At 71.4% G+C, this 57,411-nt stretch carries 53 protein-coding genes, 2 tRNA genes and 1 pseudogene (1 of these 56 only partly in view); 31 read left to right on the top strand and 25 right to left on the bottom strand.

The genetic code is table 11. From position 1 onward, the window contains the following. Positions 1–864 carry the 3' portion of an MATE family efflux transporter gene (locus EKO23_RS18100; protein ID WP_134719538.1) on the top strand. The gene continues 492 nt to the left of window position 1, outside the view, so 864 of the gene's 1,356 nt are visible here — the last part of the coding sequence; its start codon lies off the left edge, out of view; its stop codon occupies positions 862–864. 68 nt (positions 865–932) lie between these two features. After that, positions 933–1,484: a hypothetical protein gene (locus tag EKO23_RS18095; protein WP_134719527.1), complete on the top strand. Its 552-nt coding sequence runs from the start codon at positions 933–935 to the stop codon at positions 1,482–1,484. 47 nt (positions 1,485–1,531) lie between these two features. Here EKO23_RS18095 and EKO23_RS18090 read toward each other — a convergent pair whose 3' ends face one another. The 5 genes from EKO23_RS18090 to rpsF all read right to left on the bottom strand — a co-directional run bounded on the left by EKO23_RS18090 (position 1,532) and on the right by rpsF (position 4,844). Beyond that, the gene (locus EKO23_RS18090; RefSeq protein ID WP_167880545.1) at positions 1,532–2,956 is read right to left on the bottom strand and encodes a phospholipase D-like domain-containing protein; all 1,425 of its coding nucleotides are present in this window, start codon (positions 2,954–2,956) and stop codon (positions 1,532–1,534) included. Positions 2,957–3,118: 162 nt separating this feature from the next. Then, positions 3,119–3,565: a 50S ribosomal protein L9 gene (gene rplI / locus EKO23_RS18085; protein WP_134719525.1), complete on the bottom strand. Its 447-nt coding sequence runs from the start codon at positions 3,563–3,565 to the stop codon at positions 3,119–3,121. 15 nt (positions 3,566–3,580) lie between these two features. After that, complete coding sequence (rpsR, locus tag EKO23_RS18080; RefSeq protein ID WP_008355445.1) at positions 3,581–3,817, bottom strand: 30S ribosomal protein S18; 237 nt, start codon at positions 3,815–3,817, stop codon at positions 3,581–3,583. 67 nt (positions 3,818–3,884) lie between these two features. After that, complete coding sequence (locus EKO23_RS18075) at positions 3,885–4,442, bottom strand: single-stranded DNA-binding protein (RefSeq protein ID WP_134719524.1); 558 nt, start codon at positions 4,440–4,442, stop codon at positions 3,885–3,887. Between the two features lie 114 nt (positions 4,443–4,556). After that, positions 4,557–4,844 carry a 30S ribosomal protein S6 gene (gene rpsF / locus EKO23_RS18070; RefSeq protein ID WP_134719523.1) on the bottom strand — a complete coding sequence of 96 codons (288 nt, stop codon included), beginning with the start codon at positions 4,842–4,844 and terminating at the stop codon, positions 4,557–4,559. A 193-nt stretch (positions 4,845–5,037) separates the two neighbouring features. Here rpsF and EKO23_RS25910 point away from each other — a divergent pair, with 193 nt between their 5' ends. Further along, a complete protein-coding gene (locus EKO23_RS25910) occupies positions 5,038–6,378 on the top strand; it encodes a serine/threonine-protein kinase (RefSeq protein ID WP_217702687.1) in 1,341 nt (446 codons plus the stop codon). Between the two features lie 18 nt (positions 6,379–6,396). Here EKO23_RS25910 and EKO23_RS18060 read toward each other — a convergent pair whose 3' ends face one another. Beyond that, positions 6,397–7,668, bottom strand: a complete 1,272-nt coding sequence (locus tag EKO23_RS18060; RefSeq protein ID WP_134719522.1) for a hypothetical protein — start codon at positions 7,666–7,668, stop codon at positions 6,397–6,399. 99 nt (positions 7,669–7,767) lie between these two features. Between EKO23_RS18060 and EKO23_RS18055 the strand changes: the two genes are divergently transcribed. Continuing rightward, the gene (locus EKO23_RS18055; protein WP_246051168.1) at positions 7,768–9,147 is read left to right on the top strand and encodes a threonine dehydratase; all 1,380 of its coding nucleotides are present in this window, start codon (positions 7,768–7,770) and stop codon (positions 9,145–9,147) included. A gap of 357 nt (positions 9,148–9,504) precedes the next feature. Continuing rightward, entirely contained in the window at positions 9,505–10,299 is a 795-nt protein-coding gene (locus EKO23_RS18050) for a deoxyribonuclease IV (protein WP_134719521.1), read from the top strand. Here the strand turns inward: EKO23_RS18050 and EKO23_RS18045 are convergent. Then, positions 10,296–10,601: a hypothetical protein gene (locus tag EKO23_RS18045; RefSeq protein WP_134719520.1), complete on the bottom strand. Its 306-nt coding sequence runs from the start codon at positions 10,599–10,601 to the stop codon at positions 10,296–10,298. The genes EKO23_RS18050 and EKO23_RS18045 overlap by 4 nt on opposite strands. A 113-nt stretch (positions 10,602–10,714) precedes the next feature. Here EKO23_RS18045 and EKO23_RS18040 point away from each other — a divergent pair, with 113 nt between their 5' ends. Continuing rightward, entirely contained in the window at positions 10,715–11,854 is a 1,140-nt protein-coding gene (locus EKO23_RS18040) for a lipid II:glycine glycyltransferase FemX (protein ID WP_134719519.1), read from the top strand. Then, a complete protein-coding gene (locus EKO23_RS18035; RefSeq protein ID WP_134719518.1) occupies positions 11,851–12,900 on the top strand; it encodes an alanine racemase in 1,050 nt (349 codons plus the stop codon). Before EKO23_RS18040 ends, EKO23_RS18035 begins: the two co-directional genes overlap by 4 nt. A gap of 40 nt (positions 12,901–12,940) precedes the next feature. Here the strand turns inward: EKO23_RS18035 and EKO23_RS18030 are convergent, their stop codons facing one another. Continuing rightward, entirely contained in the window at positions 12,941–14,368 is a 1,428-nt protein-coding gene (locus EKO23_RS18030; protein WP_167880544.1) for a glycosyltransferase family 87 protein, read from the bottom strand. Further along, complete coding sequence (locus EKO23_RS18025; RefSeq protein WP_246051167.1) at positions 14,361–16,712, bottom strand: transglycosylase domain-containing protein; 2,352 nt, start codon at positions 16,710–16,712, stop codon at positions 14,361–14,363. The genes EKO23_RS18030 and EKO23_RS18025 overlap by 8 nt, the downstream gene beginning before the upstream one ends. Before the next feature lie 260 nt (positions 16,713–16,972). On the opposite strand from EKO23_RS18025, the gene EKO23_RS18020 reads away from it, so the two are divergent. Further along, entirely contained in the window at positions 16,973–17,602 is a 630-nt protein-coding gene (locus EKO23_RS18020; protein ID WP_134719517.1) for a PadR family transcriptional regulator, read from the top strand. A gap of 52 nt (positions 17,603–17,654) precedes the next feature. Further along, positions 17,655–18,737, top strand: coding sequence for an inositol-3-phosphate synthase (locus EKO23_RS18015; protein WP_134719516.1), 1,083 nt, complete (start codon positions 17,655–17,657; stop codon positions 18,735–18,737). A 106-nt stretch (positions 18,738–18,843) separates the two neighbouring features. Here the strand turns inward: EKO23_RS18015 and EKO23_RS18010 are convergent, their stop codons facing one another. From EKO23_RS18010 to EKO23_RS18000, 3 genes are read right to left on the bottom strand one after another with little or no spacing between them, the layout of a single operon-like run. Continuing rightward, positions 18,844–19,425 (bottom strand): TetR/AcrR family transcriptional regulator, encoded by a 582-nt coding sequence (locus EKO23_RS18010; protein ID WP_134719515.1) that lies wholly within the window; start codon positions 19,423–19,425, stop codon positions 18,844–18,846. Positions 19,426–19,434: 9 nt separating this feature from the next. After that, a complete protein-coding gene (locus EKO23_RS18005) occupies positions 19,435–20,445 on the bottom strand; it encodes an aldo/keto reductase (protein WP_134719514.1) in 1,011 nt (336 codons plus the stop codon). 45 nt (positions 20,446–20,490) lie between these two features. After that, positions 20,491–21,054 (bottom strand): TetR/AcrR family transcriptional regulator, encoded by a 564-nt coding sequence (locus EKO23_RS18000; protein WP_217702686.1) that lies wholly within the window; start codon positions 21,052–21,054, stop codon positions 20,491–20,493. Positions 21,055–21,137: 83 nt separating this feature from the next. Between EKO23_RS18000 and EKO23_RS17995 the strand changes: the two genes are divergently transcribed. After that, positions 21,138–21,815, top strand: a complete 678-nt coding sequence (locus EKO23_RS17995; RefSeq protein ID WP_134719512.1) for an NADPH-dependent F420 reductase — start codon at positions 21,138–21,140, stop codon at positions 21,813–21,815. A 9-nt stretch (positions 21,816–21,824) separates the two neighbouring features. On the opposite strand, the gene EKO23_RS17990 is transcribed toward EKO23_RS17995, so the two are convergent. Beyond that, complete coding sequence (locus EKO23_RS17990; RefSeq protein ID WP_134719511.1) at positions 21,825–22,289, bottom strand: SRPBCC family protein; 465 nt, start codon at positions 22,287–22,289, stop codon at positions 21,825–21,827. A gap of 53 nt (positions 22,290–22,342) precedes the next feature. Next, on the bottom strand, positions 22,343–23,770 hold the full coding sequence (locus tag EKO23_RS17985) for a CCA tRNA nucleotidyltransferase (RefSeq protein ID WP_425464408.1): 1,428 nt from the start codon (positions 23,768–23,770) through the stop codon (positions 22,343–22,345). Between the two features lie 149 nt (positions 23,771–23,919). Between EKO23_RS17985 and EKO23_RS17980 the strand changes: the two genes are divergently transcribed. The 7 genes from EKO23_RS17980 to trxA all read left to right on the top strand — a co-directional run bounded on the left by EKO23_RS17980 (position 23,920) and on the right by trxA (position 33,184). Next, positions 23,920–26,121: a DUF6049 family protein gene (locus EKO23_RS17980; RefSeq protein WP_134719509.1), complete on the top strand. Its 2,202-nt coding sequence runs from the start codon at positions 23,920–23,922 to the stop codon at positions 26,119–26,121. A gap of 49 nt (positions 26,122–26,170) precedes the next feature. Beyond that, positions 26,171–27,814 (top strand): murein biosynthesis integral membrane protein MurJ, encoded by a 1,644-nt coding sequence (gene murJ / locus EKO23_RS17975; protein ID WP_134719508.1) that lies wholly within the window; start codon positions 26,171–26,173, stop codon positions 27,812–27,814. 88 nt (positions 27,815–27,902) lie between these two features. Continuing rightward, positions 27,903–30,077, top strand: a complete 2,175-nt coding sequence (locus tag EKO23_RS17970) for a protein kinase family protein (RefSeq protein ID WP_167880543.1) — start codon at positions 27,903–27,905, stop codon at positions 30,075–30,077. A 10-nt stretch (positions 30,078–30,087) separates the two neighbouring features. Next, the gene (gene sigM, locus EKO23_RS17965) at positions 30,088–30,801 is read left to right on the top strand and encodes an RNA polymerase sigma factor SigM (protein ID WP_134719506.1); all 714 of its coding nucleotides are present in this window, start codon (positions 30,088–30,090) and stop codon (positions 30,799–30,801) included. A 105-nt stretch (positions 30,802–30,906) separates the two neighbouring features. Next, a complete protein-coding gene (locus EKO23_RS17960) occupies positions 30,907–31,599 on the top strand; it encodes a hypothetical protein (protein WP_134719505.1) in 693 nt (230 codons plus the stop codon). Positions 31,600–31,720: 121 nt separating this feature from the next. Then, positions 31,721–32,743, top strand: coding sequence for a thioredoxin-disulfide reductase (trxB, locus tag EKO23_RS17955; RefSeq protein ID WP_134719504.1), 1,023 nt, complete (start codon positions 31,721–31,723; stop codon positions 32,741–32,743). Between the two features lie 114 nt (positions 32,744–32,857). Continuing rightward, positions 32,858–33,184, top strand: coding sequence for a thioredoxin (trxA, locus tag EKO23_RS17950; protein ID WP_134719503.1), 327 nt, complete (start codon positions 32,858–32,860; stop codon positions 33,182–33,184). A gap of 70 nt (positions 33,185–33,254) precedes the next feature. On the opposite strand, the gene EKO23_RS17945 is transcribed toward trxA, so the two are convergent. Continuing rightward, positions 33,255–33,920 (bottom strand): GNAT family N-acetyltransferase, encoded by a 666-nt coding sequence (locus EKO23_RS17945; RefSeq protein WP_134719502.1) that lies wholly within the window; start codon positions 33,918–33,920, stop codon positions 33,255–33,257. A gap of 95 nt (positions 33,921–34,015) precedes the next feature. Between EKO23_RS17945 and EKO23_RS17940 the strand changes: the two genes are divergently transcribed. From EKO23_RS17940 to EKO23_RS17930, 3 genes are read left to right on the top strand one after another with little or no spacing between them, the layout of a single operon-like run. Then, complete coding sequence (locus EKO23_RS17940) at positions 34,016–35,329, top strand: aminotransferase-like domain-containing protein (RefSeq protein WP_134719501.1); 1,314 nt, start codon at positions 34,016–34,018, stop codon at positions 35,327–35,329. 10 nt (positions 35,330–35,339) lie between these two features. Next, entirely contained in the window at positions 35,340–36,311 is a 972-nt protein-coding gene (locus EKO23_RS17935; RefSeq protein ID WP_134719500.1) for a D-alanine--D-alanine ligase family protein, read from the top strand. A 33-nt stretch (positions 36,312–36,344) separates the two neighbouring features. Next, positions 36,345–37,115, top strand: coding sequence for a lysophospholipid acyltransferase family protein (locus EKO23_RS17930; protein ID WP_134719499.1), 771 nt, complete (start codon positions 36,345–36,347; stop codon positions 37,113–37,115). A 326-nt stretch (positions 37,116–37,441) separates the two neighbouring features. On the opposite strand, the gene EKO23_RS17925 is transcribed toward EKO23_RS17930, so the two are convergent. From EKO23_RS17925 to rpmH, 8 genes are all read right to left on the bottom strand, one after another. Continuing rightward, positions 37,442–38,455 carry a ParB/RepB/Spo0J family partition protein gene (locus EKO23_RS17925; RefSeq protein WP_134719498.1) on the bottom strand — a complete coding sequence of 338 codons (1,014 nt, stop codon included), beginning with the start codon at positions 38,453–38,455 and terminating at the stop codon, positions 37,442–37,444. Further along, positions 38,452–39,393, bottom strand: coding sequence for a ParA family protein (locus EKO23_RS17920; RefSeq protein WP_281280963.1), 942 nt, complete (start codon positions 39,391–39,393; stop codon positions 38,452–38,454). The genes EKO23_RS17925 and EKO23_RS17920 overlap by 4 nt, the downstream gene beginning before the upstream one ends. A gap of 163 nt (positions 39,394–39,556) precedes the next feature. After that, positions 39,557–40,297, bottom strand: a complete 741-nt coding sequence (gene rsmG / locus EKO23_RS17915) for a 16S rRNA (guanine(527)-N(7))-methyltransferase RsmG (protein ID WP_134719496.1) — start codon at positions 40,295–40,297, stop codon at positions 39,557–39,559. A 6-nt stretch (positions 40,298–40,303) separates the two neighbouring features. Then, positions 40,304–40,801 carry a Jag family protein gene (locus EKO23_RS17910; RefSeq protein WP_134719495.1) on the bottom strand — a complete coding sequence of 166 codons (498 nt, stop codon included), beginning with the start codon at positions 40,799–40,801 and terminating at the stop codon, positions 40,304–40,306. Between the two features lie 53 nt (positions 40,802–40,854). Then, positions 40,855–41,799: a membrane protein insertase YidC gene (gene yidC, locus EKO23_RS17905; RefSeq protein WP_134719534.1), complete on the bottom strand. Its 945-nt coding sequence runs from the start codon at positions 41,797–41,799 to the stop codon at positions 40,855–40,857. A gap of 33 nt (positions 41,800–41,832) precedes the next feature. Continuing rightward, positions 41,833–42,069, bottom strand: coding sequence for a membrane protein insertion efficiency factor YidD (gene yidD / locus EKO23_RS17900; RefSeq protein WP_134719494.1), 237 nt, complete (start codon positions 42,067–42,069; stop codon positions 41,833–41,835). Beyond that, positions 42,066–42,401 carry a ribonuclease P protein component gene (gene rnpA / locus EKO23_RS17895; protein WP_134719493.1) on the bottom strand — a complete coding sequence of 112 codons (336 nt, stop codon included), beginning with the start codon at positions 42,399–42,401 and terminating at the stop codon, positions 42,066–42,068. The genes yidD and rnpA overlap by 4 nt, the downstream gene beginning before the upstream one ends. Positions 42,402–42,423: 22 nt before the next feature. Beyond that, on the bottom strand, positions 42,424–42,561 hold the full coding sequence (gene rpmH / locus EKO23_RS17890) for a 50S ribosomal protein L34 (RefSeq protein ID WP_134719492.1): 138 nt from the start codon (positions 42,559–42,561) through the stop codon (positions 42,424–42,426). Between the two features lie 505 nt (positions 42,562–43,066). On the opposite strand from rpmH, the gene dnaA reads away from it, so the two are divergent. From dnaA to EKO23_RS17840, 11 genes are all read left to right on the top strand, one after another. Continuing rightward, positions 43,067–44,617, top strand: a complete 1,551-nt coding sequence (gene dnaA / locus EKO23_RS17885) for a chromosomal replication initiator protein DnaA (RefSeq protein WP_134719491.1) — start codon at positions 43,067–43,069, stop codon at positions 44,615–44,617. Between the two features lie 561 nt (positions 44,618–45,178). Next, complete coding sequence (gene dnaN / locus EKO23_RS17880; RefSeq protein WP_134719490.1) at positions 45,179–46,324, top strand: DNA polymerase III subunit beta; 1,146 nt, start codon at positions 45,179–45,181, stop codon at positions 46,322–46,324. Between the two features lie 35 nt (positions 46,325–46,359). After that, complete coding sequence (gene gnd / locus EKO23_RS17875; protein ID WP_281280961.1) at positions 46,360–47,349, top strand: phosphogluconate dehydrogenase (NAD(+)-dependent, decarboxylating); 990 nt, start codon at positions 46,360–46,362, stop codon at positions 47,347–47,349. 7 nt (positions 47,350–47,356) lie between these two features. After that, positions 47,357–48,520 carry a DNA replication/repair protein RecF gene (recF, locus tag EKO23_RS17870; RefSeq protein WP_134719488.1) on the top strand — a complete coding sequence of 388 codons (1,164 nt, stop codon included), beginning with the start codon at positions 47,357–47,359 and terminating at the stop codon, positions 48,518–48,520. After that, the gene (locus tag EKO23_RS17865; protein ID WP_246051165.1) at positions 48,510–49,136 is read left to right on the top strand and encodes a DciA family protein; all 627 of its coding nucleotides are present in this window, start codon (positions 48,510–48,512) and stop codon (positions 49,134–49,136) included. The genes recF and EKO23_RS17865 overlap by 11 nt, the downstream gene beginning before the upstream one ends. A 294-nt stretch (positions 49,137–49,430) precedes the next feature. Further along, a complete protein-coding gene (gene gyrB, locus EKO23_RS17860) occupies positions 49,431–51,533 on the top strand; it encodes a DNA topoisomerase (ATP-hydrolyzing) subunit B (protein WP_134719532.1) in 2,103 nt (700 codons plus the stop codon). A 51-nt stretch (positions 51,534–51,584) separates the two neighbouring features. Continuing rightward, on the top strand, positions 51,585–54,296 hold the full coding sequence (gyrA, locus tag EKO23_RS17855) for a DNA gyrase subunit A (protein WP_134719487.1): 2,712 nt from the start codon (positions 51,585–51,587) through the stop codon (positions 54,294–54,296). Beyond that, the gene (locus tag EKO23_RS17850) at positions 54,296–54,811 is read left to right on the top strand and encodes a DUF3566 domain-containing protein (protein WP_134719486.1); all 516 of its coding nucleotides are present in this window, start codon (positions 54,296–54,298) and stop codon (positions 54,809–54,811) included. Before gyrA ends, EKO23_RS17850 begins: the two co-directional genes overlap by 1 nt. Before the next feature lie 102 nt (positions 54,812–54,913). Continuing rightward, positions 54,914–54,987, top strand: a tRNA-Ile gene (locus tag EKO23_RS17845). Positions 54,988–55,022: 35 nt separating this feature from the next. Continuing rightward, positions 55,023–55,151, top strand: coding sequence for a DLW-39 family protein (locus EKO23_RS25905; RefSeq protein WP_217702685.1), 129 nt, complete (start codon positions 55,023–55,025; stop codon positions 55,149–55,151). A gap of 51 nt (positions 55,152–55,202) precedes the next feature. Further along, positions 55,203–55,275 (top strand) — tRNA-Ala (locus tag EKO23_RS17840). A gap of 58 nt (positions 55,276–55,333) precedes the next feature. On the opposite strand, the pseudogene EKO23_RS26735 reads toward EKO23_RS17840, so the two are convergent. Next, positions 55,334–56,524, bottom strand: a pseudogene (locus EKO23_RS26735) (tyrosine-type recombinase/integrase); the annotation flags it as partial. A 282-nt stretch (positions 56,525–56,806) separates the two neighbouring features. After that, entirely contained in the window at positions 56,807–56,935 is a 129-nt protein-coding gene (locus EKO23_RS26525; protein WP_281280960.1) for a hypothetical protein, read from the bottom strand. Between the last annotated feature and the right edge of the window lie 476 nt (positions 56,936–57,411).

Here is a 57,411-nt window from a genome sequence, read left to right as displayed (position 1 = left end):
GACACCCGGACGCCGCTGGTCGCGGCAGTCGTCGGCAACCTGCTCAACATCGCGCTCAACGGCATGCTCGTGTACGGCGTCGGGCCGCTGCCGGCGCTCGGCCTGCGTGGCTCGGCGACCGGCTCGGTGCTCGCCCAGACCCTCGCCGCGGCCTTCCTCGTCGTGGTCGTGACCCGCGGCGCCCGCGCACACGGTGCCCCCCTGCGGCCCGACCTGCCGGGCATCGCCGCCGCGGCCCACGCTGCCGTCGCGCTGGTGGTCCGCACGCTCACGCTGCGCGCAGCCCTGCTGGTGTCGACGTACGCCGCGACCCACACGGGCGGCGACGCCGACCTGGCCACCCACCAGCTCGCGATGACCCTGTGGACCTTCCTGGCGTTCGCCCTCGACGCGATCGCGATCGCCGCCCAGGCGATCACCGGCCGGTTCCTCGGCGCCGGCGACGTCACCGGCACCCGCCGGACCACCCGACGGATGATCCAGTGGGGCCTGGCCAGCGGAGTGGTCACCGGACTCGCCCTCGCGGCGCTCAGCCCCGTGCTGGGCCGCCTATTCACCTCCGACCACGCGGTCCAGCAGCTGCTCGCGCCGGTGCTGCTGGTCGCGGCCCTCGGCCAGCCGATCGCCGGCGTGGTCTTCGTCCTCGACGGCGTCCTGATCGGAGCCGGCGACGGGACGTACCTGGCCTGGGCGGGGCTGACCGTGCTCGTCGTCTACACCCCGATGGCGCTCGCCGCGCCCACGCTCACCTGGCTGTGGGTGGCCTTCTCGTTCGGCTTCATGTCCGCCCGGGCGGCGTTCCTCCTGCACCGCGCGCACGGCGACGCGTGGCTGGTGACCGGCACCCGCCTGCCGCGACACTGAGCCAAGACTGGGCCGGGACACTGGGCCGCGACTGCGCATTGACCGGGCCGGGAACGGGAGGAGGAGCCATGACCCCGCTGCAGCGCATCGCGATGGGACTCGTGGTCGTCGTCCTGGACACCGTCGGCGGCTACGACCTGCTGCCCGACCCCCTCGGCTGGCTGCTGGTGCTCTGGGGCGTGGCCGCGCTGCCCGGCACCGAGCGTGGCGCACCCCGCGCGGCCGCCGTGGTCGCCGGCCTGGTGTCGGTCGCGGGCTACCCGCCGGCGGTGCACGACCGGGTGGCAGACGCCGAGCCGGCGCTGCGCTGGGCGCTCGACCTGCCCGACCTGGTGTTCGTCCTCGTACTGGCCCGGGGGCTGCATCGTCTGGCCCGCCCCACGGACCCGCGCACCGCCGGCCGGATGCGGGGCATCGCGACCGCGAGCGCGGCGCTCGCCGTCGCCCCGGTGCTCCTGTTCGCCGGCGGGGCCGACGAGCTCCTGCCCTGGGCGACCCTCGCCGTCCAGCTCCTGTGGCTCTGGCTGGTCTGGAACCTCTTCGCGGCCCACGCCCAGAACTGGGTCAGCCCCGGCGCCGACCCCTCCGTCCGGCCCGGGAGCGGCCCAGAGACGCGCTGAGCCCCCGGCGCCGGGCGGCGGCCGGGGGCTCGTGACGCGTCAGAGGGTCACTCCTCGAGGTCCTCGCCGGTGATCAGCAGCGCGTCCGGGTTGTACTGCTGCATCCGCGCGTGGATCGGGGTGCTGCTCTGCTGGTAGAAGGCGTACTTCGGGTTGGAGTAGAAGTTGCTGTTCCAGATCATGTCGAACAGATTCTGGTAGGGCCGCCAGGCCTTGGTCATCGGGATCCGCTGCCAGACCTCGTCCCCGCCGATCGTCTTCTGGGAGAAGTTCTCCGAGCCGGTGTACATCACGCGGGCGCTGCGGTCGCCGCCGACGACGCCGTTGATCCCGACGTACTTCATGTGGGTGTACATGTCGGTGAGGCCGTTGTCGTCACGGTCGAAGATCGTGCGCCGGGTGGGGACCCCGCCGTTCTTGAAGGTCCTGTGGATGCGCGGGGCGATCAGGCCGTAGAGCACCCGCACCCGGCAGCCGGCCTTCTTCATCTTCACGATGTACTGGGCGATGTAGAGGCCACGGTCCCCCTCCATCGCGTGGATGTTGATGGCGACCGCCGTGTGGCCGGCGTATCCGGTGCCCCCGGTCGGCCTCATGCCGCACCGGACCTCCTGGAGCGCCTTGAGCACCCGGTCGGTGGCCTTGGTGTGGCCCGGCTGGGGCCAGAACATCGTCTTCAGCACGCCGTTGCGGTAGTTGCGCTCGATCGGCGCCGGCGCCCGGCGGTCGCGCGCCGACTCCTTGAAGATGGTCGTGAACTGGTCGTAGAGACCGACCCGGCCCTTCCAGACGAACAGGTCGTTCCACTGGACGTTGGCCGCCTTGCCGGTCATGTTCGAGCTGCCGAAGACGACGACCTTGTTCGCCTTGCCGGTCCTGCTGAAGAGGTACATCTTCGTGTGCAGCGGACCGACGCTGCCGCGGCAGCCCCGCTGGCAGCGACGCGCCCACGACCGCCTGGTGCGGTCGTGGCCGAGCGCGTTCTGCAGCCGGCCGAAGGCGGGGACGTCCCGGTTGGACAGGTGGTCGTTCATGAGCACCTGGACGCTGACGCAGCGCCGGTGGGCCCGGATCAGGGCGTCGGCGACGCGGTTGTCGCTGAAGGAGTAAAGCGCGATCCGGATCCGGTTCGGCCAGTTGCGCTCGTGCCCGGGGCACCGGCTCGGCCGAGCCACGCGGTAGCCCTTGGTGGACTGGATCATCCGGTAGATGCGCTCGATGTTGCGGCGCGCGGCCGTCGAGCCCCCACGGGCCGGGTTGTTGAACGACGGGCCCCAGGCCGGCGTGGTGTTGGCCGGCGAGGTGCGCGGATGGTTCCGCCACTCGGCGGTCGGCACCAGGTCCGCCGTCCGGGCGGGAGCTGACAGCGGTGCGACGCCGGAGGACGTGCGGGGCGCGGCCACGGACGCGACGGTCGGGGCGGCGACCGCCGCCATGACCGGCACGAGGAGGGAGAATGTGGCAACAGCCACGGCCTTGCGGAACATGAGAGTCAACCCCCGAAAAGGACTGTGGATTCCCGACATGGTAAGTCGCGCTGCTTCCAAAGACGCAACACTGACCACTTTGGTTGCACGGAAATCCCGCCGGCTCGAAACCGGCGGGACTTCCGCGCGTGGGACGTGGAGGCTGGGTCAGCCGGCCACGACGTTGAGGGCCACGGTGGCCGAGACGTCGTCGTGCAGCTTGACCGACACCTCGTGGGCGCCGAGCGACTTGATCGGGTGGTCGACCACGATCGTGCGCTTGTCGACCTGCGCACCCGAGGTCGCGGCGATGGCGCCGGCGATCTCGGACACGGTGACGGCGCCGAACAGGCGACCGCCCTCACCGGCACGGACCGAGACGTTGACCGGCGCGCCCTCGAGCTTCGCCTTCAGGTCGGCGGCCTGGTCGTGGTCGCGCACCGCGCGCGAGGCGCGGGCGGCCTTGATCGACTCGATGGTCTTCTCGCCACCGCGGGTCCAGCGGATGCCGAGGCCACGCGGGACGAGGTAGTTGCGGCCGTAGCCGTCCTTGACCTCGACCACGTCGCCGGCAGCACCGAGACCGGTGACCTCCTGGGTCAGGATGAGCTTCATGGTTCCCGACTCCTCTCAGCGACCGGTGGACGTGTAGGGCAGCAGGGCGACCTCGCGGGCGTTCTTGACCGCGATGGCGACGTCACGCTGGTGCTGGACGCAGTTGCCGGTCACCCGACGGGCGCGGATCTTGCCGCGGTCCGAGATGAACTTGCGGAGCAGGGTGGCGTCCTTGTAGTCGACGCCGGTCGCCTTCTCCTTGCAGAACTGGCAAACCTTCTTCTTCGGCTTGCGAATCACTGCCTTGGCCATTGTGGTGCTTCCTTTCGTGAAGCCCGGCGTACGCCGGAATGGTGGGCTGGTTTCGGACGGGTGTTTCTCAGAACGGGGGCTCTTCGGAGCTGACGCCCGGAGCGCCCCACGGGTCGTTCGCCGGAGCGGACTGGCCGCCGCCCTGCTGGCCACCGGAGTAGCCGCCGGACTGCTGGCCACCCTGCTGCGCCGGGGTCGCCCACGGGTCGTTGTCGCCGCCGCCCTGGCCGCCGCCGGAGAACCCGCCGCCCCCGCCGGAGCGGGTGGTGCGGGTGACCTTGGCGGTGGCGTACTTCAGGGAGGGGCCGACCTCGTCGACGTCGATCTCGAAGACCGTGCGCTTCTCGCCCTCACGGGTTTCGTACTGGCGGGACTTCAGACGGCCCTGCACCACGACACGCATGCCGCGCTGGAGGGACTCGGCGACGTTCTCCGCGGCCTGGCGCCAGACCGAGCAGGTGAGGAACAGCGCGTCGCCGTCCTTCCACTCGTTGGTCTGCCGGTCGAAGGTCCGCGGCGTCGACGCGAGCCGGAAGTTGGCCACGGCCGCACCCGACGGGGTGAAGCGCAGCTCCGGGTCGTCGACGAGGTTGCCGACCACCGTGATGACGGTCTCGCCTGCCATAAGGGTCTCCCTGGATGGACGTTGTTGTGGTGCGACACATGGTGTCCGGCGCCACCGACATTCGGAAGGACCCGCTCACAGGCGCGTCCACCGGGTGCCGGCGTACGGCGTCGGTCACGCCTGGGCGCGCAGGACCTTCGTGCGAAGGACGGACTCGTTGAGCGTGAGCTGGCGGTCGAACTCCTTGACCGTGTCCGGCTCGGCGTTCAGCGAGATGACGGCGTAGATGCCTTCGGCGTTCTTCTTGACCTCGTAGGCGAGGCGGCGACGTCCCCAGACGTCGACGTTCTCGACGGAGCCACCATCCTTGCGGATGACGTTGAGGTACTTGTCGAGCGAGGGCTCGATCGTGCGCTCTTCGAGGTTGGGGTCGAGGATGACCATCACTTCATAGGCACGCATAGCGGTCTCCACCTCCTCTGGACTCGGCGGCCACGGTCTCTCCGTGGCAGGAGGGCTGTGCGTCGTGCTCGCCGGCCGGGACGTCCGTCGGGGACGCGGGCGCGAACGAGACAGTGCAGGCTATCAGCGCGTCGGGGACCCCAGGAAATCGCCGGGGTTGAGCGGGTTCGCAGTGGGTAGGGTGCCTGCCGTCATGACTGGAACGGGGAACCCGCCGCTCGCCGGACGCTACGTGCTGATCGACCAGATCGGCTCCGGAGGCATGGGGTCGGTGTGGCGCGCCTGGGACCTCCGCACGCAGACCTTCGTCGCCACCAAGGTGCTCGGCCAGCACGACTCCGGCATGCTGCTGCGCTTCGTCCGCGAGCAGTCGGTCCGCATCCAGCACCCGCACGTCGTGGCCCCCAGCGGCTGGGCGGCCGAGGACGACCTCGTGGTCTTCACGATGGACCTGGTCCGGGGTGGTTCCGTCCAGACCCTGCTCGGCGACCACGGAGCGCTCCCCGAGAGCTACGTCGCCGTGGTGCTCGACCAGACCCTCCAGGCGCTCGAGGCCGTGCACGACGCCGGCGTCGTCCACCGTGACGTCAAGCCCGCCAACCTGCTCCTCGAGCCGACCGGCACCCGCCGCCCGCACGTCCGGCTCGGCGACTTCGGGGTCGCCGCCCTGATCGACGAGGTCCGGCTCACCCGGTTCCCGGGAGCGATCGGCACCGACGGCTACATGGCCCCGGAGCAGGCGCACGGTGCCGCACCCGAGCCGCGCCAGGACCTCTACGCGCTCGGCGTGGTCGGCGTGCAGATGCTCACCGGGCTCGGCCCGCGCCGCCAGGACGGCGTCCCCGAGGGGCGGCTGAGGCCCCTGCTCGAGGCGCTCACCCAGGCCGACTCCGAGAAGCGCCCCGCGTCGGCGTCGGCCGCGCTCCAGGTGCTGCGTGGCATCGGCGTCCCGGCGGGCGCGCCCTGGCAGCAGGACCCCGAGCCGCCCGAGGTGTTCGACCAGCTCACCGACGTGCCGCCGCTGACGTTCCCGCCCGGCTCGCACGCGCCGTACCCCGGTCCGGGCAGCTACCCGTCCGTCCCCGGCCAGCCGATGGCCCCGGCCCTGGGTCCGGGGACGGGGTCGGGCCCGACGGCCCCTCCCGGCAGCAACCCGCCCGGCAGCCAGCCGTCCGGGGGATCGGGTCCGTCCGGCGGTCCGCCGCCGGTGCACCTGTCGCCGTGGGGGGCGCCGGCCCGGCACGCACCGCAGTCCGGCCCCCCGTCGTACCCGCACTCCGGCCCTCCGTCGTACCCGCACTCCGGGCCGCCCTCGGGCCCCGGGCCGTCCGGTACGCCGTCGGGGCCGGCGTCGCCTCCCCCGTCGCACCCGCAGTCCGGGGCGTCGGGGGCTGCCGCAACCGCGTTCCTCAGCCCCGGCGCCCACCAGGGCCAGTCGACGGCACCCGCGAAGGGCATGCTGTGGGTGGCGATCCTGTGCTTCGCGGTCGCGGTCGGCCTCGCCGGCGCCGCGCTCTGGCTGATCCTCGGCTGACCCGCGGGACTCGCGGCCTCACAGGCCCCTGCGGTAGCGCCCCAGCGAGAAGGCACCCGCCGCGGCCATCACGGCCGAGCCGCCGAACAGGGCGGTCACCGCGCCCCACGGGGTCGGCTCCGACTCCGGGCCCGACGCCTCCTCGGTGCCACCGCCCCCGTCCCCCGAGTACTCCTTCCCCTCGCCGGCCGAGGTCTTGCCGCTGATGTCCGGCAGCGCCGGGGCGTCCTCGGCGTACGGCGCGTCGGCGGCCCTGTCGGTCACCACGTTGACGCCGACGGTCACGTCGGCGCCCTTGGCGGGAGCGTCCTTGGTGCCCATGCGGAGCAGGACGTAGTAGGTGCCGGCGAAGGCCGCAGGGTTCGCCGTCGGCTTCTCGCGGTTGCGCCAGGTGATGGTCGGCGAGACCACGCCGCCGTCCATCGAGGGGTACTTCAGGTTCGCGTCGGGGAAGGTCGGGCCGTCCCCCTCGGTCCTGGCCCAGTCGGCCTCGCCGCCGAGCGGGGTGAGCAGGACCGGCTCGACCGGGACGTACTCCTTCCACTCCGCGCCGGTGTACTTCAGCTGCAGCTCCAGGTGCTGGCCCCAGTCCAGCGGGACCGCGAACAGGGCGGGCACACCCGGGTCGACGTGGACGCTCCAGCGGCCCTGGGTGAGCTCCGGCGCGTCGGCGTACGACGTGCCGAGCTCGGCGTCGCCCTTGGCTGGCTGGACCGCGCCGTCCCACGTGGTGGTGGTGCTCGGCGGCGGCAGCAGGCTGGCGTCCTCGACCGGCGGCTCCTCCCACACCGCGAGCTGCGCCTTCTCGCCCGCGGGGTAGGAGCCGTCGCTGCTCTCGTAGGCGCGGTACTCGAAGGTGACCGCGTCCTCCTTCAGGCACGGGCCGCGGCCGATCCCGGTGATGCCGGTCATGAACCGGTGACCCACGTAGTCGTCGCCCTCGAACGTGTCGGACTCCTCGCCGCAGCGGTTCTTCGAATCCGCCCCGCTCGGGTCGAAGTAGCCGTAGCCGTTGTGGTTCGTGCTGCTGACCAGGGTCTCGGCGACCCAAAGCGTGGAGCGGGGGACGGTGCGCTCGACGGTGAGGTAGAAGTCGGTGCCGGCGCCCGGCATCGGGAAGGTGTAGCGGCCGGGGCCGACGGTCGGGGCGGCCTCCTCGGACGTGCCGAACGTGACCTCCTCGTCGGCCGCGGCCTGGACGGCCAGGGCGGGCGTCATCAGCGGGGTCAGCAGGCAGGCGGTGGCCAGGGTCGCGGCGGCAGGCAGCGCCGCCCGGCGGTGGCTGGTCATGGCGTCACCCTTTCCCGCGCGCGCCGACCGAAACCCCGGGACGCCGCCCGGTCGCTACGCTGGCGCGCGACGGGTGACGACCTGCGGCAGGGGGATGCGATGGACGGCCGGACCGACGGTGGCGACCCCGCCCTGGCCGAACGGCGTCGCCAGCAGGTCGAGCTGTACGGCGAGTCCGTCGACGCGCTCGCCCGCCGCTGCGAGGGGCTGCTCGGCCTCGGGCCGACCCAGCTCGCCGACGTCACCGGGCTGTCGGTGCCGATGCTCCGGCAGCTGGTCACCGGGGAGCGGGTGCGGATCGGCAACCCGATCGCGATCGCCCGGCTCGGCCTGTTGCGGGAGCTCACCGACCAGCTGCTCAGCGGCGAGGCGAGCCGCGACGACATCCCCCTCGCGGTCGCCCAGATCCGGGCCTCGGCGACACCGGCGCGTCCGAGCAGCGACACCGCGGTCGCCCACGCGGTCGCCGCGGCTCCCCCGGTCACCCGGCGGGTACCGGTGCTGCCCGAGGCCGGGGAGGACACCGTCACGACGTCCTCGGTGGGGTACGCCCGCAGCGTCGTGGCGCGGCACGTGCCGCCCACGCCGGCGTACCGCTGGCCGCTGCTGGAGCGCGCCACCGGCACCGAGACCTGGGTCAAGCACGAGAACCACACCCCGACCGGCGCCTTCAAGGTGCGCGGTGGGCTGAACTTCGTCGAGCGGCTGCGGGTCAGCGGCGTCAGCCCTGCCGGGCTGGTGTCCGCGACCCGCGGCAACCACGGCCAGAGCATCGCGTACGCCGGGGCGCGCGGCGGGCTGCCGGTCACGATCGTGGTCCCCGAGGGCAACAGCCCCGACAAGAACGCGGCGATGGAGGGCTTCGGCGCCGAGCTCGTCGTGCACGGGAGCGACTTCCAGGCGGCGACCGAGCACGCCGCGGACCTCGCGGCCGAGCGCGGTCTGCTGCAGGTGCCGTCGTTCCATCCGTGGCTGGTGGAGGGGGTCGCGACGTACGCCATGGAGCTGCACGACCGCGTCCGCGACCTCGACGTGGTCTACGTGCCGGTCGGCATGGGGTCGGGCATCTGCGCCAACATCGTCGTGCGCGACTTCCTCGGGCTGCGCACCGAGGTGGTGGGCGTGACCGCGGTCGGGGCCCCGGCGTACGCGCGGTCGTTCGAGCGCGGCGAGGTGGTCACCACCGAGTCCGTCGACACCCTCGTCGACGGCGTCGCCACCCGGACCCCCGACCCGCTCGCGGTCGCGATGATCCGCCGCGGCGCCTCCCGCATCGTCGAGGTCTCCGACGAGCAGTCCCTCGAGGCCCTCGCCCTGCTCTACCGCACCACCCACAACCTCCCCGAGCCCGCCGGCGCCATCGCGCTCGCCGGGCTCCTCGCCGACCGCGACCGGGTCGCCGGCACGAAGGTCGCCGTCGTGATGACCGGCGGCAACTGCGACTTCCCCCTCCTCCGGCAAGCCCTCCACGACATCTGAGCCGAAGCGCCCCCGGCCCCGCCGGCAGGCCACGCGCGGCCGAGCTGCCGCGAACGGCGCCCCCACCGGCCAGGTCTTGCGCGTGACCGCGCGGAGCGCGAGCGGTCCTCCCGGCCGGAGCGACGCCGGAGGAGGCCCGTGAGGAGCATGGATGGGTCTGGCCTCCGTGAGCGAGGAACGAGCGAACGGGTGGGTGCGACGAGCGGGCCTCCGGAGGCGGCGCGGAGGCTGCCTGACCGGTCGCGCGGAGCGCGGCCCCGGCGCAAGACCTGGCTGCTCGACCCACAAGACCAGGCGGTCCGGCGCCAAGGACGTGGCCTGTCCGCGGTGTCGGCGGGCGCTCCTAGGATGAGGAGCATGAGCATCCGCATCGGCGCGCACGTCGACCAGACCGACCCGATCGCCGAGGCCCGCGCCCGCGGGACGGACCTGGTGCAGTTCTTCCTGGGCAACCCCCAGAGCTACAAGGGGCCGGTCTTCTCCTACGAGGGCGGCCCGGAGAAGCTCCGGGAGGACGCGGAGGCGGCCGGGGTGACGCTCTACGTCCACGCGCCGTACCTCATCAACGTGGCGACCACGAACAACCGCCAGCGGATTCCGAGCCGCAAGCTGCTCCAGCAGCACATGGACGCGGCCGCGTCGATCGGCGCGCAAGGGCTGATCGTGCACGGCGGGCACGTGACGGACGAGGACGACCCGGCCAAGGGCTTCGACAACTGGCGCAAGGCGATCGAGGCGACCGACCTCAAGATCCCGCTGCTGATCGAGAACACCGCCGGCGGCACCAACGCGATGACCCGCTACCTCGACCGGATCGCCGGGGTGTGGGACGCGATCTCCGGGTGCGAGCAGGCAGACCTGGTCGGCCTCTGCCTCGACACCTGCCACGCGCACGCCGGCGGCAACCCGCTGGAGACGATCGTCGAGGACGTCCGCAAGATCACCGGCCGGATCGACCTGGTGCACGCCAACGACAGCCGTGACGACTTCGACTCCGGTGCCGACCGGCACGCGAACTTCGGGGCCGGCCGGATCGACCCCGACCTGCTCGCGGCCGTGGTCCGTGACGCAGGCGCGCCGGTCGTCTGCGAGACGCCGGGCGGCGCCGAGGAGCACACCGCCGACTTCGCCTGGCTGCGCGAGCGGGTCTAGCGACCGATCGCCACCACGAGGTCGACGTACTCCGCGCCCTCGTCGTCCGCCGACGGGAGCGTGCGCTCGAGTCGGAGGATGCCCCCGCCACCGCGCATCGCGCGGAACATCAGGCGCCGGGTGGCGTCCACCCCCGAGGTACCGGCCCGGGGCTGGTCCGTCAGAAGGTCGGTGCCGTACGGCGCCATGGCGACCCGCCAGCCGTGGCGCTCGGAGCGCTGGCGCAGCAGGACCTCGAAGGTGTCTCCCCGTTCGACCCGGACCAGGCTGCCCGTGCGGGGGTGGCTGACGGTGTGGTGCATGACGATCCTCTCGACGGTGGGCGGGGACGTCGCTGGCGACGTGGAACCCGTCCACCCACGAGGAGCGCGCCCACCCTGCGGCTGATACGTCGGCCCTTCGGTAGCCTCGTCGCGTGTCCCCTTCCTCCCTCACCGTCCGCACGATCACGCCCGAGCAGCACCTGGAGTTCGTGCGCACCCGGCGGTCGGCGAGCTTCCTGCAGACCCCGGCCTGGGGACGGGTGAAGTCGGAGTGGCGCAGCGAGTCGATCGGCTGGCACGACGGCGCCGGTGACCTGGTCGGCGTGGGACTGGTGCTCTACCGCCAGCTGCCGAAGGTGCGCCGCTACCTCGCCTACCTGCCCGAGGGCCCGGTCATCGACTGGGACGACGCCGACCTCGCCGCCTGGCTGCGGCCGATGGTCGCGCACCTCAAGGGCAAGGGCGCCTTCGGCGTCCGCATGGGACCGCCGGTGGTCACCCGGCGGTGGACCGCGGCCCAGGTGAAGGAGGGCATCGCGAGCGACGAGGTGCAGCGGCTCGGGCAGGTGGCCCCGGAGGAGCGCAGCGTCGCCGGTGCCCGCGTGGTCTCCACGCTGCACGAGCTGGGCTGGAAGCCGCAGGCGGTCGAGGGCGGCTTCGCGGCCGGCCAGCCGCAGTACAACTTCGTGATCCCGCTCCGCCACGACGACGGCAGCGCCCGCACCGAGGACGAGGTGCTCAAGGGGATGAACCAGCTGTGGCGGCGCAACATCAAGAAGGCCGACAAGGCCGGTGTCGAGGTCACCAAGGGCTCGGCCGACGACCTCAAGCTCTTCCACGACCTCTACGTCCACACCGCCGAGCGGGACGGCTTCACGCCACGGCCGCTGGGCTACTTCCGCACCATGGTCGAGGCGCTGTCCGCGGAGGAGCCGGACCGGATCACGCTCTGGCTGGCCCGGCACGAGGGTGACCTGGTGGCGTCCACGATCGCGATCCGCGTCGGCGGCCACGCGTGGTACTCCTACGGCGCGTCATCCACGGACAAGCGGGAGGTCCGCGGCTCCAACGCAGTCCAGTGGGCGATGGTCCGCGACGCGCTCGCGGCCGGTGCCGACGTCTACGACCTGCGCGGCATCACCGACACCCTGGACGCCGACGACAGTCACGTCGGGCTGATCCAGTTCAAGGTCGGCACTGGCGGCGAGGCCGTCGAGTACGCCGGCGAGTGGGACCTCCCGATCAACCGCGCGATCTACACCGCGTTCGACCTCTACATGAGCCGCCGATGAGCCTCACCCTGTACGTCGACGGCGACCGCTTCCGGACGCACCTGCGCACGACCCTGGCCCGCCACCCCGACCTGGTCCCGGTGGCCAAGGGCAACGGCTACGGCCTCGGCAACTCGCGCCTGGCCCAGATCGCGGCCTGGCTCGGGGTCGACACCCTCGCCGTCGGCACGTACGCCGAGCTGGCCCAGGTCGCCGACCACTTCCCCGGCTCGATGCTCGTGCTGACGCCCTGGCGCCCCTTCGACAACGAGGTGCCCGGCGGGATCGCCCCGCGGGTGGTGCACACGGTCGGCCGGATCGAGGACCTGACCGCCCTGCTCGCGTGGGAGCCGGACGCCCGGATCGTGCTCGAGCGGGAGACCTCGATGCTGCGCCACGGCCTGTCCGCCGCCGGTCTGCGCGAGGCGGCCGAGATCATCGCCGGGCACGGCGACGTACGCCTCGAGGGCGTCGCCCTGCACCTGCCGATGGCCGGCAGCTCGCACCTCACCGAGGTCACCCGGCTCATGAACGACGTCGTCGCCTCGGGCCTGGACACGCACACGGTCTGGGTCAGCCACCTCACCGACACCGAGCTGGCGACGCTGGCGGGAAGCTGGCCGGACTACACGATCCGGCCCCGGGTGGGCACCGGCCTGTGGCTCGGCGACCGCGGCGCCCTGAAGGTCCGGGCGACGGTCCTCGACGTGCACCCGGTCGAGCGCGGCGACGTGTTCGGCTACCGCGGCCGGCACGCGCCGCGGCCGGGCACCATCCTCGTCGTGAGCGGCGGCACCGCCCACGGCATCGGCCTCGAGTCGCCGACGGGCGGCAGCAGCCTCAAGGAGCGGGCGGCGACGGTCGCCCGCGGCGGTCTCGACGCCGCCGGCTTCGTGCGCTCGCCGTACAGCATCGGCGGCAAGCAGCGCCTGTTCGCAGAGCCACCGCACATGCAGGCCAGCATGCTGTTCCTCCCGCACGGGGCGCCGGTCCCGGAGGTCGGCGACGAGGTCGACGTGCGGGTGCGCTACACCGCCACCGCGTTCGACCGCATCGACATCAGCTGAGAACGGTGACCCGGCACAAGATGTGCCGGGTCACCCCCGATCAGACCCGCCGAGCCGGCACAAGATGTGCCGGGTCGACGTCTGGATCCCGGTCGACCGGGTCGTGCAGCGGGCGCAGCACGTCGCGGGTCACCACCGCGACCAGCCAGAGCTCGCAGGCGACCCGGACGATGATCGCGAGCCAGTAGAAGCCGGGTCGGTCGCCGGCACCCGGCTGGAGGTGGCCGCCGAGGTACCACCAGACCATCGCGAAGTAGAGCACCTCGCCGGCCTGCCAGATCAGCAGGTCGCGCCAGCGCGGCCGGGCCAGCACCGCCAGCGGCAGCAGCCAGAGGACGTACTGCGGCGAGTAGACCTTGTTCACCAGCAGGAAGCCGGCGACGACGAGGAAGCCGAGCTGGGCCAGCCGCGGCGGGTCGGGGGCCATCATCCCGATCACGAACACCGCGACGCACCAGACGCCGAAGAAGAGCCAGGAGGTGGTGTTGATGGTCTCGTGGGAGATCGTGTGGCCGGCCTGCTGCGCGACCAGCCACACGCTGCCGAGGTCCGCGCCGCGGTCGGAGTTGAAGGACCAGAAGACCCTCCACTCGTCGCGGCCCGAGAGGTACGCCGGCGCGTTGGCCACGACCCAGGCACCGAGGGCCGAGACGCTCACCTTCAGCAGCGAGAGCAGGTCGCGGCGGCGCAGGCAGATCACCAGCACCCCGCCGAGGAGGAACAGGGGATAGAGCTTGGTCGCGGTGCCCAGCCCGATGAGCACACCGGTGAGCACCGGCCGGTCGCGGGACCATGCCCAGAGCGCGGCGGCGACCAGGACCACCGCGAGCAGGTCCCAGTTCACGATCCCGGTGAGCAGGAGCGCGGGTGAGAGCGCGAACAGGGCGGCGTCCCACGGACGGTTGCGGTGGGTACGCGCCAGGAACCACGCCGTCGCGATCGCGGCCGCTCCGAGCAGCACCGCGCTCACCGCGACGTACGTGCGCACCTCACGCAGGACCTGCTGGTCGGAGTAGAGGTCGCCGACCGGCACGGAGGCACGCGGGTCGACGTCGGGTGAGCCGGTGACCCAGTGGGTCAGCCAGGCGGCCCCCCAGGCGAAGTACGAGATCCCGACCGGGTACTCCATGACGTCGTACCGGGCGCGGGTCTCGGGGTCGTCGTCGTACGGCCAGCTCAGCTCGGCGAAACCCCGCCCGACGTAGAGGTAGGGCAGGTCGGAGTAGCACATCTGCGTGTAGCGGGCGTCCCCGTCGAGCCAGGTGTCCTGGTAGCAGGGCGCCTTCTGGAGCAGGCCGAGCGCGAAGCAGACGGCGGTGAGGGCGAGCACCACCCGCACCGGGGTCCACCAGCGGTGGGGTGCGGATCGCTCCCCGAGAGGGCCGCCGACCGCTTCGCTGAGCGCGGCCGCGACCGGGTCCTCGAGGGTGGGGTGGGCCCGGGCGGCGTACCCGCCGGGCTCACTCACGATAGGCGTACTGCTCGCGGGAGGCGGCTGCTCCGCCACCGCCGCCACCGCCGCCGTTGCCGTTGCCGTTGGTCGGGCTGTCGGTCGGCGACGGGTTCTGGCTGTCGCAGTTCGGGTCGAGGACACCACAGGTCGACGTCGGCGGGCCGGGCGTGTTGCTCGGCTTGTCGGTCGGCGGACCGGGCGTCTTCGTCGGCGACTCGGACGGCGTCTCGGTCGTCTTGGTCGGCTTCGGCTTCTTGGTCGGCTTCGGCGGCGGAGTGTACGGCAGGTGGCCCTCCTCGGGCGCGTCCCCGTCGACGTACGCCGGCGGCGGGAACTCCTCCACCGGCAGGCCGTCCATCAGCCGCTTCATCACCGCGGTCCACGTCATGGTCGGGTAGGTGGCGCCGTAGAACGGCTCGAGGTAGCCCTCGAGGCTCTCGTTGCCGCTGCCCTTGACGTACATCACCGCGGTCGACATCTGCGGGGTGTAGCCCACGAACCAGGACGAGGACACGTGGTCGTCGGCGTTGGTGGCGGTGCCGGTCTTGCCGGCGGCCGGTCGGCCGAGCGCCTGGGCGTTGGCGCCGGTGCCGTTCTGCACCACCTGCTGCATGGCGTAGGAAACGTCGGCGGCCTTGTCCTCGTCGAGGGCCCGGTCGTTGCTGACCTTGTGGCGGTAGCGGGTCTCGCCGCTCTCGTCGACGACCTTCTCGATCATGAAGACCGGCGCGGACTTCCCGCCGTTCGCGATGGTGGCGTAGGCGTTGGCCATGTTGACCGGGCTCACGGTCGCCGATCCGAGTGCGATGCCGGAGATCGGCTGCAGGCCGGGCGAGGTGCGCAGGTGGTCCATGCCGGTCCTGCTCTTGTCCCAGCGCGGGATGCCGAGCTTGTTGGCCATGTCGAGGATCTTGTCCGGGCCGTCCGGGATGGACTCGGTCAGGTCGGCGAACGCCGTGTTCACCGACTCCTCGGTGGCCTTGATCATGTTGATCTTGTCGCCGTAGTCGTTGCCGAGGCCGTCCGGGCCGGAGCCCTCGTTGCGGACCCGGTCGCCGTTCGGGTACTCGTACGGCGAGTTGCCCTCGAAGGTGTCCTTGAGGGAGTACCCGGCGTCGATGCCGGCCGCGAGGGCGAACGGCTTGAACGACGAGCCCGGCGAGCCACCCGCGGTCGCCCAGTTGAGCTGGGAGTCGAGGTAGTCCTGGCCGGCGTAGAACCCGCGCAGCGCCCCGGTGCCCGGCTGGACGCTGGCGACCGCGACGTGCAGGTCCTTCTTGCCCTTCGGCCGGGCCTCCTCGACGCCCTGCTTCGCGGCGTCCATGGCCTTGCGGCTGAAGGTGGTGTAGACGCGGAGGCCGCCGCCGTTGATCTCCTGCTCGGTGAAGTTCAGGCGCAGCAGCTCGCGCTTGATCATCTCCAGCATGAAACCCTTCTGGCCGGCGTACGCCGACTCGGCCTTCACCTTCGGGAACTTCGGAAGCTTCTCCCTGGCCTTGTCGACCTTGGCCGCGTCGGCGGTGCCCATGGACGCCATGCCGGACAGGACGTACTGGTAGCGCTCGAGGAGCGCCTCCTTGTTCTCCTTGCCGTTGGCCGGGTCGAACCGGGTCGGGTTGTTGATGACCGAGGCCAGGACCGCCGACTCGCGCAGGGTGAGGTCCTTGGCCGGCTTGTCGAAGTAGGCGTGGGCGGCCGCCTCGATCCCGTAGGCCCCGCGGCCGAAGTAAATGGTGTTGAGGTAGCCCTCGAGAATCTGCTGCTTGGACTGCTGGCGCTGCAGCTTCAGCGAGACGACGGCTTCCTTCATCTTGCGCTTGTAGGAGCGCTCCTGGGTCAGGTAGAGGATCTTGACGTACTGCTGGGTGATCGTGGACGCACCCTGCTGCGCGTTGCCCTTTGCGTTGCTGAACGCCGCGCGGACGATGCCCTTGGGGTCGAGGCCCCGGTCGGTCCAGAACGAGCGGTTCTCGGCCGCGACCACCGCGTCCTTCACGGACTGCGGCATCTCGTCGTAGCTGATCGAGTCGCGGTTCTGGGTGGCGTACCGGCCGAGCTGGGTCTTGCCGTCGGCGTAGTACACGAACGAGGTCTGGGTCTCGAAGTCCTCGTTCGGGTTGGGTACGTCGATCGCCTGGTAGAGCACGGTGAACCCGGCCACCGCGAGCAGCGCCATCACGAGGCCAGTGATCCCGAGCCACTTGGCGGTCTTCCGGAGCCGTGGGTGCTTGCCCTTCGGTGCCTTCCCGGCGCTGCCGGCGGGAGTGCGGCCGGCCTTGCTGGCGTTCGGCTGTCCGGCCTTGGTTCCGCCGTTCGTGGCGGAGCTGCGCGCGCCGTTGGCCTTGCGCTTTCCAGTCACGTGGGTCGTCTCCGGGGGGTCTGCGGCCGTGCTCGGGACACGGTTGGGGTCGGGATGTGCGTCTAGCAGAGTACGGGGGAGCCCCGAGAACCCGGGCATCCCCGAGCGGGACGCCGCGCCGTACCTGCGCCGTACCCACCCGCTCCCACGCGTGAACACCGCCCGATCGGCGGTCCGGAGTGAGACCGATGACACACGGTCGCGAACACGCGCGGCAATACCGTTTCTCTTCGGCTGCGATGTATCGGTACGATGTATTGGTGGCGAGGCGCGGAGAGACGATCGAGCTGGCGGTCCTGGGGCTGCTGCACGAGTCACCCATGCACGGGTATGAGCTGCGCAAGCGGCTCAACCTGATGCTGGGCTGGGGTCGGGTGCTCTCCTACGGGTCCCTCTACCCCGCGCTGAAGAAGATGCTCCGCGCCAGCTGGATCGAGGAGCGGACGGTCCCCGGCGCTGCCAGCACGCGGCGCCCGCGCATCGTCTACCAGCTCACCGAGACCGGCCAGGACGAGTTCGTCCGCCTCATGTCGGAGGTCGGGCCCACCGCCTGGGAGGACGACAACTTCGACATCCGGTTCGCGTTCTTCGGGCGCACGGACATGGAGATCCGGCTCCGGGTGCTGGAGGGACGGCGCTCCCGCCTGCAGGAGCGTCTCGAGCGGGTCCAGTCCCAGCTCTCGCTCACCCAGAAGGAGATGGATCGGTACGCCTCGGAGCTCCAGCGCCACGGCGTCGAGTCGGTGGAGCGTGAGGTGCGGTGGCTCTCCGACCTCATCAACGCCGAGCGGCAGCAGCAGCCCGTCGAGGCACCGGCGCAGGAGGCAACGGCGCCGGCCGCCCCGCAGTCCACCTCACCATCCGGCCAGCCTGACCAACCGGTCACCTGACCACAACCAACAGACCTCGAAGACCAGTCGAGTAGGGAAGAAGGAAATCCGAATGGGTTCGGTACGCGTAGCAATCGTGGGAGTCGGCAACTGCGCCACCTCCCTGATCCAGGGCGTGGAGTACTACAAGGACGCTGACCCGTCGGGCTCCGTCCCCGGTCTCATGCACGTCACCTTCGGCGAGTACCACGTCTCCGACGTCACGTTCGTCGCCGCGTTCGACGTCGACGACAAGAAGGTCGGCAAGGACCTCTCCGAGGCGATCAACGCCTCCGAGAACAACACCATCAAGATCTGCGACGTCCCTACGCTCGGCGTGGAGGTGCAGCGCGGTCCGACGCTGGACGGACTCGGCAAGTACTACCGGATGACCATCGAGGAGTCCGCCGCCGAGCCGGTCGACGTGGTCCAGGCGCTCAAGGACGCGGAGGCCGACGTCCTCGTGTCCTACCTCCCGGTGGGCTCCGAGGAGGCCGACAAGTTCTACGCCCAGTGCGCCATCGACGCGGGCGTCGGCTTCGTCAACGCGCTCCCCGTCTTCATCGCCTCCGACCCGGAGTGGGCGAAGAAGTTCGAGGACGCCGGTGTCCCGATCGTCGGCGACGACATCAAGTCCCAGGTCGGCGCGACCATCACGCACCGCGTGATGGCCAAGCTGTTCGAGGACCGTGGCGTGGTGCTCGACCGCACCTACCAGCTCAACGTCGGCGGCAACATGGACTTCAAGAACATGCTCGAGCGCGAGCGCCTGGAGTCCAAGAAGGTCTCCAAGACCCAGGCCGTCACCTCCAACCTCGAGGGCCCGCTGGCCGGCAAGGTCGAGGACAAGAACGTGCACATCGGCCCGTCCGACTACGTCCAGTGGCTCGACGACCGCAAGTGGGCCTACGTCCGCCTCGAGGGTCGTGCCTTCGGCGACGTCCCGCTGAACCTCGAGTACAAGCTCGAGGTGTGGGACTCCCCGAACAGCGCCGGCATCATCATCGACGCCGTCCGCGCCGCGAAGATCGCCCTCGACCGGGGCCTCGGTGGCCCGGTCAACCCGGCCTCGACCTACCTGATGAAGTCCCCGCCGGTGCAGCGCCCGGACGACATCGGTCGCGCCGAGCTCGAGAAGTTCATCGCCGGGGAGTGACCCCCGCCGCGGCACCCGTGCCGTGACCGAACCCGCGAACCGCCGGTCCCCTCAGGGGCCGGCGGTTCGTCGTTCGGTGGGCAGTTTTCCCTGCCCGCTCGCAGCGTCAGCGGACGCGGAGGCCGTCCAGGACCAGGTCGAGCACGGCGTCGAGCTGGTCGCCCAGCCCGGCGGAACCCCACTCGTCGGCGTGGGCGGGATGGTGGAAGAGCGCAGTGGCCTGCAGCACCGCCAGCCCGGCGACCGCCGGGTCGGCGACCGCGAACTCCCCGTCGTCCCGGCCGGCCTCGACGATCCGGGCCAGCTGCGCAGCGAGGTGGGCGACGTGCGCGTCCACCACCTCCCCGGCCTCGCTGGTGACCTGCCGGAACGTCGCGAACAGCTCGGGGTCCTCCCGGGCGATCCCCTGCTTGGTGGCCGCGAGCAGGCCTACCCAGGAACGGAGTCGCTCCGCGGCCGGACCGTCCCCGGCGACCACGTCCGCCAGGGGCGCGGACACCCGGTCCAGCCAGCGCTGCGTCACCGCGTCCCGGAGGGCGGCCTTGCTCGGGAAGTGTCGGTACACCGACCCGTGGCTGACCGCGAGGGCGCGGGCCACGTCGACCACCGTCGTCTTGGCGGGGCCGTAGCGGCGCAGCACCTCCTCGGCGGTGTCGAGGATGCTGTCGGCGGTCAGCGGCTCGGGCATGTCCGCAACCTACTTCTCGCTGTCGAGCATCGACATCTGCGCCGCGTCGTAGCGGGTCCCGGCGACGGAGCCGGCCGGCACCGCGGCCTCGATCGCGGCCAGGTCGTCCCGGGTCAGCTCCAGCCCGAGGGCACCGAGGGACTCGTCGAGCCGGGTGCGCGTGCGGGCGCCGACCAGCGGTACGACGTCCTCGCCCCGCGAGCCCACCCACGCGACGGCGACCTGGGCGACGGTGGCGCCCCGGGAGTCGGCGACCTCGCGGAGGGCCTCGACGAGCCGGAGGTTCGCGTCGAGGTTATCGCCACGGAAGCGGGGCAGGTGGGCCCGGAAGTCCTGCACGTCACGGTCGGCCGTCCAGTGGCCCGAGAGCAGGCCCCGCGACAGGACGCCGTACGCCGTGATGCCGACCCCGAGCTCCCGCGCGGCCGGCAGGATCTCCGCCTCGATCCCCCGGGAGATCAGGGAGTACTCGATCTGCAGGTCGGCCACCGGATGCACGGCGTGCGCCCGCCGCAGCGTGTCCGCACCCACCTCCGACAGTCCAAGGTGCCGCACCCAGCCGGCCTCGATCAGCTCGGCGATCGCTCCCACCGTCTCCTCGACGGGGACGGTCGGGTCCAGCCGCGCCGGTCGGTAGATGTCGATGTGGTCGGTCCCCAGACGCCGGAGGGAGTAGCTGACGAAGTTCTTGATCGCTGCCGGTCGGGTGTCCAGGCCACCCCAGGCGTTGTCGGGCCCCCGGAGGGCGCCGAACTTGACGCTGATCACGGCGTCCTCGCGCCGGCGCCCGAGCAGGGCATCCCGCAGGAGCATCTCGTTGTGGCCCATCCCGTAGAAGTCGCCGGTGTCCAGGAGCGTGACGCCGGCGTCCAGCGCCGCCCGGATGGTCGCCAGGCTCTCGGCCTCGTCGGCCGGGCCGTAGAGGTCGGACATCCCCATGAGGCCCAGGCCGATCCCGGAGACGGAGGGGCCGGTGGCGCCGAGACGGCGCGTGGTCAGGTCAGTCATCTGCGTGGTCATGCCACCAGCATGAACCGTGGACTGACAGATTTCAAACTTTGTCAGTCAGTTGAGGGCTGCCGCCACGACCACCTCGGCCGCCTCCCGTGCCCGGGTCGCGGCAGCGGGGTCCGCATCGAGGGCACCGGCGGCCAGGCCACCGTCCAGAAGCAGGGTCAGCGAGCGGGCCAGGCCGTCCGGGTCCCCGGACCCGGCCTCGGCGGCCAGGTCGCGCACCCACTGCAGGACCGCGTGCTTGTGCGCCACGGTCGCCTCGTGCACCGGGGTGCCGGGCACGGCCTCGGCGGCCGCGTTGATGAACGCGCAGCCGCGGTAGCCGTCCCGCCGGCAGGCCGTACCGAGGGCGTCGAAGAGGCCGACCAGCTGCGCGCGCGGCTCGGGGCCGGCTGCGGTCGCGGCGTCGTGGAGCTGGCCGCTCCAGATCCCGTCCACCCGCGCGAGGTAGGCGAGCACGAGGTCGTCCTTGGCCGGGAAGTGCTTGTAGAACGTCGCCTTGGCCACACCTGACTCGGCGATGATCGTGTCCACGCCGACGGCTCGGAGACCGCGCGCGTAGAACAGGCGGAACGCGGTGTCGAGGATGCGCTGACGCGCCGACGGTGGGGCCACGGGATTGATGGTAGACAAGTCTGTCTGCTAACGTCCATTCGAACGAACAGACAGGTCTGTCTACCTACTCACGAAGGATCGTCATGAACATCGCAGTCCTCGGCACCGGCATGGTCGGACGCGCCGTCGCCGCCCGCCTCCACGAGCTCGGCCACACCGTGGTGGTCGGCACCCGCGACCCGGGGGCCACGCTGGCCCGCACCGAGCCCGACCAGATGGGCAACCCGCCGTACGCGGTGTGGCAGGAGGCCCACCGGGGCATCGACCTGGCGACGTTCGCCGGGGCGGCGGAGGTCGCCGACCTCGTCGTCAACGCCTCGTCCGGCTCGGTGACCTTCGACGTGCTCCGCGCCGCCGGAGCCGAGAACCTCGCCGGCAAGGTCCTGCTCGACATCGCGAACCCCCTCGACTTCTCGGCCGGGTTCCCGCCCACCCTCTCGGTCAAGGACACCGACTCCCTGGCTGAGCAGGTGCAGCGGGCCTACCCCGAGGTCCGGGTGGTCAAGGCCTTGAACACGCTCAACGCGGACCTCATGGTCGAGCCGAAGTCGCTCGGCGCGAGCAGCACGGTCTTCGTCTCGGGTGAGGACCCGAGCGCGAAGGCCGAGGTGGTCGCCCTGCTCGAGAGCTTCGGGCACGACGACGTGATCGACCTCGGCGGCATCGAGACCGCCCGGGGCACCGAGATGCTGCTCCCGCTGTGGCTCCGCCTGATGGGCGCTCTCGGCACCCCGCACTTCAACATCAAGGTCGTGCGCTGACGCTCGGGGTCAGGCCTCGGCGTCGGCCTTGATGCCGCGGAGGGTACGTTGCATGCCCGCGCGGAGCTCGGCCTGGAAGCCCTCCTGGCCGCCGAGCACCCGCCGGACCAGCGTGTCCGAGATGGGCGAGGTGCCGTCCGGGGCCTCGCGCCTCTGCACGACCCGGGTCCCGGCCCCGGTCGCCTCCAGCGTGAACGACCAGATCGTGAAGTTGTCCTTGATCCGGAAAGCGAAGTCGCGGTGCGGCTCGAAGCGCACCACCTTCGACCGGGTCGGCCACACCAGCAGGCCCTTGCGGTTCACGTTGACCGCGCGGGTGCCGAGCTGCACCGGACCTCCGCCGCGTACGACGGTGCGCACGACCTGCGGGCTCCAGCGGGCCATCCGCGGCAGGTCGGTCACCAGGGACCAGACCCGCTCCGGGGTGGCGTCGACGTCGATGGACTCCTCGATCAGCGCTTCGACCTGGGACATGGGGCGGAGGCTACCGGTGGGTAATACCTCGCCGGAACGCCCTGTGAGAGGAGTCACTCCGCGGAGCGTGCCGCCCACCAGGTGAGCAGGGCGTCGCGCGCCGCGTCGTACGGCTGCGGGCCCTCCTCCATCCGCAGCTCGAGCAGGAAGCGGTAGGCCTCGCCCACCACCGGGCCCGGGGGGAGGTCGAGGATCTCCATGATCTGGGTGCCGTCGAGGTCCGGCCGGATCGAGGCCAGCTCCTCCTGCTCCGACAGCCGGGCGATCCGGGCCTCCAGGTCGTCGTAGGTCCGACGCAGCCGCTCGGCCTTGCGCTTGTTGCGGGTGGTGCAGTCCGCCCGGGTGAGCACGTGCAGCCGGGTCAGCTGGTCACCGGCGTCGCGGACGTAGCGGCGTACGGCGGAGTCGGTCCACTCGCCGGTGCCGTAGCCGTGGAAGCGCAGGTGCAGCTCGACCAGCTTCGCCACCGCGTCGATGGTGTCGTTGGAGAACCGCAGGGCCTGCATGCGCTTGCGGGTCAGCTTGGCACCGACCACGTCGTGGTGGTGGAAGGTGACCGTCCCGTCGTCGACGAACCGGCGGGTCTTCGGCTTCCCGACGTCGTGCATCAGTGCCGCGAACCGCGACACGAAGTCCGGCCCACCGCCGTCGAGCCGGTCCTCGAGCTCGATCGACTGCTCCAGCACGGTCAGCGTGTGCTGGTAGACGTCCTTGTGCCGGTGGTGCTCGTCGCGCTCGAGGGCCAGCGCCGGCAGCTCAGGCAGGACGTACGCCGCGAGGCCGGTCTCGACCAGCAGGGTCAGCCCGCGCCGCGGCCACGGTGCCTCGACCAGCTTCACCAGCTCGTCGCGCACCCGCTCCGCTGAGACGATCGTGATCCGCTCGGCCATGTCGGTCATCGCGGCGACCACCTCGGGCGCGACGGTGAACCCGAGCTGGGCGGCGAAGCGGGCGGCCCGCATCATCCGCAGCGGGTCGTCGGAGAACGACGACTCCGGAGTGCCGGGCGTCCGCAGCACCCGCGCCGCGAGGTCGACGACGCCACCGAACGGGTCCTCGAAGGTCCGGCCGGGGAGGCTCATCGCCATCGCGTTGACGGTGAAGTCACGGCGACCGAGGTCTCCGGCCAGGTTGTCGCCGTAGTCGACATCGGGCTTGCGCGACGACGGGTCGTAGGTCTCCGAGCGGTACGTCGTGATCTCGACCTGCCAGGGACCCTTGCGGCAGCCGATCGTGCCGAAGGCCCTGCCGAGGTCCCAGATCGCGTCGGCCCAGCCGCGCACGAGCTTCTCGGTGACCTCCGGACGGGCGGAGGTGGTGAAGTCGAGGTCGTTCTGCAGCCGGCCGAGCATGGCGTCCCGGACCGGTCCCCCGACCAGGGCGAGCTCGTGGCCGGCGTCGGCGAACCGGGCTCCGAGCTCGTCGATCACCGGGCCGATGCGCTCGAGCTCCCCGGCCACGGTGCGCTGCACGTCCGCGATCTGGAGGGGCGGCAGGGCGGGGTCGGACACGGGAGACAAGGGTAGTCGGAGGGTGCAGGACACCCGCCGGGCGGCCGGGGTTCGTGTCCCGTGTCGGCACGTCCCCGGGGACGCTTCTGTCTTGGGGGTCGTGCCCTAGAGTCGACGCCGTGATCCGACCGGTGGCTGCCCTGTGCGCACCCCTGGTCGCCGCGGTCGCCGCCGTCACGCTCGGGCCGGGTCCGGGCACCGGCGACGGGGTGCTCGACCCGTCGACGGCGGGCGCGGACACGCCCGCCGTGGTGTCGGCCGCCCCGTCCGGCGACGACCTGACCGCGCGCCGCTCCGTGCCCGTGTCCCGCAACGCCCAGCGGCGTGCCGCCAGCCAGGACCTCGACGTCACCCTCGACGGGCTCAACCCCTCCGTGATCCCGCAGCGCGGGGCGATCACGATGCGCGGCACGATCACGAACACGACGGAGGAGACGTTGACCAGCATCAACGTGCATCCCCTGACGTCGTACTCGCCGATGACCACGGCACGCGAGATCGAGGTCTCCGTCGAGTCCGACCCCGAGATCTACATCGGCCAGCGGATCACCGACATCGGGCGCTTCGACAACGTCGAGGACCTGGCACCCGGCCAGTCCGTCAGCTGGAGCGTCCGGGTGCCGGCCGACGAGCTCCTGATCAGCGGCGAGGAGGGCGTCTACTGGATCGGTGTCCAGGTGCTGGCCGCCGACACCGACGGGTTCCGCTCGATCCACGGCCGGGCCCGGTCGTTCATCCCGCTGATGCGCGGCAAGCAGGAGCAGGTGCCGACCTCCCTGATCCTCCCGGTACGCCGGGCGATCGAGCGGGCCGCCGACGGACGGGTCAGGCGTGCCGACGAGTGGGCCAACGAGCTCAGCCCCGGGGGCCGCCTGGCCAACCTCACGTCGTTCGTCCGCTCCTCGGGGACGGCGCCGGTCACCTGGCTGATCGACCCCGCGGTCGTCGACGCCGTCGACCAGCTGGCCCGGGGCAACCCGCGCCGCAACCTCGAGCCCACCGAGCCGGCTCCGGGCGAGGAGAACACCGACCAGCAGGACGAGGAGCAGGCCGCGGCCGAGGAGGAGCAGCGCCGCAACGGCCTGCCCGAGGCCCAGCAGTGGCTCTCCGACGTCCGGTCGCTCACCTCGCGCAACCCCGTGCTCGCCCTGCCGTACGGCGACCTCGACGTCGCCGCCGCCTCCCGCTACAGCCCGGTGCTCTACGACCGGGCCCGCGCGCTCTCCTCGGAGGTGCTCGGCGCGCTCGACATCGAGAGCAACCCGGCCATGGCGCCCCCGAGCGGGTTGCTGAACCCCGGGGCCCTGGAGCTGGCGCCCCAGGACACACAGATCTTCCTGTCCGAGGAGGCCATCGGCGAGGAGTACGACGACCCGGCCGACGTCCCCTCGACCATCGAGTCCGCCGGCCGGCGGATCGCGATCACCGACCACACCGTCGGGGTCGGCGGCCCCGGGCCGGACGAGCGGCTGAGCGGCGTGGCGCTGCGGCAGCGCGTGCTCGCCGAGGCGGCGGTCCGGTCGCTGGCCGGCGACACCAGCGCCCTCACCGTCGACCTGCCGTTCGACTTCGACCCCGGCTCCCGCGGCCAGCAGTTCTTCCGCGGCCTCGAGCAGCCGTTCCTGCAGATGGTGCCGGCCTCGGTGGACCGGACCGGGCCGGCCCCCGAGGTCTCCCGGGTGGCCTACCCGACCCGCCAGGTGGTCCGCGAGCTGAACGAGGCCAACCTCGCCTCCACCGACCGGTTCATCGACACCGGCGAGCGGCTCGACAGCATCCTGGTCCGCAACGACACGGTCGGTGACCAGGTCCTGCGCGAGGCACTGTGCACGTCGTCGTACATGGTCCGCGACGACCCGGTCTCCGCGCAGGTGGCCGCCGACGACGCGTCCACCCTGCTGCGCAACCAGCTCGAGCGGATCCGCATCGAGGCACCGTCGTTCGTGATCCTGTCCTCGGACAGCGGCCCGTTCGCCGTCACCGTCACCAACGACCTCGACCAGCCGGTGCGCGTGCGGATCGAGGCGCAGACCAGCGACGACGTCGTGATCAAGGCGCCCGAGGAGATCACGCTCGAGGCCGAGACCCGTCAGACCGTCCAGCTCAGCGCCGAGGCCGCCTCGCTCGGCGTCCACCCGGTCCGGCTGGTCGCCACCAACGTCGACGGCCAGCCGATCGGGGCCTTCGACGAGCTCGACATCCGCTCCAACACGGTGGGCGTGGTGATCTGGGTGATCATGGGCGTCGGGGTCGGCATCCTCGCGATCTCGATCCCGGTGCGGTGGGCCCGACGCCGTCGACGAGGAAGCACGACTGCATGACCACCCCACGACGATGTTCACTGCGTCCCGCTCGCCGCAGGGACCCCGCATGAGCGAACGCTCGGTCCTGTCCAACAGCGCCGTGATGGCCGCGGGCACCGTGGTCTCCCGCTTCAGCGGCTACATCCGGTCGATCCTGCTGGCGGCGGCGCTCGGCAACGCGCTGCACGCGGACGTGTTCACCATCGCGAACACGATCCCGAACATGCTGTACATCCTGCTCGCGGGCGGCATCTTCAACGCGGTGCTGGTCCCCCAGCTGGTGCGGGCGATGAAGAACGACGACGACGCCGGCGACGCCTACACCCACCGGGTGGTCACGCTGGCCGCCCTGTTCCTCGGCGGCGTCACCATCCTGCTGGTGGCGTTCACCCCCCAGGTGATGTCGCTCTACCTCGACGGCCACTGGAACAACCCGGAGCTGGCCGCCGAGAAGGAGTCGGTGATCGACTTCGCGCGGTTGTGCCTGCCGCAGGTCTTCTTCTACGGGATGTTCGTGCTGGTCGGGCAGATCCTGAACGCCCGCGGGAAGTTCGGCCCCATGATGTGGGCGCCCATCGCGAACAACCTGCTGTCGATGGCGGTCCTGGTCGTCTACATCGTCGTCTTCGGGACCGACGCCACCGGCGGCTACAGCACCGGCGAGGAGCTCCTGCTCGGCCTCGGCTCGACCGCGGGCATCGCGCTGCAGTTCCTCATCCTGCTGCCGTTCCTGACCGCCTCCGGCTACCGGTACGCCGCCCGGTTCGACTTCCGCAACGCAGGCCTCGGCCACACCCTGCGGCTGGCCATCTGGACCGTGCTGTTCGTGATCGTCAACCAGGTCGCCTACACGGTCGTGGTCCGGCTGGCCTCCAGCGGTACGGCGGGCTCGGACGGCGCGCCCGACGCGACCGGCTACACGATCTACTCCAGCACCTTCCTGCTGGTGATGGCCCCGCACGCGGTGATCACCGTGTCCCTGGCCACCGCGGTGCTGCCCCGACTCTCGGCGAGCGCCGCCGACGGCCGGCTCTCCGACCTGGCCGGCTCACTGGCCGCGACAGTCCGCACCACGCTGGCGCTGATCATCCCGTTCGCGCTGCTGGTCCCGGTGATCGCGCGCGAGCTCTCCGACGTGATCTGGGGGTACGGCGCCGCGGAGGCCACCTCCGACAACTATGCGCCGTCGCTCGCGCTGTTCGCCCCCGGCGTCGTGTTCTTCACCGTCCACTACCTGATGCTGCGGGGCTTCTACGCCCTCGAGCTCACCCGCACCGTCTTCTGGGTGCAGTGCCTGATCGCGGCCGTGAACATCCTGCTGGCCGTGGTGCTGGTGGACCGCACGGACGCGGCGTTCACCTCCCCCGCCCTGGTGCTCGCCTACGGCGGGGCGTACGCCGTGGGTGCGGTGTCGTCGTACTCCCTGCTCCGGCACCTGCTCGGCGGCCTCCGTACCCCGCAGCTGCTGCGGTTCCTGGTGCGGCTGCTGCTGGCCGCGGTCCCGGCCACCCTCGTCGCGTGGGCCGCGGCGTGGGCGCTGCACGAGTCGCTGGGCACCTCGCTGGACTCCAAGCTCGGCTCGCTGTTGTTCCTGGGGGTGGTCGCACTGGTGGACGTGGTCGTGTTCCTGGCGCTCTCCCGGGCCTTCCGGCTGACCGAGGTGACCGAGGTGGTGGACACGGTCACGCGGCGGCTGCCCGGTCGTGGCTGACCTTCCCCCTACGATGAGGGTGGGCCGCCGAGGCCCTGGCCAGACCGAGCAGGCGGCGCCCAGGAGCGAGCGAGGAGAGGAGCAGGTTGTGCCCGGTTCGACCCGCGCCGGCGACCTCCTGACCGGTCGCTACCGCCTCGTCGACCTGCTCAGCGAGGCCCGCGGTGGCCGTTTCTGGCGGGCGTGGGACACCGTGCTCTCCCGGCACGTCGCCGTGCACCTCATCCCGGAGGGCGACGAGCGTGCCGAGGCCCTGATGGAGGCGGCCCGGCGCTCCGCGACGCTCTTCGACCCCCACCTGCTCCGGGTGCTCGACGCGGACCACGCCGACGGCATGGTGTTCGTGGTCAACGAGTGGGGCGAGGGCGAGTCGCTCGACCACCTGCTCGCCGACCAGCCGCTGTCGCCGCGCCGCGCCGCCTGGCTCACCGCGGAGGTGGGCTCGATGCTGGTCACCGCTCACGAGCAGGGCATCGCCCACGGCCGGCTGGTCCCGGAGAACGTGCTCATCGACGAGACCGGTGCCGTGAAGGTGATCGGCTTCGCGTGCGACGCCGCGCTCAACGGCATCGTCGAGGGACGGATCTCCACCGACGTGGTCGACCTGGCCGCGGTGCTCTACGCCGCACTGACCGGCAAGTGGCCCGGCATCTCGCGCTCCGCCGTACCCGCCGCTCCGCAGGAGCACGGCCGCCCGCTGCGCCCGCGCCAGGTCCGGGCCGGCGTGCCCCGCACCCTGGACGCCCTCTGCGACGAGGTGCTCAGCCCCTACCTCACCGGCGCCGATCACGGCTTCGACTCGGCCGGCGCGATCGTCGCGGCCCTCGAGGAGTACGTCGGCGACCTGGCCGCCGTCGCCGAGGCCGAGGCCCGCAGCCACCGCGGCAACACCAGCCCGCGGATCCCCCGCATCGACGCCCCGCTCGCCCTGGCACCCGAGATCTCGGCGGCCGCCGCTGCCGCCGCTGCCGCCGGGACCGGCCCGGCCACGGACACCGGCACCGGGGCTGCCGCTGTCACCACGAACGGCGCCGGCGACGCCCCGGCGGAGCTGCCGACCGACACCCCACCCGTCGGCCCGGCGGGCCCGGTCGCCCCGGGTACACCGCCCGCACCCGACGACGCCCCGGACCTGCCGGGGGACGGCACGGTCGCGATGTCGGCCCTGGCGCCGGACGTCGACGAGCGGGGCGCTGCCCCGCAGGACGCCACCGACCTCGAGGGCTCCGACAGCGGTCCGGCCGCACCGGTCGCGACCGAGCCGGAAGGCCCGCCGGACCAGGCCCCGGCCAGCTCGCCGGAGGCCGCGACGGCCCCGGCCGAGGAGGTTCCCGCCCACACCCCGGACGGCCCCGGCGACCAGACCCAGGCCGAGGCACCGGTGTTCGACGACGGGGACGACGCCGAGTGGTCCTCGGGCGCCTGGATGACCGCCCGTTCCGACCCGGCACCGCCCCCGCCGCCGTTCGACGAGGCCCCGGAGCGTCCGCTGTTCGCCCCCGACCCGCCCGAGGGCCGCGCGGCCCGGGTCCCCCGCTCCCCCGCCCCGGACACCCACGGGGGCACCGGCGCCGGCTACTGGCCGTGGGGCAACGACTCCGGCACGCTTCCGCCCGCCCCGCCGGAGGAGGACGACGAGGCCGACGGCCGGGTGCCGGGCCGCAGCTCGCTGCGGATCGCCGCCCTGATCGCGCTCGCCGCGGTGGTGCTGCTGGCGATGGTCTACGCCTTCAACCGCGGACGTGACAGCGGCTCCGACGACGCGAGCCCGCAGCAGCCGACCCGTACGCCGACCACCTCCGCGCCTTCGGAGCAGCCGTTCCGGATCGCCGGCGTGCAGGACTTCGACCCGTACGGCGACCCCCCGGAGGAGAACCCCGAGCTCGCGCCACTGGCCATCGACGGCAAGGCAGACACCGCCTGGGTCAGCAACCGCTACGACCAGCAGTTCGGGCCTGGCGGGCTCAAGCCGGGCGTCGGCCTCCTGGTCGACCTCGGCCAGGCCCGCGACGTGGGCAGCGTCGACGTCACGCTCCAGGGGTCGCCGACCACCGTCGAGCTGCTCGGCACCACCGACGAGGCGGCACCCACCGGGATCGACGGCCTCGACGAGCTGGCCAGCGGCGAGGCCACCGGCACCGAGGTCACCCTCGAGCCCGAGAAGCCGACCTCCGCCCGCTGGCTGGTCGTCTGGCTGACCCGCGCCCCGGACGTCGGCGGTGGCTTCCGCGGCGCCGTGGCGGAGATCGCGGTCAACCCGTGAGGACCCCCCGGTGAGCACCGGCGGGCCTCGCGAACCCGGCCCGGACGGCCACGACGTCCCGGTCGGACCACGGACCGACCGCGACCTGCTGGCCGCACACGTCGCCGGCGACCACGACGCCTTCGGCGAGCTGTTCACCCGGCATCGGGACCGCCTGTGGGCAGTGGCGCTGCGCACGATGGGCAACCCCGAGGACGCCGCTGACGGCCTGCAGGACGGGATGATCGCGGCGTTCCGCCGGGCGGCGAGCTTCCGCGGCGACGCCGCCGTCACGACCTGGCTGCACCGGGTCGTGGTCAACGCCTGCCTGGACCGGATCCGGGCCGCCCGGGTGCGCGCCGCCGACGCCCTGCCCGACGACCTCGACGCGTACACCGGCCGGGGCACCCTCGGCACCGCCGCGCCCGATCCCGGCCCCGACGACACGGCCCTGGCCGCCGAGCGCAGGCGCCTGGTCCTCGACGCGCTGGCCGCCCTGCCCGCCGAGCAACGGGCTGCCCTGGTGCTGGTGGACATGGAGGGCTACGGCGTCGCGGAGGCAGCCGAGATCCTCGACTGCGCGGTCGGAACCGTGAAGTCGCGCTGCGCGCGCGGCCGGGCCCGGCTCGCCCCGCTCCTCGGCGTCCTCCGCAATGCCGGCGACGACGAGCCGCCGGCTCCCGGGAACCCTGCCGGCCCGGCAGCCGTCCCATCCACGGACCCTGCGCGCGGCCCGCCCGAGTAGCCGCCCGCGCACCACGTCCGTCCCGATCCCCGACCGTCACCGAGGAGGTGAACCGCCATCGACGAGCAGGACCTCACGCCCGCGCAGAGCGAGGCGGTCCGCCGCATGCTCGCCGAGGCCCGGCACGACCAGCCGGTGCCGCCGGAGGTGGTCGCCCGCCTCGACGCCGTGCTCGCCGAGCTCGGTTCCGGCGTGGCTGCCGAGGCCCCGGCCACCAGCGACGAGGCGACCGGGGAACCGGCCGTGGTGCCGCTCCGGCCCCGCGAGCAGGACTCCGAGGAGCGGCGCCTGCACCGCCGGTTCTCCCGGGTGCTGCTCGCCGCCGCCGCCGTGCTCGCGATCGGGTACGGCGCCACCCAGGTGCTCCCGAACGTGACCCAGTCGGGCAGCGGCGACAGCGGGAGCGCCTCCACCGCGGACAGCGCCGAGACCCCCCAGGCCCCCGAGGTGGCCGGCGGCGACGCGGGTGCGCGGGCGGAGACGCCCACACCGGTCACCGACCTCGGCATCGCCGGGCTCCGCCCGATCGACCCGGGCGCCCTGGACCGCGACCTGGCCATGCTGCGTCGGGAGTCAGCCCGGTCCGAGCAGTTCGCCGGCAACCGCGGCACCGACATGGTCCGCTGCGGCCCCGCCGACCCGGTGCCCGGCGCCCGCTACGTCGGCGCGGCGTACGACGGCCGGCCGGCGCTGGTGGTCTACCACCCGGTGCGGAACGGCCGGCAGACGGTCGAGCTCTACCTCTGTGACACCGCACACCCCCGGAAGGTGTTCCGGACGGTCACTCTGACCCCATGAGTCACGACCTCGGCGGTGCCTCGGCGGTCCTCCGCTGAGGGGAATGTGGCGCGTCTAGGATCGGTTCCACCCACGTGTTCCGACGCACCCCGTTCTGTCCGGCCAGGGAGGCCAGCCCCTCATGAGTGAAGTCCGCAACGTCATCGTCATCGGCTCCGGTCCGTCCGGCTACACCGCCGCGGTGTACGCCGCCCGGGCGAGCCTGCAGCCCCTCGTCTTCGAGGGCTCGGTGACCGCCGGCGGCGCCCTGATGAACACCACCGAGGTGGAGAACTTCCCCGGCTTCCGCGACGGCATCATGGGCCCCGCGCTGATGGACGAGATGCGCGCCCAGGCCGAGCGGTTCGGCGCCGAGCTGGTCGCCGACGACGTGGTCGAGGTCGACCTGGTCTCGAACCCGAAAGTCGTGAAGACCGCCGACGGCGAGTTCCGGGCCCGGTCGGTGATCCTCGCCATGGGCTCGGGCTACCGCAAGCTCGGTCTCCCCAACGAGGACACCCTCTCCGGCCGCGGCGTCTCCTGGTGCGCCACCTGCGACGGCTTCTTCTTCCGCGAGCAGCACATCGCCGTGGTCGGCGGTGGGGACTCCGCGATCGAGGAGGCCACGTTCCTGACCCGGTTCGGCTCCAAGGTCACGCTGATCCACCGCCGCGACGAGCTGCGGGCCTCCAAGATCATGCAGGAGCGGGCGTTCGCCGACCCCAAGCTCGAGTTCGCCTGGAACTCCGAGGTCGCCTCGATCAACGGCCAGGACCAGCTCGAGTCGGTCACCCTGCGCGACACCGTCACCGGCGAGGAGCGGCAGCTGGACATCACCGGCCTGTTCATCGCGATCGGCCACGACCCGCGCTCGGAGCTCCTGGCCGGGCAGGTCGACCTCGACGACGACGGCTACGTCCTCGTCGACCACCCCTCGACCCGCACCAACATCCCCGGCGTCTTCGCCGCCGGCGACCTGGTCGACCACCACTACCGCCAGGCAGTCACCGCTGCCGGCACCGGTTGCGCGGCGGCGCTGGACGCGGAGCGCTACATCGCGGCGCTCGACCACGCCGCCTCCACCGCCGGCCCGGCGGACGCCACCGCCGACGAGGCCGTCGAGGCCGAGGCGGTCACCGAGGCCGTCCAGACCGCCGGCGCCTGAGCCTCCCGGACCCGTCACCGACACCGGCCGCGCGCCGGGAACAACCGTCGGTGCCCTCGTGTTCACTAGTCACCAACCGCCACCGGGGCACCAACCGATCCGAAAGGACACCACGTGGGCAACATCGCAGCCGTCACCGACGCCGACTTCGAGACCGAGGTCCTCAAGTCCGACAAGCCTGTGCTGGTCGACTTCTGGGCCGAGTGGTGCGGCCCGTGCCGCCAGGTCTCCCCGATCCTCGACGAGATCAACAGCCAGCACGGCGACAAGATCACGTTCCTCAAGATGAACGTCGACGAGAACCCGGTCACCCCGGCCAGCTACCGCGTCACCGGCATCCCGACCATCAACGTCTACCAGGGCGGCGAGGTCGTGCGGTCCATCGTCGGCGCCAAGCCGAAGGCCGCGCTGCTCAACGAGCTGTCCGAGTTCATCGCCTGAGCCCGGCCGCTGCGCACGCACCCCCTGACGGTCCGCCGTCGGGGGGTGCTGCACGTCGGGGCCGAGTCAGTCAACGGTCGCGGTCCCGCGAGGCGTGCCAGCGGGCAGGCGGCTTCGGTGCCGGCCGGGCGTGCGGTCGCGGACGGACGGCACCGAGGAGCTTCTCCAGCGCCTGCTCCACCTCGTCCTTCCAGGTCACCGTCGACTTCAGCTCCATGCGCATCCGGGGGTGGACCGGGTGCGCACGCTGGGTCTTGAAGCCCACGCTGGACAGGAAGTCCGCCGGCACCACGCACCGACCCGACCGTCCACCCCGGGTCTCGCCGAACGCCTCGACGGCCTTGATGCCGCCACGCTTGATCAGGTCCCGGGCCATGCCCTGGATGAGCAGCCGGCCGATCCCGCCGCCGATCGCGGCCGGGTCGACGTACAGCGCGGTCATCTGGAGCGCGTCGGGCGAGATCGGCGCGGTCGGCAGCGAGGAGGACCCGGGCACGAACGCCGTCGGTGCGTAGATCACGTATCCCACGGTCTCGTCGTCGACGACCGCGATCTGGCCGCACGAGCCCCACTCGCGCAGCACCTCGGAGACCCACGCCTCCTTCTCGCCGTACGCGTCCTCCGCGCAGACCCGTGCCCGCCGCACCGGGTCGAGCTCCCAGAACAGGCACGTGCGGCAAGGGCCCGGCAACGTGGCGAGGTTGTCGAGCGTGAGCCGGACCGTCCTCCGCGCCATCAGCCTCCCCGTCGGCGGTCCTCGCGGCGCCGGTCGCGTCCAAGGGGTGTGCCGGTGCCCCGCGGCGACCGGCCATCGTCCATGCTAGTGCTGTCATGAGCGAGATCTCCCGCAGCAGCACGCGCCTCGACGGGTACGTCGACCGGTACGCCGCGCGCACCCAGGGGATGACCGCCTCCGAGATCCGGGCCCTGTTCGCGGTCGCCAGCCGGCCAGAAGTGGTCTCGCTGGCCGGCGGCATGCCCAACATCAGCGGCCTCCCGCTCGACGTGGTCGGCAGCGCGGTCGGCGACCTGATCGCGGCCAACGGCCCGGTGGCGCTGCAGTACGGCTCCGGCCAGGGCGACCCGACCCTGCGCGAGCAGATCACCGACGTGATGCGGCTCGAGGGCATCGAGGGGCACCCCGACGACGTCGTGGTGACCGTCGGCTCCCAGCAGGCGGTCGACCTGGTCACCCGGATCTTCTGCGACCCCGGCGACGTGGTGATCTGCGAGGCGCCGTCGTACGTCGGGGCGCTGGGCGTGTTCAAGGCCTTCCAGTGCGAGGTGGTGCACGCCGAGATGGACGCCGAGGGGCTGGTGCCGGACGCGCTGCGCCAGGCGATCGTGGCCACCCGCGCGGCCGGCAAGACCATCAAGTTCCTCTACACCATCCCCAACTTCCACAACCCCGCCGGCGTGACCCTGACACCGGCTCGGCGTCAGGAGGTGCTCGCGATCTGCCGCGAGCACGACATCCTGGTGCTCGAGGACAACCCCTACGGCCTGCTCGGCTTCGACGCGGAGCCGATGCGCGCGCTGCGCGCGGACGAGGCCGAGGGCGTGATCTACCTCGGGTCGTTCTCCAAGACCTTCTCCCCCGGCATGCGGGTCGGCTGGGCACTGGCCCCGCACGCGGTCCGCGAGAAGCTGGTGCTGGCCCAGGAGTCGGCCACGCTGTGCCCGCCCGCGTTCAGCCAGATGGCGGTCTCGGCGTACCTCACCACGCACGACTGGCAGGGCCAGATCAAGCAGATGCGGGAGATGTACCGCGAGCGGCGCGACGCCATGATCGAGGCGCTCGACGACTTCATGCCGGCCGCCTGCACGTGGAACAACCCGCACGGCGGGTTCTTCGTCTGGGTCGGCCTGCCGCCCGGGATCGACGCCAAGGCGATGCTGCCGCGCGCGGTCACCGCCCGGGTGGCCTACGTGCCGGGCACCGCCTTCTTCGCCGACGGGTACGGCTCGTCGTACATGCGGCTGTCGTTCTGCTACCCCACGCCGGAGCGGATCCGGGAGGGCGTGCGCCGGCTGGCTGGCGTGCTGGAGCAGGAGACGGAGCTGCGCCAGACGTTCGGGGCCACCGGCCCGTCCCACGAGCTGCCGCGGAGCGGGTACGACGCCCCGAGCAGCGACCTGAGCTGAGGAGGAGCCGATGTCCCCGACCGAGGCGACCCCGGGCGCCCACGGCGGCCGGGTGGTGGTGCTGGCCGGCGGCCTGTCCCACGAGCGCGACGTGTCGCTGCGCTCGGGACGGCGGGTGGCCGAGGCGCTGCGCGGCACCGGCCAGGAGGTCGAGGAGCGCGACGTCGACGCCGCCCTGCTGCCCTCGCTCGCGGCCGACCCGCCCGCCTGCGTGGTGCCGATGCTGCACGGCGAGACAGGCGAGGACGGGGCCATCCGGGAGGTCCTCGAGCTGCTCGGGCTCCCCTACGTCGGCGCCACCCCCGAGGCCTGCCGGATCGCCTTCGACAAGCCGGTGGCCAAGACCGTCGCCGCGCGCGCCGGCGTACGCACGCCTGCGTCGTTCTGCCTGCCGCACGAGACCTTCCGTGAGCTGGGCGCCGCGGCGGTGATGGAGTCCCTGGTCGCCACCCTGGGCCTTCCCCTCATGGTCAAGCCGGCCCGGAGCGGGTCCGCTCTGGGCTGCACGGTGGTGCGGGATCGGGCGGACCTGCCCTCGGCCATGGTCAACGCCTTCGCCTACGGCCCGGTGGCGCTGCTGGAGCAGTTCGTCGTGGGCGCGGAGGTCGCCGTCACCGTCGTGGACGACGGCGAGGGACCGCGCGCGCTGCCGCTGGTGGGCATCGAGCCCGACGGCGGGGTCTACGACTACACGGCGCGTTACACCGCGGGCAGCACGCAGTTCGTGGTGCCCGCCCGGCTCGACGACGAAGCGACCGCCGAGTGCGAGCGGGTGGCGCTCGCCGTGCACGAGGCGTTCGGGCTGCGCGACCTCTCCCGCTCCGACCTCATCGTCGACCCCGACGGGACGGTCTGGTTCCTCGAGGTCAACGTCGCCCCCGGCTTCACCGAGACCTCGACCGTCCCGCTCGCGGTCCAGGCCGCGGGTCTGGACCTCGGCAAGGTCATTGCCGGGCTCGTCCACGCCGCCACCACCCGCTAGCGTTTCCGGAAACCTTCCCCCAGGAGCCCCCGCGTGCGTGACCTGACCTACCCGCCGATCATCCTCACCGCGCTGGCCTCCTTCCGGGCGCTCGGCATCAAGTTCCGGCTCTCCGGCACCGAGCACGTGCCGCGCGAGGGCGGTGTGCTGCTCGCCTGCAACCACATCGGGTACGCCGACTTCGTCTTCGGCGGGCTCGCGGCGCGTCCGTCGCGCCGGCTGGTCCGGTTCATGGCGAAGAAGGAGATCTTCGACCACCCGGTGGCGGGTCCGCTGATGCGGTCGCTGCACCACATCGAGGTCGACCGTGGCGAGGGCATCGCGTCGTACCACGAGGCGGTGCGCTACCTCCGTGAGGGCGAGGCGGTCGGGATCTTCCCGGAGGCCACCATCTCCCGCGCGTTCGTGGTCAAGGAGATCAAGACCGGCGCGGTCCGGATCGCCGCCGAGGCGCAGGTACCCCTGCTGCCGGTGGTCATGTGGGGAACGCATCGCATGATCACCAAGGACCATCCCAAGGACTTTTCCCGGGGCAAGACGATCGCGATCGCGGTCGGTGAGCCTCTCCGCCCGACCGGGGAGGATCCGGTCGCCGAGACTGCCGAGCTGAAGGCCGCCCTGGAGGCGCTGCTCGACCAGGTGATCCGGGACTACCCCGCCGACGAGCAGCCACCGGGCTCCTGGTGGCTCCCCGCGTCGTACGGTGGGTCCGCGCCGACGCTCGAGGAGGCGGCCGCCCTCGACGCCGCCGAGAAGCGGGAGCGAGCCGCCCGGCGGGCCCAGCGCCGCGCCGCCAAGGGCTGACGGGACGCCGGCTCCACTCGTCACCTCGTGAGCCCAGCGCTGTTCACTCGACGTTCCGTGCAGGAAGCGCCAGTTCTACGTGACCGTTCGCCACTGGCTATGGATACGAGGCCTTGTCGCTTTGTCGACATGGAGCCATCGTGGGGTCGTGTGGCGGCCGTGGGCCCAGGCCGACAGTCAGCGCGTCGGGCCCCGAGGGCCCGCGGGCCGGATCCGCGTCGGGCCGGACCTTCGCCCTCGGATCTGCACCGGGGGCCGGAACCGTCATCCGGACCGGTCGGGCGGAGTGATCGGTCAGCCGTCCCGGCCGGGCCCGGTGTCTCGGCTCAGATCGGGCGGTCGCGCCGGTTGCGCGGGTCCATGATGTCGACGATCCGCTGCAGGTCCTCGAGCGAGGCGAACTCGACCGTGATCTTGCCCTTGGCGCGGCCGAGGTCGACCTTGACCCGGGTCTCCAGGCGGTCGGACAGGCGCTCCGCGAGGTCGACCAGGCCGGGGGCGGTGGGCTTGTTGCGGCGCGCCGGGCGGGGCTGGTCGGAGCCATGGTCCCCGACCGCGACGATCTCCTCGAGGCCGCGGACGCTGATCCCCTCGGCGACCACGCGCTGGGCGAGCCGGTCCTGGACGTCGGGGTTCTCGATCGCCAGCAGCGACCGGGCGTGGCCGGCGGAGAGCACGCCGGCGGCGACCCGGCGCTGCACGGCCGGGGAGAGCTTGAGCAGCCGCAGCGTGTTGCTGATCTGCGGCCGCGAGCGGCCGATCCGGCCGGCCAGCTCCTCGTGCGTGCAGCCGAAGTCCTCCAGCATCTGCTGGTAGGCCGCCGCCTCCTCCAGCGGGTTCAGCTGGGAACGGTGGAGGTTCTCCAGCAGCGCGTCCCGCAGCATGTCGTTGTCGTCGGTCTGGCGCACGATCGCGGGGATGGTGTCCAGCCCCGCCTGCTGGGAGGCACGCCAGCGGCGCTCGCCCATGATCAGCTCGAAGGAGTCCCCGTCCAGCCGACGGACCACCACGGGCTGGAGGAGGCCGACCTCCTTGATGGAGAAGACCAGCTCCTCCATGGCCTCCTCCTCGAACACCTGGCGCGGCTGGCGAGGGTTCGGGGTGATCGAGGCGAGCGGGACCTCCTGGAAGTAGGCCCCGGCAACGGCCTGGGGCGCGGGCTGGGCCGCGGCGCCGTACCCGGCTCCGTCCGTGCCACCACCGAGGGAACCGTCACGCGGGGCGGTCAGCGTCGTCGAGAAGGTCACCGGAGTGGCCGCGCCGGCCTGCTCCCCCTCGACTGGGGCGGTGGGGATCAACGCCCCGAGCCCCCGGCCCAGTCCGCGTCGCTTCTCGTTCATGCGCCCACTCCCTTGCCTGCCATCTCGCGTGCCGCCTCCAGGTAGCTGAGCGCTCCTGACGAGCCCGGATCGTAGGTCATCACGGTCTGGCCGTACGAGGGCGCCTCCGAGACCCGCACGGAACGGGGGATCGCCGTCCGCAGCACCGTGTCCCCGAAGTGGTCGCGGACCTCTTGGGCGACTCCGGCCGCGAGTCGGGTGCGGGCGTCGTACATGGTGATCAGGATGGTCGAGACCTCGAGCCGCTGGTTGAGGTGCTTGCGCACCATCTCGACGGTCTCGAGGAGCTGGCCGAGGCCCTCGAGGGCGTAGTACTCCGCCTGGATCGGGATCAGCATCTCGACGCCCGCGACGAGGGCGTTGAGGGTGAGCAGGCCGAGCGAGGGCGGGCAGTCGATGAGGACGTAGTCGAACCGGTCCTCGCCAGCCTCCTCCGCGCTACCGACCCGGGGGTGCGCCGCGAGTGCCTTCTGGAGGCGACTCTCCCGCGCGACCACCGAGACCAGCTCGATCTCGGCCCCGGCCAGGTCGATCGTGGCGGGCACGACGGCCAGGCCCTCGACCTCGGGGCTGTCGGTGACGACCTCCTCGAGGGTGGCCCCGTTGACGAGCAGGTCGTACGTCGACGGCGTGCCCCGGTGGTGGTCGACCGACAGGGCGGTCGAGGCGTTGCCCTGCGGGTCGAGGTCGACCACCAGGACGCTCTGGCCGAGCTGGGTGAGGGCGGCCGCCAGGTTGACAGTCGTCGTGGTCTTGCCGACGCCACCCTTCTGGTTGGCCACCACCATGACCCGAGTTCCGTCCGGACGGCGCAGCCTGGGGCGATCACCGAAGGGCTGCCGGGCCAGCACCGAGTGCTCGGCGGCACGCGCCAACGGCGTCGTCTCGTCGCCGTAGCCGCCGGCCGCGGCGGCGACATCGGCGGCCGTGCGAACCACGAACGTGGGGCTCGAAACCGATGTTTCACGTGAAACCACGTGAGCCGGCTCCTGTGGATGAACTGGCCCGCCCTGTGGAAAACCACGCTCAGGGGTGGGTTCTGGACCGGTGGAAAAGTCCTGATCGGGCCGGGGACCGGAAGGGTCGAAGGGATCCGTCACGTCATGCCTTTCGCCCGCGAGACTTCGTCGAACGACGGGGTCGGGACTGCCCCCGCGCGCCGCCATAACGTACCTTCCCGGGGTCCGCCCAAGCCACCCGAAGGACCCGGGTCGGTGGAGAAACCACGTCTGCGCCGAGCTCGACCACCTCCGGAACGGCGCAGCCCCACCGGGTCAGCTCCGGCTCCGCAGCCTCGATCTCGTCACTCACCGACGACCCCTTCATCGCCACCAGCGCGCCGGTGGGTGCCACCAGGGGCATCGACCAGTCCAGCAGCCGGCCCAGCGGCGCGACCGCGCGGGAGGTCACCACGTCGAAGGTGCGCTCGCCGTGCAGGGCCTCCGCACGCCCGCGCACCACCTCGACCTGGTCGAGACCGAGGTCAGCCACGACCTCCGACAGGTACGTCGTCCGGCGCAGCAGCGGTTCCACCAGCGTGACCCGCAGATCCGGGCGCGCGATCGCCAGCACCAGGCCAGGCAGGCCGGCTCCGCTGCCGATGTCGCAGACCGCGCTGTCCTCCGGGATCGCCTCCCCGAGCACGGCGCAGTTCAGGACATGGCGCTCCCACAGCCGGGGCACCTCCCGCGGACCGATCAGTCCGCGGACCACCCCGGCGTCGGCGAGGGAGGCGACGTACGCCTCCGCCAGCGATCGGCGGGCAGACGAGAACACCCTCCCCGCCACCTCCGGAGTACCGGGGGGAGAGGAGGGTGTTTCACGTGAAACGTCGGACCCCATTCAGGCTCAGCCCGGTAGCACCACGACGTACCGCCGTGGCTCGACGCCCTCCGACTCCGAGGTGCAGCCAGCGGCGGCAACGGCGTCGTGGACGACCTTGCGCTCGAACGGGGACATCGGGTCCAGGGACACCGGCTCGCCGGAGTCCTTGACCGCGGCCACGGTCTCCTCGGCCAGCTTCACCAGCGCCTCACGCTGCGCGGCGCGGTGCCCACCGATGTCCAGCATCAACCGGGAGCGCTCACCGGTCTCCCGGTAGACGGCCAGGCGGGTCAGCTCCTGCAGCGCCTCCAGCACTTCGCCCTTCGGGCCGATCAGCTGGTCCAGGTCGCTGCCCAGGATCGCGACCGCGGCCCGGTCGCCCTCCACGTCCATGTCCAGGTCGCCATCCACGTCGGCGATGTCGAGGAGCTCCTCGAGGTAGTCAGCCGCGATGTCGCCCTCCTGCTCGAGGCGCTGGATCCGGCTGGGACGCTCGGTGGCGGGGTTCTCTTCCTCGCTCACTTCTTCTCCTTGGTGCGGTGGTTCGGAATACTCGGTTCGGGGACTGGTCCGGGTCAGGGACTCTTCTTCGGCGGCTGCTTCTTCGACCGCTGGCTACGCGACTGCTTCTTCGGCTGCTGCCGCTGTGCCGGGCGCTGCTCCTGCTCCGTCTCCTCGACGGTCTCCGTGGCGGTGTGCGTCTCGAGCGTGATGCCCTTGCGCGCCGCCCGGTGCGCGTCGCGCTCGGCCTTCGCCTTGGCTGCCGGCGTGCCCGGAGCCGGGTTGCGGCGGATGACGTAGAACTGCTGACCCATGGTCCAGAGGTTCGACACGGTCCAGTAGATGAGGACACCGATCGGGAACGCGACACCGCCCACCGCGAACACCACGGGGAGCACGTACAGCAGCATCTTCTGCTGCTGCGCGTACGGGCCGGTCAGGGCGGACTCCGGCATGTTCTTCGTCATCAGCTGACGCTGCGTGAGGAAGGTGGTCACCAGCATGGCCGCGACCAGCACCAGCGCCATGACCTGGACCGCGCGGTCCCCGTCGGCGGTGAGGAAGGTCGCGGACAGCGGCACCTTCCCGAAGAGCTTCGCCTCCGCGAACTGCTGGGCCTGCTCGGCGTCCAGCACCCCGTGTGCCTTGCCGAACTTCGCGGCCTGGTCGAGCAGCCGGAACAGCGCGAAGAAGATCGGCATCTGCAGCAGGATCGGCAGGCAGGAGGCGAACGGGTTGGTGCCGGCCTCCTTGTACAGCGCCATGGTCTCCTGAGCGAGGCGCTCACGGTCGTGGCCGTACTTCTTCTGCAGCTCCTTCACCTTGGGCTGCAGCAGCTGCATGTTCCGCGACGACTTGATCTGCTTGACGAACAGCGGGATGAGCGCGGCCCGGATGACCAGCGTCAGGCCCACGATCGAGAGCGCCCACGCGGCACCGGAGGCCGGGTCGAGGATCAGGCTCCACAAGTTGTGCCAGCCGACCAGGATCACCGAGATGATGTAGTACAGCGGCTGCATGATGAAGCTGCCGATGGCGCCGAAGAAGGACACTCAGACTCCTCTTGTGGGGGTCGTGCGGGTGGGAACGGGGTCGTAGCCGCCGGCGGCCCACGGGTGGCACCGCGCCAGTCGACGTACGGCGAGCCAGCTGCCGCGGATGCTGCCGTGCACGGTCACCGCCTCGAGGGCGTAGGCGGAGCAGCTCGGGTGGTAGCGACAGACCTGCCCGTAGAGCGGGCTGATGAACAGCCGGTAGGCCTTGAGGAACCAGATCAGGGGGTACTTCACGCGCTCACCCGCCCCAGACAACGGTCCAGGTCGGCGCCGAGTTCCGCGTACGACGCAACGGCGGCCGGTGGCAGCGCCCGCACCACGAGCACAGCAGAGCCCGGGAGCGACGCGAGGTGCTCCCGGGCCAGGTGGCGGAGTCGGCGTTGCACGCGGTTGCGGGTGACGGCGTTCCCCACGGCCTTGCTCACCACGAACCCCACCCGAGCGGGGTCGGTGCCCGGCGTCACCAGCAGGTGCACCACCAGGGTGGTGCAGCCGGCGCGGCGCCCCTCGCGGGTGGCCCGGCGAAAGTCACCGCCCGCGGTGAGCCGGTGCGCCCGGGGCAGCAAGGCCGCGCGGAGTCGCGGTCGATCAGACGGCGAGCTTGCTGCGGCCCTTGCGGCGGCGCGAGGACAGGATGGCGCGGCCGGCGCGGGTGCGCATGCGCAGGCGGAAACCGTGCACCTTGTGACGGCGGCGGTTGTTCGGCTGGTACGTACGCTTGCTCACGGCGGTTCTCCGATGCGGGATCAGATCGTCATTTTCAGGGATGCCCACGCCCGGTGCCCGAGGTGAGAGGGGCAGCGCGTTCGGCTGGCACCGCCCACCCACGCACGCCCCTGCAGGGGTGTTCGTGGACATGCGGCACCGGTCGACACCGGGTGCGACCAAGTAACGGTACGCGTTGGGTTCAGAGAGGGTCAAACCGACCGACCCTCAACCTGTGGATGACGGGTTGATCCGCGGCCGCGGCGCGGGTTACCTTCGCTGTTCCGAGGTTCCCCAGCACCCCCGGGACCAGCGCTTCCTCCGCTCAGTGTGACCCCGGTCACATCGGCTCGAAAAGGGCCTCTGAGCAGCAGGAACGCTACAGAATCCGGTCCCGGTGGTCCTCTCGGGGGAGGGTTCTCCACAAGGAGGACCCGCGTTCACAACCTGTGGACAAAGTTGTGGACCACAAGGCGGGCGGCAGCACCGGCCGTCGCCGAACGAGCAATGGAGCGGGAGAGCCTGCGTGGACAGCACCGACGGAGCCCAGGGACCGACCACGAGCCCCGGCGCCGACCTGAACGAGGTGTGGCACACCCTGGTCGAGGACCTGCAGCCCAACCACCGGGCCTGGCTCCGCACCAGCCAGCCGGTCACCCTGCACGAGCACACGGCGATCATCGCGGTGCCCAACGAGTTCACCCGGCAGCAGCTCGAGGGCCGGCTGCGCACCCGTCTCGAGGACTCCCTCACCCACGCGTTCGGCCAGCAGATCCGGATCGCGGTCACGGTCAACCCACAGCTCGACGACTCGCTCGGTCACGACGAGCCAGACCTCGACCGGGAGCGCGCCCGCGGCCTCGACCGAGAGCGTGGGGACCACGGCCTCGAGCGGGAGCTCGACAGCCGGCTGGACCGTGACATCGACAGCGACGCCCTGGCCCGCCGCGACGGGATGCCCTCCGGAACGACAAGTCACCTTGTCGACATGTCGACACAGATGCCGCCGGTCACCACCGTCGAGCCGCCCAGCGCCCTCGAGACCCGGCTCAACCCGAAGTACATCTTCGAGAGCTTCGTGATCGGCTCCTCCAACCGGTTCCCCCATGCCGCCGCCGTCGCAGTCGCCGAGGCACCGGGCAAGGCCTACAACCCACTTCTGGTCTACGGCGACTCCGGGCTCGGCAAGACCCACCTGCTGCACGCGATCGGACACTACGTCCGCTCGCTCTACCGTGGCGCCAAGGTGAGGTACGTCTCCTCCGAGGAGTTCACCAACGAGTTCATCAACGCGATCAAGGACAAGCGGCCCGAGACCTTCCAGCGCCGCTACCGCGAGGTCGACGTCCTCCTCATCGACGACATCCAGTTCCTCGAGGGCAAGACGCAGACGCAGGAGGAGTTCTTCCACACCTTCAACGCGCTGCACAACGCGAACAAGCAGATCGTGCTGACCTCCGACCGCGCGCCCAAGCGGCTCGACCAGCTCGAGGACCGCCTCCGCAGCCGGTTCGAGTGGGGTCTGATCACCGACGTCCAGCCACCGGACCTGGAGACCCGCATCGCGATCCTCCGCAAGAAGGCCGCGATCGAGCGGATGACCGCGCCGCCGGAGGTGCTGGAGTTCATCGCCAGCAAGATCCAGACCAACATCCGCGAGCTCGAGGGCGCCCTGATCCGGGTCACCGCCTTCGCGAGCCTCAACCGCCAGGAGGTCGACCTGACCCTGGCCGAGATCGTGCTCAAGGACCTGATCCCCGAGGGCGGCGAGCCCGAGATCACCGCCGCGGCGATCATCGCCCAGACCGCGGCGTACTTCGGGGTCTCCATCGAGGACCTCACCGGACCGAGCCGTGGCCGGCACCTCGTCCAGGGCCGGCAGATCGCCATGTACCTCTGCCGCGAGCTCACGGACCTGTCGCTGCCCAAGATCGGCGCCCAGTTCGGCAACCGCGACCACACGACCGTGATGTACGCCGACCGCAAGATCAACCAGCTGCTCGCCGAGCGCCGCTCGGTGTTCAACCAGGTCTCGGAGCTCACCAACCGGATCAAGATGCAGGCCCGCCAGGGCTGATCCACCCCCGTGACCGGCACCGGGAGCGTCCTCAGGGCGCTCCCGGCGTGCATTTCCGTGCCGCGGAGAACACGTCCGGTCCGGACCGGACGTGTTCTCCGCGACCTCGAACGACACGAATTCCGTTGTGGACGAGCCGGCCCGAGCCTCGGGATCGGCTCGGGATGACCTGTGGACGACAGCTCTTGTCATTCGATCGGCGCGTGCTTGTACACACCCGGTCGTGGGGCAGCCCGCCGTTCGTCCACATCCGTTGTGCACACCGAAATCGCCGATGACCAGCCCCGACGCGAGTTCTCCACAGTTTCCACGGAACCTATGACAACGATGAGACCTACGAACTCCCCGATGCCCGTGAAACTGCTGCGAGCGGCCCGGCTGGGGACAACGGGCACCCACCGACCCCGGACCGCGGCCCCCACGAATCACAAATGTCCGAGGACGTGCCCACGTGTCAGGAGCACGTGGCAGGATGCTCAGTCCAAGGAAAGTCCCAGAGTTGTGGTTCGCCGCCCTGCGGTCTCCCCTCAGCCTGTTCTTCGCCCCCCGGAGGATGACACCGTGAAGTTCCGCGTCGAGCGCGATGCGCTCGCCGATGCCGTCGCCTGGGCCGCTCGCAGCCTGCCGGTTCGCCCGAGCGTGCCGGTGCTCGCCGGCCTGCTGATCGAGGCCGGCCACGAGGGCCTCGTGCTGTCCACCTTCGACTACGAGACCTCCGCGCGGGCGACGCTCACCGCCGAGGTGGCCGACGAGGGCAAGGCCCTGGTCAGCGGCCGCCTGCTCGCGGACATCTGCCGCAGCCTGCCCAACAAGCCGGTCGAGATGGTGATCGACGGCGCCCGGGTCTCACTGACCTGCGGCTCCGCCCGCTTCAGCCTGCAGACCATGCCGGTCGAGGACTACCCGACGCTGCCTGACATGCCCACCGCCACGGGCACCGTCCGGAGCGACGTGTTCTCACACGCGGTCGCCCAGGCGGTCACCGCGGCCGGCCGCGACGACATGCTCCCGGTCCTGACCGGCGTCCGGATCGAGATCGACGGATCGACCATCTCGCTGCTGGCCACCGACCGGTTCCGGCTCTCCCACCGCGAGCTCGGCTGGGACCCGCGCACCCCCGACGAGACCGTCGCCGCCCTGGTCCCGGCCAAGGTCCTGGCCGACACCGCCAAGTCGCTCACCTCGGGCAGCGAGGTGACCATCGCACTGGCCACCGGAGGCACGGGCGACGGGATCATCGGCTTCGAGGGTGCCGCCCCGGGCGGCGTACGCCGCACCACCACCCGCCTCCTCGACGGCGAGTTCCCCAAGGTCCGCAGCCTGTTCCCCAACGAGCACCAGACCACCGCCACCGTCGACAGGGCGGCGCTGATCGAGTCCGTGAAGCGGGTGGCGCTGGTCGCCGAGCGCAACACCGCGGTCCAGCTGGCGTTCAGTGACGGCGTGCTCACCCTCGACGCCGGCTCCGGTGACGAGGCACAGGCCAGCGAGTCCATCGAGGCGACCATCGAGGGCGAGGACATCACCACCGGCTTCAACCCGCAGTTCCTCCTCGACGGGCTCACCGCCATCGAGGAACCGGTGGTCGAGCTCGCGTTCACCCAGGCCTCCAAACCCGTGGTGATCAGTGGCACCAGCGGGGACGGGGTCGCCGGCGACGCCAGCGGGTTCCGCTACCTGCTGATGCCGCGCCGGCTGCTCTCCTGACCGCGGGTGTCGTGACCGTGCCGCTCAGTGGTTGAGTGGATCCCGACAGGCGCGGCGATCCACGCGGCCACCGGACCGGCCATCGACCTCGCCATCCTCGAGCGACCAGGAGGGGCAGCATGGACATCGGACTCATCGGCCTCGGCAAGATGGGCGGCAACATGCGCGAGCGCTTGCGCCGCGCCGGCCACACCGTCGTCGGCTTCGACCGCAACCCCGACGTCAGCGACGTCGCCTCGCTCGAGGAGCTGGTCGAGAAGCTGCCGAGCCCGAAGGTGGTCTGGGTCATGGTGCCTGCCGGCGACCCGACCCGGCAGACGGTGTCGGCGCTGGGCGACCTGCTCGGCGAGGGTGACGTGGTCGTCGACGGCGGCAACTCGCGGTGGACCGACGACCAGCGCCACGCCGGGATGCTGAAGGAGAAGAGCGTCGGCTTCGTCGACTGCGGTGTCTCCGGCGGCGTGTGGGGTCTGGAGAACGGCTACGCCCTGATGTACGGCGGCGACGCGGACGACGTGGCGAAGGTTCAACCGGCCTTCGACGCCCTCAAGCCGGAGGGCGAGTTCGGGGCCGTGCACGCCGGAGCCGTGGGCTCCGGGCACTTCTCGAAGATGGTCCACAACGGCATCGAGTACGCCATCATGCAGGCCTACGCCGAGGGCTGGGAGCTGCTCGAGAAGGCCGACCTCGTCGAGAACGTCACCGAGGTCTTCCGTTCCTGGCGCGAGGGCACGGTCATCCGGTCGTGGCTGCTCGACCTGCTGGTGGCTGCGCTCGACGAGGACCCCGGCCTGTCCGCGATCCGCGGGTACGCCGACGACTCGGGCGAGGGTCGCTGGACCGTCGAGGCCGGCATCGAGCACGCCGTACCCACGCCGGCGATCACCGCCGCGCTGTACGCGCGGTTCGTCTCGCGGCAGGACGATTCCCCCGCCATGAAGGCGATCGCCGCGATGCGCAACCAGTTCGGCGGCCACGCCGTGCACACCAGCGCCCCGCCCGGCGGGGACGCGCCCAGCGCGTAGGACTCCGGTGCACGTCGCTCACCTCACCCTGCACGACTTCCGGTCGTACGTCGACCTCGACGTCCCCCTGGGTCCCGGCGTCAGCGCGTTCATCGGCCGCAATGGCCAGGGCAAGACGAACCTGGTCGAGGCGATCGACTACCTCGCGCGCCTGGCCTCGCACCGGGTGGCGGGCGAGGCCCCGCTGGTGCGGGCCGGGGCCGACCAGGCGCTGGTCCGTGCCGCCGTGGTGCGCGACGGCCGTACCGCGGTGCTCGAGGTGGAGCTCAACCCGGGGAGGTCCAACCGGGCTCGCATCAACCGCTCGCCGCTCCCCCGGGCCCGCGAGCTGCTCGGCCTGGTCCGCACCGTGATCTTCAGCCCCGAGGACCTGGCGCTGGTCAAGGGCGATCCGTCCGACCGTCGCCGCTTCCTCGATGACCTGCTGGTGCTGCGGGCGCCGCGCCTGGCCGGTGTGCGGTCGGACTACGACCGGGTCCTCCGGCAGCGCAACTCCCTGCTCAAGACCGCCGGCGCCGCGCGCCGGGGGTCGTCGTCCCAGGACGGGGCCCTGTCCACCCTCGCGGTGTGGGACGAGCACCTCGCCCGGGTCGGCGGCGAGCTGCTGTCCGAGCGGCTCCGGCTGGTCGACGCCCTGCGGCCGTACGTCGGGAAGGCGTACGAGACCGTGGCCCGCGGCGCTTCGCGCGACGACGCGGACATCGCCTACCGGCCGTCGCTCGCCCTGGCCGTCGAGGGCGAGGCCGTCCCGGCGGACCGGGCCGCGCTCGAGGGCCTGCTGCTCGCCGAGCTCGAGCGCCGCCGCAACGACGAGCTCGACCGCGGAATCTCGCTGGTCGGGCCGCACCGTGACGACCTCCTGCTCACGCTCGGCACCGCCGACGCCCGCCTCCCGGTGAAGGGATACGCCTCGCACGGCGAGTCCTGGTCGTTCGCGCTGGCGCTCAAGCTCGCGTCGTACGACCTGCTCCGCAGCGACGGCGACGACCCGATCCTGATCCTGGACGACGTGTTCGCCGAGCTCGACGGCGAGCGCCGGCGCCAGCTCGCCGACCTGGTCGCCGGTGCCGAGCAGGTGCTGGTCACCGCGGCGGTCGCGGCCGACGTGCCCGAGTCGCTGGCCGGCACGCGGTACGTCGTCGCCGACGGCGAGGTGCGCCGTGACGGGTGACCCGGAACGGACGGACGAGCCGACCCCCGAGCCCGGGGTGGAGGACGCCGAGTCCGGCGCCGACGGCACCGGCGCCGAGGGGCGCGCCTTCTGGAGCGACCCCGGCCATGACGACACCGGGCTCGACCTGGCCCGCTCGCTCGCGAAGTCCATGGGTGCGGCCGCGCAGAACGCACCCCGCGCCAAGCCGCGCAAGCGGCGTCCCCGCGCCGACGGACCGCGGAGAAAGGGGCGCGGCTCCGGCGCGCACCCCGACGACCGCGACCCGCAGCTCCTCGACACGACGCTCGGCCGGCTGGTCTCCGACCAGGGCTGGGCGATGGACCTCAGGGTGCACGGCGTCTTCGGCCGCTGGCCGTCGATCGTTGGCGAGGAGGTCGCGCAGCACTGCTCCCCCACGTCGTACTCCGACGGCAAGCTGGTGGTCCGCACCGACTCGACCGCGTGGGCGACCCAGCTGCGGCTGCTCGCCCCGACCGTCGTACGCCGGCTCAACGAGGAGCTCGGGCACGGATCTGTGACCGTGATCGAGGTCGAAGGACCGAATCTCCCGACCTGGAAGAAGGGCCGGTTCGGCACCCGGGACGGCCGCGGTCCGCGCGACACCTACGGCTAACCGGACCCGTCCCCGTGCGCGCCGGACAGCCGATCTGCGGGCCGCCCGGACGTATGGGGACCCAGCGACCCCCCTGCACGGCAGCCCTATGCCCCCCAGAGCGGCCAGAATCGACCCATTTCTCCCCCGATCCACCCGATCTCGCGGGGTCGCACCGTGGTTTCCGGGCTTCCGACGGGTAATATGGGCAATTGGGTCGCACGCTCACAGAAGCCGCGACCCTCTGCATGCCCCAGCCGAACAGAAGAGGTCCGCGTGCCGGAGAACGAGCCGCTCGAGCAGTCCCCCGCAGAGATGTCCCCTCCCCCCGCAACCACGGCCGGCAACGGCTCGGGCAACGGGTCCCGCACCGCCACGGATGCGGCGTACGACGCCTCCGCGATCCAGGTCCTCGAGGGCCTCGAGGCGGTCCGCAAGCGCCCCGGCATGTACATCGGGTCCACCGGCGAGCGCGGCCTGCACCACCTCATCTGGGAGATCGTCGACAACGCGGTGGACGAGGCGCTGGCCGGCCACTGCGACCGGATCGTCCTGTGCCTGCAGGCCGACGGCGGGGTCCGGGTCGAGGACAACGGCCGCGGCATCCCCACCGACACCGCCCCCGGCCAGGAGCTGCCGGCGGTGACGATGGCGCTGACCCTGCTGCACGCGGGCGGCAAGTTCGGCGGTGGCGGCTACAAGGTCTCCGGCGGCCTGCACGGCGTCGGCGTCTCGGTCGTCAACGCGCTGTCCAGCCACCTCGTGGTCGAGGTCAAGAACCGCGGCCACCTCTGGCGGCAGAGCTTCCAGCTCGGCGATCCCGACGGCCCGCTGGAGCAGGTGCGGCCGATGGAGCCGGGCGAGCGGACCGGTACCACGGTCACCTACTGGGCCAGCCCCGACATCTTCGAGACCACGACGTACTCCCTCGAGACCATCACCACCCGGATCCGGGAGATGGCCTTCCTCAACAAGGGCCTCGAGATCGTGGTCCGCGACGAGCGACCCTCCGCGGACGACGTCGCCGACGCCGTCGAGGACGACACCGCGGGCAGCGACGTCGACCAGGCTGCCTCGGACGCGATCCGGCGCGGCGAGGGCGGCGGAATCGAGCGCACCTTCATGTACGAGCGGGGCCTGGTCGACTACGTCGAGCACCTCAACCGTCGCAAGGACAAGGCGAACCCGACCGTCATCTCGTTCGAGGCGGAGACGCCGGACGAGGTCGAGAACCACATGTCGCTCGAGGTCGCGATGCAGTGGAACACCTCGTTCACCGAGTCGGTGCACACCTTCGCGAACACCATCAACACCCACGAGGGCGGCACCCACGAGGAGGGCTTCCGTGCGGCGCTGACCTCCCTGGTCAACAACTGGGGCGAGGAGTGGGGCCTGATCAAGAAGCGCGAGGACCGGGTCTCGGGCGACGACATCCGTGAGGGCCTCACCGCGATCATCTCGATCAAGCTCGGCGAGCCGCAGTTCGAGGGCCAGACCAAGACCAAGCTCGGCAACACCGAGGCCAAGGGCTTCACCCAGCGGGTGGTCAACGACCAGCTGGGTGCGTGGCTGGAGCAGAACCCCGCCGAGGGCCGGGACATCGTCCGCAAGGCCCAGGCCGCCGCCTCGGCACGGATCGCCGCCCGCAAGGCGCGCGACCTGGCCCGCTCCCGCAAGGGACTGCTCGGCGGGGGTGGCCTGCCCGGCAAGCTCGCCGACTGCCAGTCCACGAACCCCGCCGAGTGCGAGGTGTTCATCGTCGAGGGTGACTCCGCCGGCGGCTCGGCCAAGTCCGGCCGCGACCCGCGCGTGCAGGCGATCCTCCCGATCCGCGGCAAGATCCTGAACGTCGAGAAGGCCCGCATCGACAAGGTGCTCGCCAACACCGAGGTCCAGGCGATCATCTCGGCGCTCGGCACCGGCATCCACGAGGAGTTCGACCTCGACAAGCTGCGCTACCACAAGGTGGTGCTGATGGCGGACGCCGACGTCGACGGCCACCACATCAACACCCTGCTGCTCACCCTGCTGTTCCGGTTCATGAAGCCGCTCATCGAGCACGGCTTCGTCTACATGGCCCAGCCGCCGCTCTACCGGTTGCGCTGGAACAAGCCGGCGGAGCACGAGTTCGTCTACTCCGACGCCGAGCGGGACGCGCTCATGCGGGCTGGCATCGAGGACGGCAAGAAGCTGCCGAAGGAGAACCCGGTCCAGCGCTACAAGGGTCTCGGCGAGATGAACGCCGACGAGCTGTGGGAGACCACGATGGACCCGGACCAGCGGCTGATGCTCCAGGTGACCCTGGACGACGCGGCGCACGCGGACGAGATCTTCTCGATCCTCATGGGCGAGGACGTGGAGCAGCGCCGCTCGTTCATCCAGCGCAACGCCAAGGACGTCCGCTTCCTCGATATCTAGGTCTCTATCTCCAAACCTAGATATCGATAGACCTCTCGAGAAAGACGAATCGTGACCGAGACTCCCACCAGCGGCGGCCGGATCGAGCCGATCGAGCTGCAGACCTCCATGCAGCGCTCCTACATCGACTACGCGATGGCGGTGATCGTCGGCCGTGCCCTGCCCGACGTACGCGACGGGCTCAAGCCGGTGCACCGCCGCGTGCTCTACGCGATGTTCGACGGGGGCTACCGGCCAGACCGCGGTTTCAGCAAGTGCTCGCGCGTGGTCGGCGACGTCATGGGCCAGTACCACCCGCACGGCGACTCCGCGATCTACGACACCCTGGTCCGCCTCGCGCAGCCGTGGGTGATGCGGGGGCCGCTGATCCACGGCCAGGGCAACTTCGGCTCGCCGGGCAACGACCCCGCCGCCGCGATGCGCTACACCGAGTGCCGGATGGCGCCGCTGGCGCTGGAGATGGTCCGCGACATCGAGAAGGAGACCGTCGACTTCGGTCCCAACTACGACGGCCGCAGCCAGGAGCCGCTGATCCTGCCGTCGCGGTTCCCCAACCTGCTGGTCAACGGCTCGGCCGGCATCGCGGTCGGCATGGCCACCAACATCCCGCCGCACAACCTCCGCGAGGTCGCCGAGGGTGCGAAGTGGGCGCTCGAGCACCCGGACGCGAGCCGGGAGGAGCTCCAGGAGGCCCTCATGGAGCGGATCAAGGGCCCCGACTTCCCCAACGCCGCGCTGATCGTCGGCCGGCAGGGCATCGAGCAGGCCTACCGCACCGGCCGCGGCTCGATCACCCAGCGTGCGGTCATCGAGATCGACGAGGACGCCAAGGGCCGCACCTGCCTGGTGATCACCGAGCTGCCCTACATGGTCAACCCCGACAACCTGGCGCTGAAGATCGCCGAGCTCGCCGACTCCGGCAAGGTCCAGGGCATCAGCGACGTGCGCGACGACACCTCGTCGCGCACCGGCCAGCGGCTGGTCGTGGTGCTGCGCCGGGACGCGGTGGCCCGGGTGGTCCTCAACAACCTGCTCAAGCACACCGAGCTGCAGACCAACTTCAGCGCCAACATGCTGGCCCTGGTCGACGGCGTCCCGCGGACGCTCACCATCGACCAGTTCATCAGCAACTGGGTCGAGCACCAGATCGACGTCATCCAGCGGCGCACCCGCTACCTCCTCAACGAGGCCGAGCGCCAGGCCCACATCTTCCGTGGTCTGGTCAAGGCGCTCGACATGCTCGACGAGGTCATCGCGCTGATCCGCCGCTCCCCCGAGGTGGACGACGCCCGCCAGGGCCTGATCGCGCTGCTGGAGATCGACGAGATCCAGGCCAACGCGATCCTCGACATGCAGCTGCGCCGGCTCGCGGCCCTCGAGCGCCAGAAGATCATCGACCGGCTGGCCGAGATCGAGGCGGAGATCGCCGACTACCAGGACATCCTGGCCAACCCGACCCGGCAGCGGCAGATCGTCTCCGACGAGCTCACCGAGATCGTGGACAAGTTCGGCGACGACCGCCGTACCCAGATCATCGCGGCCGACGGCGACCTCTCGATGGAGGACCTGATCCCGGACGAGGACCTGGTGGTCTCCATCACCCGCGGCGGCTACGCCAAGCGGACCCGCGCCGACCAGTACCGCACCCAGAAGCGGGGCGGCAAGGGCGTGCGCGGCGCGACCCTGCGCGGCGACGACGTGGTGGAGCACTTCATCGCGACGTCCAACCACCACTGGTTGCTGTTCTTCACCACGGCCGGCCGGGTCTACCGGACCAAGGCCTACAACCTGCCCGAGGCGTCGCGTGACGCGAAGGGCGGCCACGTGGCCGGGCTGCTGTCGTTCCAGCCCGACGAGTCGATCGCGCAGGTGCTGGCGATCCGCGACTACGACCAGGCGCCGTACCTCGTGCTGGCCACGCGCAACGGCCTGGTCAAGAAGACCCGTCTCGGCGACTACAACTCGCCCCGGCAGGCCGGCGTCATCGCGATCAACTTCCGCGAGGACGACGACGAGCTGATCGGCGCCGAGCTGGTCGGCCCGGGCGACGACATCCTGCTCGTCTCGCGCAAGGGCTCGGCGATCCGGTTCAAGGCCGACGACGCCCAGCTGCGACCGATGGGGCGCGCCACCTCCGGTGTCACCGGCATGAAGTTCCGCTCGGAGGCCGACAAGGTGCTGTCGATGTCGGTGATCCGGGCCGAGCAGATCGCGGTCGAGGAGGACCCCGATGCGGCAGGCCAGAAGGTCCAGTACGTCTTCACGATCACCGACGGTGGCTTCGCCAAGCGCACCCCGATCCACGAGTACCGCGTCACCAACCGCGGCGGCCTCGGCATCAAGGCCATGGGCCTGACCAACGAGGAGCGGGGTGGCCTGGTCGGCGGGTTCATCGTCGAGGACGGCGACGAGATCCTCTCGATCACCAACGGCGGCCAGGTCGTGCGCAGCCCGATCAACGAGGACTTCCGGCCCACCGGCCGCTCCACCATGGGCGTGAAGTTCGTGACCCCCAAGAACGGCGACGCGGTCGCGGTCGTGGCGCGTTCCGTCGAGGCCAGGGAGACCGACGAGGAGCCGGTCGCCGAGGCGGTCGTGGAGGGCATGGTCGGTGAGGACGTCGTCGCCGGCGACTCGTCGGCGGTGGCCGCGGCGACCGGTAGGACGGCGGCGGACGCGGGTGGGGCCGACGTCGCCGAATCGGACGAATCGGGCGAGGATGCAACAATCGAAGCCGACCCGACCCCGGAAGGTGACGCTTGATGTCCGACAGTTCCAAGCCGGCCACCATCGGCGAGCGCATCAGCGGCGCCCTCGCCACGGCGACTGACGAGCTGCGGGCGAGCGCCAACCCCGAGTCCAAGAAGGCGGCCGCCGCGGCCGCGAAGAGCTCGGGGGGACGCCGTCCCCGCCGTGCCCGCCTGCGCCTGACCCGCATCGACCCCTGGTCGGTGATGAAGACGGCGTTCCTGCTCTCGGTGGCCTTCGGCATCGTCACGGTGGTCGCGGTGACGATCGTCTGGACCGTCCTCGGTGCGGCCGGCGTCTGGGACTCGGTCAACCAGATGGTGCACGACGTCATCGGCGGCGAGGACACCACGAACTTCGACGTCGAGAACTACCTCGGCACCACCCGGGTGCTCGGCTTCACCATGCTGGTGGCGGTGATCGACGTCGTGCTCCTGACCGCGATGGCCACCCTCGGCGCGTTCCTCTACAACATGGCGGCGGCGCTGCTCGGCGGCATCGAGGTCACCCTGGCCGAGGACCAGCACTGACGGGTCCGGCCGGGTCGCCGACCGCGGGCCGCCCCGTTTTGTCGCGGCACTCGCGGGTGGGGTAATCTCCCCTGTCGGTTGACCCCGTCCGGTCATCCTCCCGGGCCTATAGCTCAGACGGTTAGAGCGCTTCCCTGATAAGGAAGAGGTCACAGGTTCAAGTCCTGTTAGGCCCACCGATCCATCCCGACGCACCGAAGGGGTCGACCCAATGAAGAAGCTGCTGCTCATCGCGCTGGCCGCCGCGGCCGCCGTGTTCGCCAACAAGAAGATGGCGGAGTCCCGCAAGGAGCAGGCGCTCTGGGCCGCTGCCACGGACGACGTCTCGAAGTCTTCCTGACACCGTCGGGCGGCCGCGAGCCGCCCGTCGTGTGTCCTCACCCGTCGTTCGGGGGCCTTGGCGCAATTGGTAGCGCACCTGCTTTGCAAGCAGGGGGTTAGGGGTTCGAGTCCCCTAGGCTCCACGCAGGTCAGAGGCCCTCGCTTGAGCGCCTCGACCGTTGCCGCCGGGGTGACCTGGCTGTAGATGTCCATGGTCACCGCGATCTGGCTGTGGCGCAGGATCTGCATCGCCACCCGGGGGTGCACGTCCATGGCCACCAGCAGCGAGGCACAGGCCTTGCGGGTGGCGTGGACGGTCGTCTCGCGCACCCTCGCCTCCTTCGCCCGCGCCTTGAAGGCTCGGTGGAAGTTCCTCGGGTCCACGGGCGAGCCCAGCCGGGTCGTCACCACCAGACCCGAGGGGTGCCAGCCCTCGCCCGCGTCTCGCGCCAACGCGTCCTGGGCCGCCAGCTGTCCCTCGAGCGCACGGGCGCAGATGGCCGGCAACGGCAAGGTTGCCGTGGACGCGGTCGTCTTCACCTCGCGTCGGACCAGTGATCCATTGACCCGCTGCAGCTGCCACTCGATCCGCGCCTCCGATCGAGCGAGGTCGACGTCCTCCCACGCCAAGCCGAGCAGCTCGCCCCGACGCAGTCCGAGCACGAGCAGCAGGACGTACGCCGCGTAGTACGGATCACCGCCCTCCTTCGCGCTGACGAGGAGTCGACGCGCCTCCTCGACGCTCCACACCACCGCTCGGCTGGGGCGAGGCACCGGTACGCGTACCAGGGCGGCGACGTTGCGTGGCACGACCTCGTCGCGGACGGCCGAGCTGAGGGCACTCTGGAGCACCGTCCAGGCCTGGTGCCGGGTCCACTCCGAGGCGACCTGCCGGCAGCGCTCGCCCGTCGCGCAACATCGGGGCACCGGCCGAGACCCATCCTTGCCCTCCGCACAGCAGTGGCACCGGGTCCGCAGCTCGTTCATCCGGCGCTGCACGTCGCGGACGCTGAGCTTGTCGAGGCGCCCGTCCCCCAGGTCCGGGACGATGTACAGCCGGACGAACATCCCGTAGTTGGCCACGGTCTGCGGTGCAAGGTTGGGGGCAACCACCTCGGCCAGCCACCGATCGAGGTACGCCGCGACCGACGGCACCGTCGGCACCACCGCGCCCCGTCTCGCCGCCCGCGTGAGATCGACCCACTTGGCGTGGACCTGCTCGCGCGTCTTGCCGTAGACGTACTTCCGCTGGCGACGGCCGGCCGGGTGGTGATCCAGACGTACGCCGCATACCCGTTGCGGTAGGGGTAGATCGACCCCTCGCCGTTGTGCCGGGAGCGGCTCACGCCACACCCCGCTCTGCCTGCTCCGCACGCATGGCCACGTACTCATCCACCCACCGCGGCAGCACACGTCGAGAGCGACCGTCCTTCAGCGACTTGAGGTCTCCGAGCAGGACGGGCACATCGAGGCCCGCCGGTTCCCGCATCGCACGTGGGTGACCCCGAGCGGCTCGCAGGTGCTGGACTAGTCGGAGAGGATCTCGCCGGTGGTGGGAGCGGCCGCGCAGCCGGATCGGGTGTGCGCAGTTCCCGACCCGGGCCAGGGCCTCGGACCAGGCGTCGAAGTCACGAGAGACCAGCAGGTCCCGCAACTGTCCCTCCAGCTTCGCCGTCAGCGGCGGCAGGTCCAGCGGGCCTGGTCTCCGTGCCCCGGGAACGCGCCGGAGGACTCCTCGGGGAACACCTCGGGGACCAGGGCGGGCAGGGTGGTGGTCACGGCCGCCCGGCTCTGGTCGGACACCGATCCTCACCACCCCGAGGAGAGTGTGCCACGCGGCCAGTGCGGTCCCTGCCGCGCGGCACACCCGGTTCGGGAGGTCCGCGGTCCAGCTCGGAGAACAAGATCTCGACGAGGGGACCGCCGGAGCGCCGAGACACGACCAACCAAGGTCTACGCGGACGGTGCTACATCAAGGTCGTTGTCGCGGCATCTGGTGTGTACGGCCACTGGCCAAGGTGGGGAGCCGACCCCCAGGGAGACATCCCATCAGTCTTTGTGTGTGACGTTGCCCGCTACCAAGACCATGACACACCCCACCGACAACATCCCGGAGACAACGGCGAATCGGCACCAATCTGTGGACAACCACGGCAACTCAGACGATCAGGGACCCCGACTGGAGCCAGCGCAGAAGCAACTAGGAACGCGCGCTCATGCCACCCGCACCGAGCCGCAACGCGGCATGTGAGCGGGCGCGCCTGAGATGCCGCGGAAGC

This window comes from Nocardioides guangzhouensis, assembly GCF_004519545.1.
Classification (GTDB): domain Bacteria; phylum Actinomycetota; class Actinomycetes; order Propionibacteriales; family Nocardioidaceae; genus Nocardioides; species Nocardioides guangzhouensis.
This window is presented reverse-complemented; position numbering and strand designations above follow the sequence as displayed.

Excerpts from the sequence above, each read along its gene's own strand:
- rpsF (WP_134719523.1), bottom strand. The coding sequence starts at position 4,844 with ATGCGTGCCTATGAAGTGATGGTCATCCTCGACCCCAACCTCGAAGAG.
- EKO23_RS18095 (WP_134719527.1), top strand. The coding sequence starts at position 933 with ATGACCCCGCTGCAGCGCATCGCGATGGGACTCGTGGTCGTCGTCCTG.
- yidC (WP_134719534.1), bottom strand. The coding sequence starts at position 41,799 with ATGCAGCCGCTGTACTACATCATCTCGGTGATCCTGGTCGGCTGGCAC.
- trxB (WP_134719504.1), top strand. The coding sequence starts at position 31,721 with ATGAGTGAAGTCCGCAACGTCATCGTCATCGGCTCCGGTCCGTCCGGC.
- EKO23_RS17990 (WP_134719511.1), bottom strand. The coding sequence starts at position 22,289 with ATGTCCCAGGTCGAAGCGCTGATCGAGGAGTCCATCGACGTCGACGCC.
- rplI (WP_134719525.1), bottom strand. The coding sequence starts at position 3,565 with ATGAAGCTCATCCTGACCCAGGAGGTCACCGGTCTCGGTGCTGCCGGC.
- EKO23_RS18050 (WP_134719521.1), top strand. The coding sequence starts at position 9,505 with ATGAGCATCCGCATCGGCGCGCACGTCGACCAGACCGACCCGATCGCC.
- EKO23_RS18005 (WP_134719514.1), bottom strand. The coding sequence starts at position 20,445 with ATGACCACGCAGATGACTGACCTGACCACGCGCCGTCTCGGCGCCACC.
- EKO23_RS17960 (WP_134719505.1), top strand. The coding sequence starts at position 30,907 with ATGCTCGCCGAGGCCCGGCACGACCAGCCGGTGCCGCCGGAGGTGGTC.
- EKO23_RS17995 (WP_134719512.1), top strand. The coding sequence starts at position 21,138 with ATGAACATCGCAGTCCTCGGCACCGGCATGGTCGGACGCGCCGTCGCC.
- EKO23_RS25905 (WP_217702685.1), top strand. The coding sequence starts at position 55,023 with ATGAAGAAGCTGCTGCTCATCGCGCTGGCCGCCGCGGCCGCCGTGTTC.
- EKO23_RS17850 (WP_134719486.1), top strand. The coding sequence starts at position 54,296 with ATGTCCGACAGTTCCAAGCCGGCCACCATCGGCGAGCGCATCAGCGGC.
- EKO23_RS25910 (WP_217702687.1), top strand. The coding sequence starts at position 5,038 with ATGACTGGAACGGGGAACCCGCCGCTCGCCGGACGCTACGTGCTGATC.
- EKO23_RS18075 (WP_134719524.1), bottom strand. The coding sequence starts at position 4,442 with ATGGCAGGCGAGACCGTCATCACGGTGGTCGGCAACCTCGTCGACGAC.
- murJ (WP_134719508.1), top strand. The coding sequence starts at position 26,171 with ATGAGCGAACGCTCGGTCCTGTCCAACAGCGCCGTGATGGCCGCGGGC.
- EKO23_RS18045 (WP_134719520.1), bottom strand. The coding sequence starts at position 10,601 with ATGCACCACACCGTCAGCCACCCCCGCACGGGCAGCCTGGTCCGGGTC.
- EKO23_RS18055 (WP_246051168.1), top strand. The coding sequence starts at position 7,768 with ATGGACGGCCGGACCGACGGTGGCGACCCCGCCCTGGCCGAACGGCGT.
- EKO23_RS18060 (WP_134719522.1), bottom strand. The coding sequence starts at position 7,668 with ATGACCAGCCACCGCCGGGCGGCGCTGCCTGCCGCCGCGACCCTGGCC.
- rsmG (WP_134719496.1), bottom strand. The coding sequence starts at position 40,297 with ATGGGGTCCGACGTTTCACGTGAAACACCCTCCTCTCCCCCCGGTACT.
- EKO23_RS18010 (WP_134719515.1), bottom strand. The coding sequence starts at position 19,425 with ATGCCCGAGCCGCTGACCGCCGACAGCATCCTCGACACCGCCGAGGAG.
- EKO23_RS17935 (WP_134719500.1), top strand. The coding sequence starts at position 35,340 with ATGTCCCCGACCGAGGCGACCCCGGGCGCCCACGGCGGCCGGGTGGTG.
- rpsR (WP_008355445.1), bottom strand. The coding sequence starts at position 3,817 with ATGGCCAAGGCAGTGATTCGCAAGCCGAAGAAGAAGGTTTGCCAGTTC.
- EKO23_RS17940 (WP_134719501.1), top strand. The coding sequence starts at position 34,016 with ATGAGCGAGATCTCCCGCAGCAGCACGCGCCTCGACGGGTACGTCGAC.
- EKO23_RS17925 (WP_134719498.1), bottom strand. The coding sequence starts at position 38,455 with ATGAACGAGAAGCGACGCGGACTGGGCCGGGGGCTCGGGGCGTTGATC.
- EKO23_RS18035 (WP_134719518.1), top strand. The coding sequence starts at position 11,851 with ATGAGCCTCACCCTGTACGTCGACGGCGACCGCTTCCGGACGCACCTG.
- EKO23_RS18015 (WP_134719516.1), top strand. The coding sequence starts at position 17,655 with ATGGGTTCGGTACGCGTAGCAATCGTGGGAGTCGGCAACTGCGCCACC.
- gyrB (WP_134719532.1), top strand. The coding sequence starts at position 49,431 with ATGTCCCCTCCCCCCGCAACCACGGCCGGCAACGGCTCGGGCAACGGG.
- EKO23_RS17945 (WP_134719502.1), bottom strand. The coding sequence starts at position 33,920 with ATGGCGCGGAGGACGGTCCGGCTCACGCTCGACAACCTCGCCACGTTG.